The sequence below is a fragment of the Streptomyces sp. NPDC022552 genome, from assembly GCF_055561875.1.
In genome coordinates this window covers 114205-171875 of record NZ_JBVHGJ010000013.1, presented here as the reverse complement: position 1 = coordinate 171875, position 57671 = coordinate 114205, and the positions used below count along the sequence as shown (strand labels likewise).

Below are 57671 nucleotides of genomic sequence, written 5' to 3'. Positions count from 1 at the left end.
ACATCTCGATCGTCCGGGCCGGCGGGCACTTCTGGGGCGCGCAGACCTTCCCGGGCATCTGGGTCTTCTCCGCCTCCAAGGTCTTCCAGGGGATCAGGGTCGACCACGTCGACATCGTCGACCCGACGTACAGCGGAGTGATGTTCCAGACCAACTACGTCGGCGGACAGCCACAGTTCCCGATCAAGGACACCGTGTTCACGGACATCTCGATCACGGGGGCGCGCAGGAGCGGGGACGCCTTCGACGCGAAGTCGGGCTTCGGTCTCTGGGCCAACGAGATGCCGGAGTCCGGGCAGGGGCCGGCCGTGGGGGAGGTGACCTTCAACGGCCTTGAGCTGAGCGGCAACGCGGTGGACATCCGTAACACCACGTCCACCTTCAAGATCAACGTCAACCCCTGACGGGGCCCGCGACACCACGGGCGACAGGCCCGGTGAGGTCGGTGCAGGCGGCTTGCGGCTGCTTGCACCGACCTTGCGTGCGTTGTGCCCGCTGCGACGCCGCGGAGGGTCGACTGCGAAGGAACCAGGGCCTTTGGGGTGTGCGGAGGGGCCTTCGGGGCTTCCCCGGGCCCCCTGGGCCCTGTTGGGCCCTGTTGGGCCCCTTCGGGCGACCCGCCCTGAGCGCTTCGTAAGTCCGGATCCCCGCAGTCCTTCTTTTCTCTGTCAGGCAATTTCGAAATCAGCGCGATATCTTGCGTTCACTTGTTGAGGGTGGTTGAGTGTGGCGCGCCCCACAACGCACCGGCGGTGGGGCGACGCGACCTCCACGTTCATGCCCGAAGGGGACCACCCATGAGAAGTGCCCGGTTCCGCCGTACGCGCCGCGCCAGCGCGGTCACCCTCGTCTCCGCGCTCACGCTGACCGCACTCGCCGCCTGCGGCACGAGCAGCAGCAACAACGGCAGCGGTGGTTCCGAGGGCGGTGGTTCGTCCGATCCCTCCGCTCCGCTGGACCCGAAGACCAAGGTGACGATCACCATCGACTGCATGCCCCCGGCGGCGAAGGCGGCCGAGCTCAAGCAGTGGAAGGCCGACGTCGCCGCCTTCAACGCGACGTACCCCAACGTCACGATCGAGGGCCGCTCCACCCCCGGCCAGTGCCTGGAACCGCCCCGCTTCACCGCGATGCTCAAGGCGAAGTCCCAGCCGGACGTCTTCTACACGTACTTCACCGACCTGCCGCAGGTCCTCGACAACGACGGCGCCGCCGACATCACCGCCTACGTCAACGACAAGTCCGTCCCGCTCCTCAAGAACATCGACCCGAACGTCCTCGGCTCGCTCAAGAAGGACGGCAAGCTGTACGGCCTGCCCACCAGCAACTACACGATGGGCCTGCTCATCAACCGCAAGCTCTTCCAGCAGGCCGGCCTGGACCCCGACGCCCCGCCGCGCACCTGGGACGAGGTCCGCGCCGCCGCCAAGAAGATCGCGGGTCTGGGCCAGGGCGTCGCCGGGTTCGGCGAGTACAGCGCGGGCAACACCGGCGGCTGGCACTTCACCGCGCAGATGTACAGCGTGGGTGGGGACGTCGTCGACGCGAGCGGCACGAAGGCCGCCTTCAACAACGAGCTCGGCAAGCAGGTCGCGAAGAACCTCCACGCCATGCGCTGGGAGGACGACAGCATGGGCAAGACCCAGTTGCTCAAGTGGGGCGACCTGCAGAAGCAGATCGCGACCGACAAGCTCGGCATGTTCCTCGCCGCGCCCGACGACATCGCGTACATGGTCCAGCAACTCGGCGCGAAGTACGAGAACTTCGGCATGGGGCCGATTCCCGGCGAGAAGGCCACCCTGGCCGGCGGCAACAACTACATGATCAAGCAGGGCATATCCGGCGACAAGATCAAGGCCGCGATCGCCTGGCTCAACTTCAAGAACCTCACCGTCGGCAAGGGCCAGTTCGACTGGGCGCGCAGCAAGCAGGACGGCCTGCCCGTCGGCGTTCCGCAGCCCAACTTCTGGCTGAACGACGCCAAGACCCAGGACGACGCCGCCCGCGTGGAGCACGCCACCATGCCGGTCGCCAACTTCAAGACCTTCATGGACAACCCCGTCGCCGGCAAGGCGGAGCCACCGAAGGCGCAGGAGGTCTACAAGGTCCTCGACAACGTGATGTCCGGCCTCCTCACCAACAAGGACGCCGACATCGACAAGCTGCTCGCCACCGCCGAGACACAGGTGAACCAGGTCCTCGCCAACCAGTGACGGGACCGGCGGCGGGGGTGGACCGTCCAGCCGCCCCCGCCCCGCCCACAGACGTCAACCCCGGCAGACCAGCACCAAGGAGCGACGAGATGTCGGCCCCCAGCCTGACCCCGAGCACAGCGGCCCCCCGCCGCCCCTCACCGCCGTACGAGACGGACCCCGCGCCGCCCACCGGCCGGTTCGCCAGGAACCTGAAGCGCAACCTCACCGCCCACGGATTCCTGATCGGCGCGGTCGTCTGCTTCGCGGTGTTCTCCTGGTACCCGATGGTCAGAGAGTTCTTCCTCGCCTTCCAGAAGACCGAGAGCGGCCAGACCACCTGGGTCGGCCTCGACAACCTCACCACCGTCTTCAACGACCCGGCGTTCTGGCAGGCGTGGCGCAACACGCTGCTGTTCACCGCCCTCGCCCTGGTCTTCGGCTTCGCCGTCCCCTTCGTCGTCGCCCTCGTCATCAACGAGTTCCACCACGGCCAGGGTTATCTCCGGCTGCTCGTCTACCTGCCCGTGATGCTGCCGCCGGTCGCCTCGGTCCTCCTCTTCAAGTACCTGTACGACCCCGGCTACGGCCTGCTCAACGAACTCTTCCGCTTCCTCCACCTGCCCGAGCAGCAGTGGCTCCAGGACCCCGATCTGTCCATGCTCTCCGTGGTCATCGCCTCGACCTGGATGAACATGGGCGGCGCCGCCCTCATCTACCTCGCCGCGCTCCAGGGCATCCCCGGCGAGCTGTACGAGGCGGCCGAACTCGACGGCGCGGGCCTGTTCCGCAAGGTCTGGCACGTCACCATCCCGCAGACGCGCCTCATCCTGTCCCTGATGCTGCTCATGCAGATCATCGCCACCATGCAGGTCTTCGTCGAACCCTTCCTGCTCACCGGCGGCGCCGGCCCCGAGGGGTCGACCACGACCGTCGTGTACCTCATCTACCAGTACGCCTTCAACTTCAACAACTACGGTGCCGCGGCGGCGCTCGGCCTGCTCCTGCTCGTACTCCTGGCCGGATTCTCGGCCGCGTACGTGAAGCTCAGCCGCGCCGAGGACGAGTAGGACCGGGGGAGACCAGCATGTCCACACGCACACTCATCTCGCCGGCGCAGCTCGCCCGGCCCCGCGGCAAGGTCCTCTACTGGACGGTCTTCGCCGTGGTCGTCGGCGGCTTCACCCTGGCGTTCCTCGGCCCGCTGTACTGGATGGTGTCCAGCGGCTTCAAGGACGCCCAGGAAGTGATCCGGACACCGCCGACGATGGTGCCCGGGACCTTCGAACCGGCGAACTACACCCGCGCGTGGGAGGTCATGGATCTCGCCACCCTGCTGTTCAACACCCTCTACTACGCGTTCGGCGCACTCGCCTTCCAGCTCGTCCTCGACGTGGCGGCCGCCTACTCGCTCTCCAGACTGCGGCCCGTCCTCGGCAAGGCGATCCTCGGCATGATGCTGGCGACCCTGATGATCCCGGCGACCGTCCTCGTCGTCCCGCAGTACCTCACGGTCCTCGACGTGCCGATCGTGGAGCGCAACCTCCTGAACACGCCCTGGGCGATCTGGCTCCCGTCCGTCACCAACGCCTTCAACATCTTCCTGCTCAAGCGGTTCTTCGACTCGATCCCGAGGGAGCTGCTCGACGCCGCGTCGATGGACGGGGCCTCGCCGGCGCGGATCCTGTGGTCGATCGTGCTGCCGATCTCGCGACCGATCCTGGGCGTCGTGTCGATCTTCGCCGTGGTGGGGGTCTGGAAGGACTTCCTCTGGCCGATGCTCACGCTCCCCGACCCCGCGATGCAGACGCTCAACGTCGGTATCTACTCGCTCTCCAACGGCGTGCCGGTGAACGTGCTGATCGCGGCGCTCACGATCGCCTCGGTGCCGACACTGCTCATCTTCCTGGTCTTCCAGCGCAACATCATGAGCGGCCTCACGGCGGGCGGCCTCAAGGGCTGACCCGCCCGCACGACCGCCGGCACCGGCGGATGGCGGCGGCCCGCACGGCCGCCGCACCAGCCGCTGCCGCCGTCACCTCCGTACCCTCCCGCGCACCCAGAAGACTTCGTCGCCGGCCCGTCCCACGCCCCGCAGCGACCGGGCCGGCGGCGAGGAACCCCGACCTGCCCGAAAGGACCGTCACGTGGCAGCCCCTCACTCGCACCGCACCGACGACTGGTGGCGCGACGCCGTCATCTACCAGGTGTACCCACGCAGCTTCGCCGACGGCGACGGCGACGGCACCGGGGACCTCGCGGGCGTCCGGGCGAGACTGTCCTACCTCGCCGAACTGGGCGTCGACGCCGTCTGGTTCACCCCGTGGTACCTCTCCCCGCTGGTGGACGGCGGATACGACGTCGCCGACTACCGCACCATCGACCCCGCCTTCGGCACCCTCGCCGAGGCCGAGAAACTGATCGCCGAAGCCCGGGAGCTCGGCATCCGGGTGATCGTCGACATCGTCCCCAACCACGTCTCCGACCAGCACGCCTGGTTCCGCGCGGCCCTGGCGGCCGGACCCGGAAGCCCCGAGCGCGAACTGTTCCACTTCCGCCCCGGCCGCGGCGACAACGGCGAGCTCCCGCCCAACAACTGGCCCTCGCAGTTCTCCGGGCGGACCTGGACCCGGGTCGAGGACGGCGAGTGGTACCTCCATCTCTTCACCCCGGAGCAGCCGGACCTCAACTGGGCCCACCCGGCGGTCCGCCGGGAGCACGAGGACGTGCTGCGCTTCTGGTTCGAGCGCGGCGTCGCCGGCGTACGGATCGACTCCGCCGCGCTGCTGGCCAAGGACCCGGCACTCGCCGACTTCGTCGAGGGCGTCGACCCCCACCCGTACATCGACCAGGACGAACTCCACGACATCTACCGCTCCTGGCGGGCGATCGCCGACTCCTACCAGGGGGTCTTCGTCGGCGAGGTCTGGCTGCCGGACTCCGAACGCTTCGCCCGCTACCTGCGCCCCGACGAGCTGCACACGGCCTTCAACTTCAGCTTCCTCTCCTGTCCCTGGGATGCGGACCGGCTCCGCCGCGCCGTCGACGACACCCTGGCCGAACACGCCCCGGTCGGGGCCCCCGCCACCTGGGTGCTCTGCAACCACGACGTCACCCGGACCGCCACCCGCTACGGGCGCGCGGACACCGGCTTCGACTTCGCGGCCAAGGCCTTCGGCACCCCCACCGACCTCGCACTCGGCACCCGCCGCGCCCGCGCCGCCGCGCTCCTGACCCTCGCGCTGCCCGGCTCGGTGTACGTGTACCAGGGCGAGGAACTCGGGCTGCCCGAGGCGGACATCCCGCTCGACCGCATCCAGGACCCCATGCACGCCCGCTCCGAAGGCACCGACCCGGGACGCGACGGCTGCCGCGTCCCGCTGCCCTGGAACGCCGAAGCGCCCTGGTACGGATTCGGTTCCACGTCCGAGCCGTGGCTGCCCCAGCCCCGGGACTGGGCCCGCTACGCGGTGGACCGCCAGGACGCGGACCCGGAGTCGATGCTCGCGCTGTACCGTACGGCGCTGGCCCTGCGCCGTACGGAGGAGGGCTTCGGCGACGGCCCGATGACCTGGCTCCCCGCACCCGAGGGCCTCCTCGCCTTCGCCCGCCCCCGGGGCCTCGTCTGCGTCGTCAACCTCTCACCCACGCCCGCCGCCCTCCCCCCGCACGAACGCGTCCTCCTCACCAGCGGCCCACTGGACACGGAGGGCCGCCTCCCCCCGGACACGGCGGCCTGGCTCCGCACCTGACCGCGCCTGCGCACGGCGGGCTCACCCCTCCCTCGGGCCTGCCCTGTCACATCGGTGACGATGTGGCCCAGAGCGCAACGGTGCGGCCGGTTCCATGAGTCGGGACCGGGTGGTGATGGGGGAGGGAACTTGGGCGGCATCTTCGTCAACTACCGACGGGGGCGACACATCGAGAGGGTGTGGGATCTACGCAGTCGGCTTGCACGGCATTTTGGGGATGGGCAGGTGTTCCTGGACAGTGCCTCGATCCCGCCCGGTGACCGCTACCCGGACACGCTGCGGCGGCGCCTGACGGACTGCGAAGTGCTGCTCGTCGTGATCCACGACGGTTGGGCCGATGAGCGGAACGAGGCAGGGGAAAGGCGGTTGCACCTTGAAGAAGACTGGGTCCGCCACGAGATCGAATGGGCCTTGCGTACCGGCACGACCGTCATTCCTCTACTGCTGGACGGAGCCAGGGCCCCGCGGCCCGAGGAATTACCGCACGAGATACGGGACCTCGCGCACCGGCAGGCCCAGCCATTGCTGGGCCTCAGATGGAGTGCCGACATACTCCAGTTGATCGCCACGCTGGAACATCGGGTGGCGCGGACGTGGCACCCGATCCCGTCGGGACAGGTCCCGCCCGCTCGGCCCGGCCGGGGGCTGGGGAGCGGTGCCGCCCTGTCGGCGACGGCCTTCGCCGCCGCGGCACTTGGGTCCACAGGGGATGGTGCCGTGCCCCGTCAGGTGGACATCCCGGTCACCCTCGTGGCCGTCGGTTGGTCGGTTCTGGCGATGGGCGCACTCCTTGCGGCGGGTGTTGTCGTCCACGTCTTCCGGTCCTACGTCTACGCCTGGGAGCGTGAACTGCACTCGGTTCGACACGAGACGTTCGTCCGGCGCACCTACCCGGCAGCTGTCGCGCTGATCATCGTCGCGTTGTCCGGTGTGTTCAGAGTCAGAGAGCAGGGCATCCTGCTGTCCTGGGTGCTGCTGGTCGTCGTGGTGTTCGCGGTGGCGCGTGTGGCAGCGGCTTCCATCCGTGCCACGAAATGGGACGAGGACCAGTGGTTGCGGTGGCCACAGGCACTGCCGGTACCGGCGCCCAGGCAGGTCCTGTGGCGGGCGATTGCTCGGCTGGACGCCCGTACCCGCCTCTGGTCGTCCCCCATGACGCGCGAGCAGCGTGAGAAGGCGCATTGGGTGCTCGACGACATCGGCCGCGCTCTTACCGGGCTGGCGAATGAGGCCAAGAGGTCCCGTCTGACTTGGCTGGTACAGGACCACCCCTGGGTCTTCGGCCTGTACGCCTTGTGGGTGACGCTGAACGTCACGCTCAGCACGGTGTCGGCGCTCTCTTCTGCGCCGTCCGGGGTCCTGAGCTGGCGCATGTATGCCCTACCGCTGTCAGCGACACTCCTCAACGCCGCGCTCGCCCTGGGCACCATGGAGTTCGGATACCGCCGACAACTCTGGCAGCGTCGGATGCTCCTGGCCGACGCGGGGCAACGGAGGCGGATGCTCGCGAACCGTCTGGCGGTTCTGAACCGTCCAGTTCGCGCGAAGCCTTCCTTACCCGCGCCGCGTACCGAGGAGCTCAGGGAGCCGACGTAACCGCTCCGGCTGAGGCGGCCGAGGCCACGGCTCAGCCGGACCGGTCGTCTCGGGCGGCTCGGCCGGGCAGGCCGGCTCAGCAGACCGGGCGGGCCTCGACGCCCGTCAGGCGTTCCGGGGTCAGCAGTTCCGCGATGCGTTCCGCCGGCAGGAGGCCCTTCTCCAGGGTGAGTTCGGCGACGCCCCGGCCCGTCAGGAGGGCCTCCTTGGCGATCGCGGTGGCGGCGGTGTAGCCGATGTACGGGTTCAGGGCCGTGGCCAGGCCGATGGAGTTCTCGACCGCCGCCCGCAGCTCGTCCACGTTGGCCGTGATGCCCACCACGCAACGCTCCGCGAGGGTGAGGCAGGCCGCGCGCAGCGAGGTGATGCTCTTCGCCAGGGAGTGCAGGATGATCGGCTCGAAGGCGTTCAGCTGGAGCTGGCCGCCCTCCGCCGCCATCGTGATCGTCATGTCGTTGCCGATCACCTCGAAGGCGACCTGGTTGACGACCTCCGGGATCACCGGGTTGACCTTGCCCGGCATGATGCTCGAACCGGCCTGTACGGCGGGGAGGTTGATCTCGTTCAGGCCGGCGCGCGGGCCCGAGGAGAGCAGGCGCAGGTCGTTGCAGGTCTTGGAGAGCTTGACCGCCAGGCGCTTGAGGACGCCCGAGAGCTGGACGAAGGCGCCGCAGTCCTGGGTCGCCTCCACCAGGTTGGCCGAGGTCACCAGCGGCATGCCGGTGATCTCGGCGAGGTGGCGGCGGGCCGTCTCGGCGTAGGCGGCGGGGGCGTTGAGACCCGTACCGATCGCGGTGGCGCCCAGGTTGATCTCGTGGATGAGCTCCACGGCCTCGGCGAGCCGGTTGCGGTCCTCGTCCAGCATCACCGCGTACGTGGAGAACTCCTGGCCCAGCGTCATCGGCACCGCGTCCTGGAGCTGGGTGCGGCCCATCTTGAGGACGTCGCGGAACTCGAGGGCCTTCGCCGCGAACGCGTCCTGGAGCACCGCCGTCGCCTGGAGCAGACCGTGGACGGCCGTGATCGCCGCGATCCGGACGGCGGTCGGGTAGACGTCGTTGGTGGACTGGCTGAGGTTGACGTCCTCGTTGGGGTGCAGGTGCTGGTACTCGCCCTTGGCGTGGCCGAGGAGTTCGAGGGCCCGGTTGGCGACGACCTCGTTGGCGTTCATGTTCGTCGACGTCCCGGCGCCGCCCTGCACGACGTCCACGACGAACTGGTCGTGCAGCTTCCCGCCGCGGATCTCCCGGCAGGCGGCGACGATCGCGGCCGTCTTCGCCGGGGAGAGCAGACCGAGCTCCTCGTTGGCGAGCGCGGCGGCCTCCTTGACGGCGGCCAGCGCGTCGATCAGCTGCGGGTAGACGGAGATCGGCGTTCCCGTGATCGGGAAGTTCTCCATGGCGCGCAGGGAGTGGATGCCCCAGTACGCGTCGGCGGGCACGTCCCGCTCTCCGAGGAGGTCGTGCTCACGGCGGGAGACAGTCGTCATCGAGGTGCCTTCGAGGGGAGGAGAGGGGGAGGGGGGAGGGGGAGGGGAGCGCGCGTCAGGAGGTGCCGTTGAAGCGCGAACCGGACGCCGTCAGGGCGGGCTCCGGGCGCGTCGGGCCGTTCAGCAGGCCGTGCAGCAGCGCAGGGCGGCGCTCCGGGCCCACGTCGGACAGGAGGGTCGCCAGGACGGCCATCCGGGCCTGCCCCGCACGCAGCGTCCCGGCCGGTACGGCTCCGGCGGCCACCAGGTCCACGGCGCCGCCGCCGGTGTAGAGCTCGGCGACCGGGCCGGCGGGCACCCGCGTGCTCAGCGCCACCAGCGTGCCCTGGGCGACCGCCGCGCCGACGGCCTCGGCGATGTCCGGCGTGGCGTTGCCCGCACCCGTACCGACGAGTACGACGCCCCGCGCGCCGGCCGCGACGGAGGTGTTGAGGAAGAGGGGGTCGCCGTCGCTGTGGTGCATCACCACGTCGACCCGGGGCAGGTCCTCGACGGCGGCCGTGGGCAGGGGAAGCGGAGTGGACCGGTCGGGGCTGCGGCGGATGTCGACGCTGCCGAAACCGACCTTCCCGATGCTGGACTCCGAGGGGTCGGCGAACGCGTCCGCCGCCAGGGTCTGCGTCTTCACGGTGCCGCGCGCCGCGTGCACCCGGCCGTCGAAGACCACGAGCACGCCCAGGTCGCGGACCGAGGCGGCGACCTGAAGGGCGTCGTACACGTTGCCGGGGCCGTCGCCGTCCCCCGTACCGAGCGGACGCTGGGCACCGGTGAAGACGACCGGGCGCGGGTCCGAGTGGTGGAGGTCGAGGAAGAAGGCGGACTCCTCCAGGGTGTCCGTGCCGTGGGTGACCACGACGCCGTCCACACCGGGGTCGGCGAGCGCCGCGTGGACCGCGCGCAGCAGGGTGAGCTGACGGGCGGAGGTCATCCGGGAGCTGTTGACGTTGAACAGGTCGACGACCTCGACCGTCACGCCCTCGGGCAGTGCCGAGGTGGCCAGGACGTCGTCACCGGAGGCGTCGGCGGCGTACCCGGTGCCCTGCCAGCGGCTGGCTATCGTGCCGCCCGTGCTGATGAGGGTGATCCGGCGCGGCCGGTCGTCGCGTGTCCACTGCATGTCTGTCTGTCCCGGAGATCGAAGGGTGTCGCCTTCGCAACGATAGGTCAGCTTGTATGGAATGTGATTGCGATTTCGGACCCGGAACCGGGAACTCTGGTGTGCATAATTGCGCCATGGACAGGATCGATCGCAGTATCTTGCGTGAGCTTCAGGAGGACGGTCGGCTGACCAACCTGGAGCTCGCGCAGCGCATCGGCCTCAGCGCCTCGGCCTGCCTGCGGCGGGTGCGGCAGCTGGAGGAGGACGGCGTGATCCAGGGGTACCGCGCGGTCATCGACCCGGCGGCCGTCGGGCGGGGCTTCGAGGTGCTCGTCTCGATCGAGGTGCGGCGCGACCGGGAGACCGTCGAGGCCTTCGAGGAGGCCCTGCGGGACATCCCCGACGTCATCGAGGCGCACCGGCTGTTCGGCAGCCCCGGCTGCCTGCTGCGGATCGCCGTCGCCGACCTCGCCGCGTACGAACGGCTCTGGATCGAGCGGCTGACCTCGCTCACCGGGGTCACCGAGGTCAACTCGCAGATCATCATGAAACGGATCAAGGAACCGCGCGGACTGCCGGTCGAACGCTGACCGCACACCCGAGTCGGCTCGTGTCGCTGTTGGGCCGAACGGGTGAGTAACGGGAGGATGGGTGCATGAGTAGGTACGAGAGGTACGACGTCACCGACGAGCAGTGGGAGGGCCTCGCCCAGGTCCTGCCCCTGCGCGGCCGTGACGAATGGCCGTCCAGGGTCGACCACCGCACGATGCCCGACCCGTACGAGGCGGCCGAGCAGCGCCGCATGGTCGTCCTGCGCGTGCAGGTCTTCGCGGACGCGCGCGAGGTCGCCGAGTACCTCATCGCGCAGATCCCGGTGCTCCTCGATCTGACGAGCGCCGACACCGATGTGGCCAAGCGCATCCTGGACTTCAGCAGCGGCGTCGTGTTCGGGCTCGGCAGCGTCATGCACCGGGTCGACCGCAACGTCTTCCTGCTCGCACCCGCCGGCACGGAGGTCGAGGGCGTGTCCGAGGCGGGGGCGGACGAGGACCTGACGGGAGTCGCCGTCCCCCGATCGTAGGAAGATGCTTTGGGCGTAACGGTTCGTCATCCGCGGGCCTGCGTACGGTCCGATCATGGACTCCACCGGCGGCCCCACGCCCGACCGCACGCCTGATTCCGTCCCCTCTCCCTCCGCCTCCCTCGCCTGTACGACCCCGGCACGGGGCCAGGTCAGGGCGCCCTTACGCGGGGGCGGAACGACGGGCCGGGCGGGTGGCGATCCGACCGAGAACGCTCCGGCGGGTGGCGAGCCGCCCTTCGGCGGCTCCACGCGCGGCGAGGTACCGCGGCAGCTCACGGACGGCTCCGCGCGCCGGCCCGCCCGGTCCGGTGGAGGAACGGTCGGCCCCGCCCGGCTCGACCGCCCCGCCCGAACCGCCGGTGCCGCACGACCGGCCGGCCTCGCCCGGCCCGCCGTCACCGAGCTCCGGCTCTCCGCCTTCGCCGGGCACCGCGCCGCCGTCCACCCGCTCGGCCCCGTGACGCTCTTCACCGGGGCCAGCGGCAGCGGAAAGTCCACCACCCTACGGGCGTACGAGGCGTTGGCCCGGCTCGGCGCGGGCGAGGACCTGGCCGTGGCCTTCCCCGACGCCGATGCCTGCGTGCCCGAGCGCGCCCGGCCCGACGCCCAGGGACGGCGGGGCTTCCGGATCGGCTGCACCGTCGACGGCCCGGCCGGGCCGGTCCGCCTCGACCTCGCGGTCCAGGTCGAACCCTCCCTCCGTATCGTCGGCGAACGGCTCACCTGCCGCGGCCGTACGCTGCTCACCACCGCACTCCGCGACCCCGGCCGCAGCACCGTCCAGGCCGAGTGGCACACCGCGGGCACCACCCCCGTCACCCGGGCGCCGTTCCCCGACGGTCTGCTCGGCACCGCCCTGCTGCCGTTGCGCGTGGCCGGGAAGACGAAGGGGCAGTTGGAGGTGCTGGCAGCCGCCGAGCAGGTGGTCGTCGCGCTGCGCTCGGTCTTCCCGTGCGACCCGCAGCCGCGGCGGATGCGGGCTCCCGTGCCGATGGGCGAGGGACGGCTGCGGCGCGGCTGCGACAACCTGGCGGAGGTGCTGCACCGCACCTCCACCGAGTGCGCGCGCCGCCATGCGCGGCTCGCGGCCGTGGCGGACGCCGGCTGTGCGGGCGTCGTGACCGGGCTGCGGGTGGAGGAGCTGCCGGACACGACGGTACGGGCGTTCCTGGAGCGTGACCCGAGAGGCGCGGCCAGGTCGGCGGGGGCCGGGGCCGCAGGGATCTCGTCGGGGCGGTCCGGGAGCGTCGTGAGCGGTCTCGTGAGCGCCGGGGCGGGCGGTGGGGTGAGCAGTGGGGCGAGCGGTGTGGCGAGCGCTGGGGTGAGTGGTGCGGCGATCCGGGGCGCGATTCCGGCACCGCGCAGCGTGCCGGTCGTGACGCCGCTCGGCCGGCTCGGCGACGGCGAGCTGCGCTATCTCGCCCTCTCCCTCGTCCTGCTCACCGGACCCGGTGTGCTGGCCATGGACCAGCTCGCCGAAGTGCCCGCCGCCATGCGGACGCTGACCGTGCTCGCCGACGGCCTCGACGGGTGTCTGGACGGACCCCAGCTGCGCGCGCTCCTCGGCCTCGCCGCCGGCATCTGTGCCGACGGGCACATCCGGCTCGTGGGCGCGGTGGGGGAGGCGGCCGCGGGATACGCACGCGAGACACCGGGGGTGTCGGTGGTAGACCTGGGGCGTGAGTGAATTGGACGTAGCGGGATTGCAGCGCAGGCTGGCCGAGTTCGCGGCGGCGCGGGCGTGGCAGCCGTATCACACGCCGAAGAACCTGGCGGCGGCGCTCAGCGTCGAGGCAGCCGAACTCCTGGAGATCTTCCAGTGGTTGACGCCGGAGCAGGCGGACCGGGTGATGGACGACCCGGGCAGCGCGCACCGGGTGGAGGACGAGGTCGCCGACGTGCTGGCCTATCTGCTCCAGTTCTGCGAGGTGCTGGGCGTCGACCCGCTCGCCGCGCTGTCGGCGAAGATCGACAGGAACGAACTCCGCTACCCCGCCGTGCGGCCCCCGGGAGGGGACGCAAACGCCACTGAAAACGGTGATCGTCACTCTTCGGAGTGATCGACTTCTCCCCATCGAGCTTCCTGTCCACAGATTTCCGAATTCCTCTGGCGTTTGGGCTCAGGCGCCTTCACTCTGGGTAATGGATTCAGTGGGCAGTAAGTCGTACGAACGGGGGCGGCGTACATGGATGCGGAGCGACTGATCGCGACGGGCCGGAACGCGCTGGCGGAGAGCCGGACGGCGCTGGACATCGTGGCGGAGGCCTGGCAGGCCCAGGCCCTCGCGCAGGCGATAGGGAGTCATCTCGCGCTCTGCGGACCGCAGGAGCTGCGGAGCGAGGCGCGCGGGCTGAGCGAGATCGGCGGCGGGCGCGGGGTGACCGACCACCCGGTGCTGGGGACGGGCGGACCGAGAGCCGCCCAACTGACCGAAGTGGCCAACGCGCGCGTGGCGTTGACCGCCCTCGGCGCGCTCCTGGGAGAAGTGGGCATCGCCCTGGTCGGGGTGGCCTGCGCGACCGACGAGGAGGGGTTGTACTGGCAGTGCATCGAGGCCATCGACGCCGCCGACGAGTCGAACGACCGGGTGCGTGGGATGCTGCGCCGACTCGCGATCCGGGAGCGGGACCGGCCGCCCGATGCCGCCCGGGGCCGGGCGGGCCCGGCGGCGCCGCGATGAACGGCGCCCGCGGGAGCGGCCGTGGGGAAGACCGCGGCCGTCAGGGAGAATTCCGGAGGGCGGCCGGGGCGCTGTCAGTCCGCGCGGGGTGCGTCCCCGGCCGGGGGCTCCTGGCGGTCCGCGGAGGACTGCAGGTCGGCGCCGAGCCGCGACAGGTCGGCGTTGAGCGCCGCCATCAGCTCCTCCATCTGCTGCAGCAGGCCCTGGGGCGCGCCGGAGCCCTTCTGTTCGGGCACGGACTGCTGTACCGGCTGCTCGGGCAGCGCCCTTTCGGGCGCGGCTTCCTGGGACATGGCGGCCTCCTCGGCCCAGACCCTTCCCATGGGGGAGGGCCACACGTGAGAACGACGCACCGGCAGCGGCCGCCGGCACGCGGGCCGGGCGGTCCGGCTCCGCCCGAGCCAACGACGATGCCGGTCCCCGGTCACTGGCCCACCGGTCCGCGCCCCGGCGGAGGACCGGATATTCACCCGACCGAGCCGCGCCGCCCGTGGGGCTGACGAAGAGCTTGACGGCCGCTTACGACCGCCCGGCGGTCTAGGCGACGTGCGGCATGACGTCCGAGGAGATCAGCTCCAGGTGGTCCAGGTCGTCGAGGTCGAGGAGCTGGAGATAGACGCGCTGTGAGCCCACGGCCTGATAGCGCCCCAGCTTCTCGACGACTTCCGCCGGGGACCCGGCAAGCCCGTTGGCCTTCAGCTCGTCCACATCACGGCCGATGACGCCGGCACGGCGTTTGACCTCGGCGTCCGTCTTTCCGACGCACACGACGAGGGCGTTGGAGTAGACGAGGTCGTCGGCCTTCCGGCCGCGCTGCTCGGCGGCCTCGCGCACACGCTTGAACTGCGTATCGGTATCCGAGACAGAGGCAAAGGGGATGTTGAACTCGTCGGCATACTGCGCGGCGAGGGCCGGCGTCCGCTTCGCGCCGTGGCCACCGACGAGGATGGGGACCTTGGCCTGTGCAGGCTTGGGGAGCGCGGGGGATTCCTGGAGCTGATAGAACTTCCCGCCGAAGTCGAAGCGCTCTCCCACGGGGGTGCTCCAGAGCCCCGTGACGACGGCGAGCTGCTCCTCCAGCCGGCCGAACTTCTCCTTCGGGAACGGGATGCCGTACGCCTTGTGCTCGTCCTCGTACCACCCGGAGCCGAGACCCAGCTCGACACGTCCGCCCGACATCTGGTCCACCTGGGCCACTTGGATGGCCAGGACTCCGGGGAGGCGGAAGGTGCCCGCGGTCATCAGCGTGCCGAGCCGGATCCGTGTGGTCTCCCGCGCCAGTCCCGCGAGTGTGATCCAGGCGTCCGTAGGCCCCGGGAGTCCATCGACGGACCCCATGTGCAAGTAATGGTCGGAGCGGAAGAAGGCTCCGTAATCGAGGTCTTCGGCGGCCTTGGCGACGCGGAGCAGCGTCTCGTAGGTCGCACCCTGCTGTGGTTCTGTGAAGACGCGAAGATCCATACGGCAATCATGCCCGGCTGCAAGTCGGGGACCAAGATGAACCACGGGTCCGAGGGGCGGCCCCGAGGAGGCCGCCCCTTCAGGCGTCGCTAGTTGGTGCGCTTCAGATACTGGAGCACGGCCAGGCCGCCGACGAAGACGGCCAGGAGCACGCCGCCGCCGGCCTTGAAGGCGTCGAGCGGGGAACCCTCGAAGGCCATGACGACGATGACGGCAACGAGCGAAGCGAGAGCGGCGCACAGGGCGACGATCGTCAGGTCACGACCAGGGTGGGCGCAGACATGCTGCTGGTTGGTGGTCACTGTGTTCCTCCGTTGTGTGTTCGCAGGCACGCTGGATCCGGACACACCTCGCCTGGGCGAGGGCGTCTGCCAGCGCGTCGCGCGGGAGCTAGGGAGCTCCCCCACAGCCGGTCGGCTGTAGGTGCGCGGAGTGCGAACCGGACACAAGACCTCCAAGTGGGCAGAGGAACAACGTGGAAACTCTACCGGCGGGCCAATGCCGCTGCAAGGGAAAGGAGTTGAAGCGTGGGGTGTTCCTGGAAAGAGCGGGGCCCGGCGGGGAGTCGCTCGCCTCTCCGTCTCGGCGCGCGTCCCGGCATCTGTTGCCGCTTGCCTCGCTGTCGCCGATCCTGGACCACCTGGAGTTGATCTCCGGCCAGGTCCGGTCCCGCTCGACCGAAACGGAGGCGTGCCGATGAGGCCCGTCCGTACGCTTGCCGAGGCGCTTGTCGACGAGGTGCTCGTCCTCGATGGCGGGCTCTCCAACCAGTTGGAGGCGCAGGGGTGCGATCTGCGGGACGAGCTGTGGTCGGCGCGGCTGCTCGTCGACGGGCCCGAGCAGATCGAGGCGGCGCACACGGCGTACGTGCGGGCGGGGGCCCGGGTGCTGATCACCGGGAGCTACCAGGCCACCTTCGAGGGCTTCGCGCGGCGCGGGGCCGGACGGGCCGAGGCGGCGCTGCTGCTCGCGCGGAGCGTGGAGCTGGCGAGGGCGGCGGGCGAGGGTGCCGCGGAGCCGGTCTGGGTCGCCGGGTCGGTCGGACCGTACGGGGCGATGCTCGCCGACGGCAGTGAGTACCGGGGGCGGTACGGGCTCAGCGTGCGCGAGCTGGAGCGGTTCCACCGGCCCCGGATCGAGGCGCTCGCGGCGGCCGGTCCGGACGTACTGGCGCTGGAGACGGTGCCGGACGCCGTCGAGGCCGAGGCGCTGCTGCGGGCGGCCGAGGGGTGCGGGGTGCCGGTCTGGCTCTCGTACACGATCGAGGGCGAGCGGACGCGCGCCGGGCAGGAGCTGACGGACGCGTTCGGGCTCGCGGTGGGGAACGGCCAGGTGATCGCGGTCGGAGTCAACTGCTGCGAACCGGACGACGCCGCGCGGGCCGTGGAGATCGCGGCGACGGCCACCGGAAAGCCGGTCGTCGTCTACCCCAACAGCGGCGAGGAGTGGGACGCGGACGCCCGGGCCTGGCGCGGCGCCGGGGCCTTCGATCCGGAGCGGATGCGGGACTGGCCGGTGGCCGGGGCGAGGCTGCTCGGCGGCTGCTGCCGGGTGGGCCCCGACCGGATCGCCGCGCTGGCCGCCGCCGTGTCGCCCGCGCCCTGAGCAGCCACGCCGCCGCCGTCTCACCGGCGTCCTGACGCCCGCCACGCCCGCCGGCTGCCGAACCGGACGGGAACGCCGTCGGTGCGCAGCGGCGGCGACTCCCTAAAATGCCTGGTCGGCGCGGGGATCCCGGACCATACTCGGACGTGTGTTCCTGACGATCAGCACCACCGGCACCCCCGAACGTCCCGCGACCGACCTGGGCTTTCTGCTGCACAAGCATCCCGACAACGCGCAGACGTTCTCGACCTCGCACGGCACGGCGCACGTCCTCTATCCCGAGGCGACCGCCGAGCGGTGCACGGCCGCGCTCCTCCTCGAGGTGGACCCCATCGGTCTGGTGCGGCGCGGCAAGGGCAAGGGCAGGGGCGGCGCCCCCGACTCCGCGCTCGCGCAGTACGTGAACGACCGGCCTTACGCCGCGTCCTCGCTGCTCGCCGTCGCACTCTCCACCGTCTTCAAGAGCGCCCTGCGCGGCGCCTGCAAGGCGATGCCCGAGCGCGCCGCCGCGCCTCTGCCGCTGCGCATCGAGGTCCCCGCGCTCCCGGCGCGCGGCGGTGCCGAGCTGGTCCGCAAGCTGTTCGGACCGCTGGGCTGGGACACGGTCGACGCCGAGCCGGTGGCGCTGGACACCTCCTTCCCGGAGTGGGGTGACTCGCGCTACGTACGGCTCGTCCTCGAAGGGGAGCTGCGGCTCGCCGACGCGCTCAACCAGCTGTACGTCCTGCTGCCCGTCCTCGACGACGCCAAGCACTACTGGGTCGCGCCCGACGAGGTCGACAAGCTGCTGCGCGCCGGTGACGGCTGGCTCGCCGAGCACCCCGAGCAGAAGCTCATCACCAGCCGCTACCTCTCCCGCCGCTGGGGCCTGACCCGCGATGCCATGGAGCGCCTGGAGCTGGTGCGTCTCGCCGAGTCCGACGGTCTGGACGTCGAGGACGTCGACAACGCGGTCGACGAGACGACCGACACGGAGGAGAAGCCGGTGCCGCTCGCCGAGCAGCGTCGCGAGGCCATCCTCGCCGCACTGCGCGCCGCCGACGCGAGCCGCGTGCTCGATCTCGGCTGCGGACAGGGTCAGTTGGTCCAGGCGCTGCTCAAGGACGTGCGCTTCACCGACATCGTCGGTGTCGACGTGTCCGTACGGGCGCTGACCATCGCCGGGCGACGGCTGCGCCTGGAGCGGCTCGGCGAGCGCCAGGCCGGCCGCGTGAAGCTGATCCAGGGCTCGCTCGCGTACACCGACAAGCGTCTGACCGGCTACGACGCGGCGGTCCTGAGCGAGGTCATCGAGCACCTCGACCTGCCGCGGCTGCCCGCGCTCGAATACGCCGTGTTCGGCTCGGCGCGCCCCCGCACGGTCCTCGTGACCACCCCGAACGTCGAGTACAACGTCCGCTGGGAGTCCCTCCCGGCCGGGCACGTCCGGCACGGTGACCACCGCTTCGAGTGGACCCGCGAGGAGTTCCGTACGTGGGCGGCGCGCGTCGCCGGACAGTACGGATACGGCGTCGAGTTCACGCCCGTCGGCCCGGACGACCCCGAGGTCGGCCCGCCCACGCAGATGGCCGTCTTCACCCAGAACACCGACACCACCCAGAACACCGACACCCCGACCACCGACACCACCCCGGCCACCGCGACCGTCCCCACCACCGCGACCGTCCCGAAGGAGGAGCAGGCATGACCACCGAGACCACCGCCACCACCGGCAGCCGCAGGCTGCCCGTCACCGACCTGTCCCTCGTGGTCCTGATCGGTGCGAGCGGCTCCGGCAAGTCCACCTTCGCGCGACGCCACTTCAAGCCCACCGAGGTCATCTCCTCCGACTTCTGCCGTGGTCTGGTCGCCGACGACGAGAACGACCAGAGCGCCAGCAAGGACGCCTTCGACGTCCTGCACTACATCGCGGGCAAGCGCCTGGAGGCGGGACGGCTGACCGTCGTCGACGCCACCAACGTCCAGCAGGAGGCCCGGCGACAGCTGGTGCAGCTGGCCCGGCAGTACGACGTGCTGCCGGTCGCGATCGTCCTCGACCTCCCCGAGGAGGTCTGCCAGGCACGGAACGCGGCCCGCCCCGACCGGGCGGACATGCCGCGCCACGTGATCCAGCGCCACCGCCGCGAGCTGCGCCGCTCACTGCGCGGACTGGAGCGCGAGGGCTTCCGCAAGGTGCACGTCCTGCGCAGTGTCGAGGAGGTGGAGGCGGCCGAGGTCGTCCTGGAGAAGCGGTTCAACGACCTGCGCCACCTCACCGGCCCCTTCGACATCATCGGTGACATCCACGGCTGCCGCTCCGAGCTGGAGACGCTGCTCGGCCGGCTCGGTTACGTCGACGGACACCACCCCGAGGGGCGCACGGCCGTCTTCGTCGGCGACCTCGTCGACCGCGGACCCGACAGCCCCGGCGTCCTGCGCCGGGTGATGGGGATGGTCGCGGCCGGGGACGCGCTCTGCGTGCCCGGGAACCACGAGAACAAGCTCGGCCGCTGGCTCAAGGGCCGCAAGGTCCAGGAGACCCACGGCCTCGCCGAGACCATCGAGCAGCTGGGGCAGGAGACCGAGGAGTTCCGCGCCGAGGTGGGCGCGTTCATCGACGGGCTCGTCAGCCACTACGTCCTCGACGAGGGCAAGCTCGTCGTCTGCCACGCCGGTCTGCCGGAGAAGTACCACGGCCGGACCTCCGGCCGGGTGCGCTCGCACGCCCTGTACGGGGACACGACGGGCGAGACCGACGAGTTCGGCCTGCCGGTGCGCTACCCGTGGGCCGAGGAGTACCGCGGCCGGGCCACCGTCGTCTACGGTCACACGCCCGTCCCGAACACCTCGTGGGTCAACAACACGATCTGCCTGGACACCGGCGCCGTCTTCGGTGGCAGGATGACCGCGCTGCGCTGGCCGGAGCGTGAACTCGTCGACGTACCGGCGGAGAAGGTCTGGTACGAGCCGGCCCGGCCGCTCGCGACCGAGGCGCCCGGCGGCCACGAGGGGCGCCCGCTCGACCTCGCCGACGTGCACGGACGCCGGATCGTGGAGACCCGGCAGATGGGCAACGTCTCCGTACGGGAGGAGAACGCGGCGGCGGCCCTGGAGGTCATGAGCCGCTTCGCGGTCGACCCCCGACTGCTCGCCTACCTGCCGCCGACCATGGCGCCCACGGCCACCTCCAAGGAGGACGGCTTCCTGGAGCACCCGGCCGAGGCCTTCGCGCAGTACCGGGCGGACGGTGTCGAGCGGGTCGTGTGCGAGGAGAAGCACATGGGCTCGCGGGCCGTCGCCCTGGTCTGCCGGGACGAGGACACGGCGCGCGAGCGGTTCGGGGTCACCGGAGTGACCGGCGCCCTGTACACCCGTACCGGACGGCCCTTCTTCGACGACCCGGAGGTCACCGAGCAGGTCCTGGCACGGCTGCGTTCGGCGGTCACCGCCGCCGGGCTCTGGGACGAGCTCGCAGCGTCCGACAGCGCCTCCGGCACGGGTGACTGGCTGCTGCTCGACGGCGAACTGATGCCGTGGTCGCTGAAGTCGGCCGGGCTGCTGCGCTCGCAGTACGCGGCGGTCGGCGCGGCCTCCCACGCCGTCTTCCCCGGCGCGCTCGGCGCACTGGAGCAGGCGGTGGCGCGGGGCGTGAGCGGGGTGGACGCGCTCCTCGCCAAGCAGCGCGAACGGGCGTCGGACGCCGAGGCGTTCACCGAGGCGTACCGCCGGTACTGCTGGCCGACGCAGGGTCTCGAGGGCGTGCGCTTCGCGCCGTTCCAGATCCTCGCCGCGCGCGGGCGCTCGCTCGCGGCCGTGCCGCACGACGAGCAGCTCGGGTGGCTCGACCGGATGACCGACTCCGACCCGACCGGTCTGCTCCAGGTCACGCGGCGGCTCGTGGTCGACACGGGCGACGAGGCGTCGGTACGGGCCGGTGTCGACTGGTGGCTGGAGATGACGACGGCCGGCGGCGAAGGCATGGTCGTCAAGCCGCTCGCCTCGTTGGTACGCGGCGCGGGCGGCCGGCTCGTCCAGCCGGGCGTGAAGGTCCGCGGACGCGAGTACCTGCGGATCATCTACGGCCCCGAGTACACCCGCCCGGAGAACCTGGAGCGCCTGCGGAACCGCTTCCTCGGGCACAAGCGTTCGCTCGCCCTGCGCGAGTACGCGCTTGGCTTGGAAGCGCTGGACCGGCTCGCGGAGGGCGAGCCGCTCTGGCGGGTGCACGAGGCCGTCTTCGCAGTGCTCGCACTGGAGTCCGAGCCGGTGGATCCGCGTCTCTGACCGTGTTTCCACGGGGGGCGCAGGGGGCTGGATAGCTACGCTCCCCTGCGCCCCTCATGCTCGTTGACGGGCCTCTTCGCCAGCCCCTAGCGTTCTTCACCCCACGACGTGACGCAGTGTCAACAGAGTGACTGCGTGCGTCACTTGAGGTGGGTCCAACACACACGAGAGCGCAGGCGGGCGCGGTTCGCCCCGTGGCCCGTACGGCCGCGCGGGCGGCCGCGCGGGCGAAGGGCGGGGGTGAGTGACGGTGGGCCTTTTCGGCCAGGATCGGTCCTTCCTCCACGCCCTGCCCGAGCGGGACCGCCGTGAGCTCCTCGCCGAGGGGACACCCCGCGCCTACGAACCCGGTGAGGTGATGATCCGGGAGCGGGACACCTCCGCGTACGTCCTCGCGCTGACGGTGGGCTGGTCCGTCGTCTCCGTGGAGACCGAGCGCGGCACCCGCCTCATCCTCGCCCTGCGTGGCGCCGGCGAGGTCGTCGGCGATCTCGCCGCGGTCGACATGCGGCCCCGCAGCGCCACCGTCACGGCGCTGGGCCGCGTCGAGGCCGTGGCCGTGTCCGGCGACCGCTTCCGCCATTTCCTCGCCACCCACCCGCACGCCACCGCGCTGATCATGCGCCAGCTCTCGGCCCGGCTGCGCAGCTCCGACGTCGAGCGCCGCTCCCTCGCCTCCGAGACGGTGCTCCAACGGCTCGCCGCCCGTCTCGTCGAACTGGCCGAGCGGGCGGGGCGGCACGCCGACGCCGGGACCGTACTCGAACTCCCGCTGCCGCAGCACGATCTGGCGGCGGCCATAGGGGCCACCCGTGAGGCGGTGGCCAAGGCGCTCCGGCTGCTGCGGGAACAGGACGTCGTCCGTACGGCGAACCGCCGGGTCGTCGTCATCGACATGCCCGTCCTGCTTCTGCTGGCGCAGGGCCGATCACCCCACACGAAAACGGCGGAGAAACCTCCGCCGGGTGTGTAAACGACTACATCGCCGGCCGCCGCACGCGGCCAGGCTTGACCCGTCACCACGGCACCACGGCACACACAGGGAGTCCCAGTGAGCAGTGCGGGAGCGAGCGCGGGAGCGATCCACCGGCTGGTCGTCTTCGGCGACGCCGTCGGATCCGGCACCTTGGGCATGGACGCGAAGAAGCTGATGCGTTCCGCCATGTACGGGGCCTTCGGCGAGGCGTACGCCGCCATCGGCGTCGAACCCGGCGCCGTCCACCAGGAGGACCGCGGCGACGGCATCCTCGGGGCGCTGCGCCCCGACGTACCGCCGACGTTCGTCGTCGGACGCTGGATCGACACCCTGTACGAGAGCCTGCGCGAGCACAACGCGGGGCGCCGCGACCGGCTGCGGATCCGGGTCGGCATCAACGCGGGCCTGGTCCTCGAGGACGGTCACGGACTGGTCGGACGGGCGGTGGACCTCGCCTGCCGGCTCTGCGACAGCCCCACGGCCAAGCAGATCATGACCGACGCGCCCGACGCCGATCTGCTGGTCGTCGTCTCGGACTGGCTCTACACCAACGTGGTCGTCGAGGGCGGCCGATACGTCGAACCTGCGCACTACCGGCAGGCCCGGGTGCGCTCCAAGGAGACCGACGAGACCGCCTGGTTCCACATCCCCCGCAGGCCGGCGCCGCCGCTGCCCGGCCCCGGCCCGGGGGATCCACGGACGGGCGGTGGGCCGACGCGGGGGGACGGCCCACCGCCCATCGAAAGCCGGCGCTACAACGCGGGCCGTGACCTCAACGTGTTCGAGGGCAACACGATCCACGGCGGCTTCACCGGCACCCGCAACGACCGCTCCGCCTCCCGGAACGAGGGGGACGCATGAGCGACGACGCCGCCGCGCAGGACGGCTCCCGGGACGACGGACCATCGGCCGGAGGTGGCGACAGGCCGGACGCGGACCGGCCCGGCTCCGACCGGGCGGGCTCCGACCGGGCGGGCTCCGACCGGGCCGGTTCGGACCGAGGGGGATCCGACCGGGCAGGCTCCGACCGCGGCGACGGGGCCGGCGAGCAGCCGCCCGAGGCACCGCCCAACCCGTTCGACCGGGCGGGCCGCAGCCCCCTCGACGGCCGGGGCGGCACCGGAGGGGCCGGCACCGCGCGCGCCGCCCTGCGCACCCTCGCACGCCAGCCCGCGGGCCGCACCTACGAGATCGGTGGCGACGGCCAGATCTTCGAGGGCAACCAGTGGATCAACCAGTTCTGGTCGGGCACCAGGTCCGAGCTGGTCCAGGGAGCCGTTCCGCAGGAGACCCTCCAGCACCTCGACGAGGTGTACTGCGAAGTCCCCGGCTACGCGCGGATGAGGGACCTCCTGCGCGCAAACCGCCTCCTGGTCCTCTGCGGCGAATCCGGCAGCGGCCGCAAGGCCACCGCTCTCGCCCTCCTCTCGGAACTCACCGGCCACAATGTCAACCGCCTCGACCCCCGCCACCGCGTCGACGAGATCGACACCGAGGCGCTGGAACGGGGGTCCGGCCACCTCCTGGAGCTGCCCTCCGACGACGGCCGGGCCGAGCACGAGCCGCACCGCGGCCGCGACGAGCCCCGCGACCGGGCCCGCCGTATCCGCGTCCGCCTCTCCGAACTGCACCTCGACCGCTTCAGCGAGCAACTGCGCGGCCAGGAGGCGTACGGAGTCGTCCTCGTCGAGAGCGGCGACCTCGCCGACCGGCTGCTGCGCGGACGGTACGGCATGTACTGCCCGCCGCCGCCCTCCGACGAGGTCCTCCACCGCCACCTGCGGCTCCTCCTGCGGGGCGAGCCCGAGGGCGCACTCGGCGGCGCGCGGGCGCTCGCCCGGCGCACCGACGTGACCAAGGCCCTCGGCCTCGACGCGCTGCGCCCCCGCGAGGCCGCCCGGCTCGCCGACCACCTGGCCCGGCGGCAGAAGGAGGAACTCACCGACGAGGAACTCCTGGAGGACTGCTCGGCGTTCGTCCGCGCGCAGGCACGCTCCTGGTTCGCCGGCGCGGACCGCCCCGGCACCCTGCCCGAGGCGCTGCCCGCCCTCAACGCCACCGCGTTCCGGATCGCCGTCGCCGTCTTCAACGGCTCGGCCTACAGCATCGCCGCCGAGGCCGCCGAGCTCCTCACCTGGGAGCTCAGCTCCACCCTCGACCCCGAACATCCGCCGGGGCGACGGCTGTTCGGCACACACGCCGACAGCCGTCCGGTCCTCGCCCGCTCGGTACTGGAGGACGGCGAGCTCGACCTCGGCCCCGCCAAGGTCCCGGTCCGCGCGATCCGCTTCCAGGGCGACGCCCTGGCCACCGCGGTCCTCGGCGAGGTCTGGCACGGCTACCACAACGTGCGCGGCCCGGTCTCCCGCTGGCTCCGTACGCTCTGCCACGACCCGCGCCCCGAGGTGTGGGTCCGGGCCTCCATCGCCGCGGGCGTCCTCTGCTCCTGGGACTGGATCCACGGGTTCGGCGAGCTGATCGCCCCGATGGCGGCGATGGACACCGCCGTAGCGCGGATGGCCGCCGCCACCGCGCTCGCCGAGGCCGCCCGCAACCCGCGGGTGCAGCCGGCCGTCGTCGCCGTACTGAAGGACTGGGCGGACGACGACGACGAACGGCGCGACACCGTCCTGCTCACCCACGGCTATGTGCTGGCGGCCGGGACCGTCAAGGGCTCGCTCGACGCCCTCGCTCGCGTGGTGCGCGGCCGGGAGGCCACCGACGTGGACGTCATCGGCACGGCCTCGTTCAGCGTCGTCCGGCTGCTCGCCTCGGGGGAGCCGGAGACGGTCACCCGGCGGATGGCCGAGTGGCTCCGGGACGGCCGGATCAATCTGGCCAACCTGGTCCTCGTCTCCATGCTCAACACGCTGACGTTCCGCACCACCCACCTCTGGGGGCTGCGGGACGTGCCCGAGCTGGAACCGCACGCCGCCCGGCCGCTGCTCGTCGCCCTCCTCGCCACCCGGCCCGACCTGGCACCCCACCTCGCTGCGCTGCTGCGCCACACGCTCAGCACCGCACGCTCGGGAGAGGCGGCCCTCGACGGCCTGGGGAGCCTGCTGCGCCGTTCCGCGAAGGACGAGGTGGCGCTCGACCACGTCTGCCGGCTGCTGCCGCTGCTCGGGGACGACCGCAGGGGCCGCGACCGGCTGCGCGGGCTGCTCAAGGAACTGGTCGGCGACCGTGACCGGCCGATGGACAGGCGCGCCGCGGGCCGGATGTGGGACGCCGTTGCGGAAGGAGCGGACCGATGAGCAACCCGGACAGCCCCCGGAACCAGAACGGCGGCCTCGGCGGACAGGGGCAGCGCGGCGGACAGAACGGGCGGGGAGGACAGGACGGCCGCGGCGGGCAAGGGGGCCGGGGAGGACAGGCGGGGCGCGACCAGGGGAGGCGTGACCAGGGCAAGGGTGATCAGGGGAGGTCCGGTCGGGAGAAGCGCGAGAAGAGCGCGGGCCCACTGATCCGCGAGGTCCCGCCCCCGTACAAGCGCACCAGCGGCGGGGTCACGGCCGTGCTGCTCTACCGCAACGGCGGCCACCGGGTCATGTGGCCCGACCGCACCGAGGACACCAACAAGCCCATGCTGGGCTCTCCGTACACCGTCTTCGAGGTCCGGACCGGCCGCCATGTCACCGAGTTCGAGCTGAGCCTGCCCGCCTCCGGCGACGGCGTGTTCTTCAAGGCCGCCGCGCGGGTCCTGTGGGAGGTGGCGGACCCGCATCTCGTCGTGACCCAACAGGTGTGGGACGTCGCCGAGCTGCTGCGCGACGACCTCCTGGACGGGCTGCGGGCCGTGTCCCGCCGGTTCCGGCTCACCGACGCGCAGCGCGCCGACGAGGCCGTACGCGACGAGCTGAGCTCCGGGCGCTTCAGCCTCGGCGGCGACCTCGGCCTGCGCACCCGTGTCCTCGTCTTCATCGACCTCGACGACACCATCAAGGAGGAGATCGGCAAGCGGGACAGGGTCAGTGTGTCCATGCAGGTCGACGAGCGGGAGATCGAGCAGCGGCGGGTCAAGGAGCTCGGCGAGCGGCGGCTCGTCGCCGAGCGGGCCCGTGACCTCGAAGAGCTGTTCCGGCGCGGTGACCTGGCGCAGATCGCGCACCACATGGCGATGAACCCCGACAAGCAGTGGGACATCAGGCGCGAGCTCCAGCACGAGAAGCGCGAGGGCCAGGCCGACTTCCTCGCGGTGTTCAACCGCCTCCTCGACACCGGTGTCCTGGAGCGCCACGACATCGGCGAACCGATGTACCAGGTACTGGAGTTCCTGCGGGAGAGCACGGGGACGGTCCTCGGCGGCGTCGCCGGCCACGTCCTCAACCCGCCCGGCCCGGCGCGCGGAAGGGCGGCCCTGGACAGGGCCCGCCCCGAGCCCGTCCTGCCGCCCTGGCACGACGACGCGCGCGAGTCCGGGAGCGAACCCCCGTGGGAGGACTCGGAGCGGGAGGACTCGGAGCGGGAGGACGCGGAGCGGGAGGAGGAGCGGCCGGTGTACGAGCCGACCCGCGTCCAGTCGTCCTCGGAACGCGACCGCGACGACCGCGCCCGCCGCCGCTACCGGGACTTCGAGGAACGGGACGTCGACGACCGGGACCGTGACGACCGGCGGTTCGACGACCGGCGGTTCGACGACCGGGACCGTGGTGACCGCGCCGACCGGAGCCGTGGCGACCGTGACCGTGGAACGTCCCGCCGCCCCAGCTCCGACTTCGACGACTGGGACACCGAATGACCGCACCGACCCCCGCCCCGGCCCCGAGCCCTCCACCAGGCCCCACCCCGATCCCCACCCCGATCCCGGCCCCCACCTCCGGCACCCCGCCCGTCCCCGACACCGCCGACCTCCGGTTCATGGCCGAGCGGCTCCTGACCACCGTCCGCGAGGACATCGGCCGGGCCGACACCAAGGCGGCGATCCTGCTCTCCGGCGCCCTCGCCTTCCTGGCGGTGGTGTTCTCCCGGGACAGCGGACCCCTGCCGTCCTCCGGCGCGGGCCTCGCCCTGCTGCTCGTGGCGGGGACTCTGTGGACGGCCGGGGTCCTGATGCTCGTCTCGGTGGTCCTCCCGCGCACCCGGGTCGGTGCCGACCGGACCCTGCTGCGCGAACTGACGGCGGGGACGAGCCCGGAAGCGCTCCGCGACCGGCTCATGGCGTCCGGCGGTGACGCCACCGACTGGCTCCTCGAACAGGCGAGCGTGCACGGTGTCGTGCTCGCCGCGAAATACCGATGGCTGCGGCTCAGCGTCTGCACGCTCGCGCTCGGCGCCCTGCCGGCCCTCTTCAGCGGACTGTGGTGAGAGAACATGCAGTGGAGACACACCGGGGGCGTCCTGCTCCTCGCCGGGGCGCTGCTCGCGCTCTCCGGCCCGCTGGGCCCGGGCACGGCGGACGCGGTTGCGCCGTGGAGCCCGACGGCCGCGGGGCACGCGGCGGCCGCTCCGGCCGAGGGCCCCGACCCCATCGACTTCGCCGTCGTCGTCGACCAGTCCAAGAGCCTCGCCGACAAGGACCTGGCCCTGGAGACCGAGGCGGCCGCCCTGCTCAGCCAGGGTGAGATATCCGAGCGCTCCCGGGCCGCCGTCATCGGCTTCGGCAGCTCCGAGAAGCCGGGCCAGTCCCCGGTGCGCGAGGTGTGTCCGCTGACCGTCGCCGACGCGGCCGGCCGTCAGCGCCTCAGCGACTGCGTCCCGGAGCTGACCCGCCGGGACCCGGCCCGCATAGGCCCCGGCACCGACTTCCCCGCGGCGATCCGCCAGGCCGTCTCCCGGCTCACGGAGGACGGCCGTGCGAACACGCCCAAGGTCGTCTTCCTGCTCACCGACGGCGAGCTCGACGTGAGCGACAGCCCCGAGTACGGCCCCGACAGGGCCAGCCGGCAGAGCAACGGCGAGAAGCGGCTCGCCGACGAACTCGCGCGCGCCCGGGCCGCCTCCGTCCAGATCTGGCCGCTGGGCTTCGGCGGCCGGATCGACAAGGACGCGCTCACCACGATGGCCGAGGGCGGCTACCGGGGCAGCTGCGCCGACGTGCCCGGGGCCGTCCCGCGGATGCGGGTGGTCGACACCGCGGCCGGTATCGACAAGGCGCTGCAGGAGACGTTCGCGGCGGCCCGCTGCGCCCGGATCGCCCACGGCACGGTCGGCAAACCGCCGGCCGACCTCTCCGTCACCATCCCGCCGATCGCCACCGACGGCTCGCTCACGGTCGGCAAGCACGACCCCAAGGTGCGGGTGACGTACTACGACCCGAGCGGCCGCAAGGTCCCCACCCAGGGCGAGTTCGACGGCTCCACCTTCGAGGTCAGCGGGCAGGACGGCCCGGTCGAGGCGCTGCGCGTCAAGAACCCGATGCCCGGCCGCTGGCGCGTCCACATCGAGGCGCCGGAGGGCCACCGGGACCGCGAGGTCGCCGTACGGGCGATCTGGCAGGGCCGGCTGCGCTCCGAGGTCGTCCTCGACCCCGCCTCGCCGCGCGCCGGCGAGGAGGTCGTCGTCGCCGTGCGGATGCAGACCCGGCGCGGGGTCGTCATCACCGACCCCAGGCAGCTGGAGGGCGTGAAGGTCTCGGCCGTGCTCAGCGGCGCCGGGTTCACACCGGTCACCGTCGCCCTCTCCGACGACGGGCGGGCCCCCGACGCCCGCGCGGGAGACGTACGGTTCACGGGCCGGACGACCGTCCCCGCCACCGCCACCGGCGACCTGGAGCTCGTCACGGACATGGCGGCTCCCGGGGTCACCTCCGACCGCCGCCCGCTGCACGCCCGTACCGCCCAGGGCACCCCGGCCGTCACGGCCGGGATCACCGTCGACCGGGTGACGGTGCACTCCGGAGACACCGTGCGGGCCACCCTGAACGTCACCAACAACGACAGCGTCCCGCACAGCCTGCGCCTCGCCCTGACGGACCAGGCGGCCGGCTCCGAACTCGAGCTGTCCCGGACGACGGTCACCGCGGAGGCTGGCCGGAGCACCCGCTTCGACTTCACGGTCGCGGTCGGACACGGCACGCCCGTGGGCGAACTGGGCGGCCAGATCGCGGTCCTGGACACCGGGGACGCGGACCGCACCCTCGACTCCGCCTTCCTCGACGTACGGGTGGAGGCACCGCCCACCTGGTGGGACCGCTGGTGGTGGGCGGTCGTGACCGGGGCGGCGGTCCTGCTGCTCGCGGGGGCGGTCATGGCCGTACGGCGCGCCGCCGCACGCCGCCTCAAGGACCTCACCGGGGTCCGGCTCGAACTCCTCCGTGACGGAAACATCCTCAGCTCGCTCACCGTCCGCCGGAACCAGAGCGCGGGCGGCGAGTACCTCTTCACGGTCGAGGAGGCGCGCGGGGCGGCTCCGGCGCTGCGCCGGGCACGCGGCGCGTCCTCGGCCCACCGCCTGCGCCGGACGGGCGGCGGCGAGCTGCTGCTGCGCCCGCACGGGGGACGGGAGTTCGGCCTGCGCCCGGGGGTGCCGGCCGGTCTCGACGCCCTCGAGCTCGTCGTCATCGGCGGCGACGGGCGCCGCCCGGGCCGTACGGACACCACGGGGCGCGGCGACGGCACGGGCCGTACCGGTGGCACCGGGCGGACGGACGGTACGGGCTCCTCGGGTCCGAACCGCCCCCGCGGTGCCGGTGGTGGCGGCGGTTCCGGTGGCGGATGGCGCGACCGGTTCCGGCGCGGCTCCGCCACCTCCGGCAACCGCGACCGGAGCCGCGACCGGACCAGCGACCGGAGCCGTACCGCGGGCGCCGACGAAGGCCGCGCCGAGCAGCCCGCACCCACCAGCCAATGGGACCCGAACTTCTGAACCGGCCCACGCACCAACGGGTCTCAAAGGGAGAGAACATGAAGATCTACCAGCCCATGCTCTTCGTCGGCCTCGGCGGCACCGGCGGACGCATCGGCAGCGAACTGGAACGGAGCCTGCGCAGAGAGCTGTGCGGCCCGGACGGCACCGACCTCGTCGACGGGGGCAAGCGGCTGCCGTTCCAGCTGCCCGAGTGCCTCCAGTTCGTATACGCCGACTTCAGCGAGGGCGATCTGCTGCGCCAGCCGCAGTTCCGCGCCAAGGGGGCCGAGAGCCAGGCCTTCGCCCGTACGTCCAGGATGGTCCGCGACCTGCTGCCGGCCGAGTTCGACTCCTCGCCCGACGTGACCCGCATGCTGCGGATCGCCCTGCACGAGGAGACGCGGTCCTGGCTGCCGCCCCAGGCCCGTCAGCCCCGGGTCGCCCCGCTGCACGACGGCGCGGGGCAGCTGCCGACGGTGGGCCGCGCCGCGCTCTTCGCGACCATGCGCGCCGGTCTCGAACCGGTCGTGCGCCAACTGCGCGAGGCCATCAGCGCGATCGGGACCGCGGCGGGCGACCTCCAGCGGGTCGGCGGCGGCCGGATCCGGGGCTGCGACGTATTCGTCGCCTTCTCGGTGGCCGGCGGGACCGGCGCCGGGATCTTCTACGACTTCCTCCACCTCATCGGGCACGAGTTCCGCAACGCCAAGGTGCGGGGGGTGAAGATCTATCCGCTGGTCGTCATGCCCTCCGCCTTCCCGCCCGAGGCGGGCGGCGGGCGCGAGGCCGAACTGAACGCGGCCCGCGCCCTGGTGGACCTCTCCCGGCTCGTCGACGACCAGAACGTGCCGAACGCCCTCGACGAGCTCGGCGACGTCCAGCAGCGGGGCAGGATCAGCGTCCACTACCCGGGCGAGGGCGTCGTCGCGCTTCGGTCCTCGACCGTGCAGACGGCGTTCCTGTTCTCCAAGCCCGCCGTCATCCGCCCCGAGGACCTGCGGCGGTCCATCACGGCCATGGTGATGTCCCTCATCGGCACCGAGCTCGGCGAGGACACCGGCGGGAACAACCGGGGCGACGACGACTACCAGTCCTTCGCCGCGAGCTTCGTCAACAAGAGCGTGGAGCGGTCCACCCCCGCCCGTACCGGCATCGGCTACCGCGGCATGTCCACCAGCCTCGCCGCGTCCCTCACCGTCCCGATCGACGACCTCGCCGAGATCGTCGCCGCGCGTCTGCTCGCGCAGGCCGTCCGCGGGATGACCGAGAAGGCCCGCAGGCCCGCCTCCGAGGCCCCCGAACTCGTACGGGAGCTGTTCAACCGCTCCGGCGTCGGCCGCCTGTGGACCCGTGAGGGCCTCGACGTTCCCGTGCCGGAGGAAGTCCCGCGGGGGAGCCGGGCCATCACCAAGGCGCTCAACGACCGGCTCGGCGACATGGAGGACTCGCTCGAACGGCTCGCGGGCAACCTGGAGCGCGAGGTCCCGCGCCTCGTCGAGGAGTTCAAGCCGGGTGCCGGAGTACGTGAACTGCTCGACAAGGTGGGCCCCTTCCAGCTGGAGGCCGTCCTGAACGGGCTGCCCGGCCACCCCGACCGGGTGGCCAGGGAGGGGTTCACCGGCATGCTCGACAACCGGCGCGACGAACCCGAACGGCCCGCCCACATCCAGGCCTCGGCACCCGCGATCCCGCACATCAAGCGCAGCGCGGCCGGCATCGTACCGGCCCGGTGGGGCGATCCCGACGTCCAGGACGCGCTGCACGACCAGGACGACTGGTACCGCTGGCGGTCCCGCAAGCTGTGGCACAACGGCTGGCGGGAGGGGGAGCCGCAGTGGCGGGACCCGCTGCACCGGATCGTCCACGACCTCGGCGAGCTGACCAAGGCGCTGCGCGCCCACGAGCAGGACGAGGGCCGGCTCTTCGCCGACCGCCGGCGTGAGCTCTACCGCGACGACCGTACCGGCGTCGCCTACCTCCTGCCCCCGCAGAACAGCCTGCGGGCCTTCTACGACGACGTCCTCGACCGGCTCGCGCAGAGCGAGCGGCTGCCCGAGAACGTCGACGCCGCCACCCTCCTCGGCCGGCTGGTCCGGCCCGAGGACTGGCGCTCCGCCCTGGACGCCGTCCGCCGCTCGCCCGGCGCACCGGTCAGGGAGATCAAGCAGGTCGTCGAGCAGCGGGTGAAGCGCCTCTTCGGCGAGGCCAACGAGGACCGGTACACGCGCCCGCTGCTGCCGTCGATGGAGCTGCTGCTGCGCGCCGCGTCCGGGGACGAGGCGGCCGAGTCGAAGATCGACGTCCGCTGGCTGGAGCAGTTCCGCTCCGGGCTCGCCGGGCTGCTGCCCGTGGGCTTCAGCCCGGACGGAGGCGGTCCCCTGAAGATCCTCATCGTCCATCCGGCGAGCGAGTCCGACTCCCGCGCGGCCGACCACCTCTCCGAAGCGCTCAACCTGCCGCCGGGCGCGACACAGGAGTACCGGGCCGTGGACACCGACTCCATCACCGTCGTCCTGTTCCGCAGCGGGATGAACCTGACGGACATCTCCGAGGTCCGCAGCGTCCTCAAACTCTGGGCCGAGGCACGGGACTCGGCGGGCGAGGACGACTTCCTGCACTGGCGGCAGCGGCTCGGCTACCAGGACGACTGGCTGGTCTCCACCGAGGAGGACCGGCAGCGGATCCTGCACCGGCTGCTGAACGCGATGTGGAACGGCCACATCAGGATCCAGGGACCCGCGGACTCTCCGGAACTGGTCAGGATCCGGCTCCAGGAGGGCGAGTCCGCGACCATGTCGCTCCGTCTGGAGGGCTTCGACGGAGCGCTCTCCAGCTGGGCCGGGCTGCTGCGCGCGTACGAGCAGTGGGCGCTGCTCGACGAGGGCGAGATCATCGAGGTCTTCTGCGAACGGCTCATGAAGTCCCTGCCCCGGGGGCTCGGCCACGTCCCGGCCGAGCCGTCGCCGCTCTTCGTCCACCTCGTCGAGAAGGTCGTCCCGCGCCAACTGGTGCTGCTCGACCGGCTGAGTGACGAGTACGAGGAGAAGGACGCGGAGTGGCTGATGCCGCTGCGGCACTTCTGGACGGAGACGTTCCCGGCCGCCATGAAGCGGCGGTTCTCCGGGGCCGGCCATCCCGTACGGCCCAGTCTGCAGGCGCTCTTCGACCGGTACGTCCAGGGCCGGGCCCAGGCGACCGCGCAGGCCCCGCAGGCGGCGCCGACGGCGCATGTCCCGGCGCAGGCGCAGAACCCCGAGCCGCCGGAGCCCGTGTTCTCGGCGGCGTACGCCCCCGGCCCCGAGCCCGAGCCCGAGCCCGCGCCCAAGCCCGAGCCCGCGCCCGCCCAGGCGCCCGAGGACGTGCGTTACCCCTGGGACCTGGACGGTGAGGAGGAGTGAGCCCCCGCGCGACCCCGGAGCACCCGGTACCCGGCCACGCCGTGTGCCTCGACCTGAGGGCCCCGCTGCACGACCCCGACGGCGTGGTGCGCGCCGCCCTGGACGTTCCGCAGCCCCCGGGCGACCGCCGCTTCGTCGTCCTCGACGACGCCGACCAGCTCGTCGCCCACCAGCTCCTCCACGAACGCCTGTCGTCCCACGGCCCCGCGCGGATCGTCTGCCTGGCCGTCGGCACCCCGGGGCAGCGCAGCCTGCGCCGGTCCCTGACCCTGCGCCCGCCCAATGCCGGAGTGCTCTGGCTGCTCGACGCCCCGGACGACGCCGCGCTGCGCCCGCTCGTGGACGTCCTCTCCGGCCCCGAGGTGTTCAAGGCCGTGCTGGGGGCGCTCGCGGACGTGGTGCACGGCGTCGCCGTACCCGCGGCCCGGGTCCTGGAGCACGACCTGACCGACGAGGCCCGCGCGCGTTCCTGGCGGCAGGCGGTGGAGGGCCTGGCAGGACCGGACGTCCCCGCCCAGGCTCCCGCCGCGAAGGGCGCCCCCGCCGAACTCGCCGTGCTCCTCGACGAGTCCGTCCCGCCCTCGCTCACCGATCACGAGTGGCTCCCCGCACACGGCCGGGCCGGCGGCCTCCTGCTCACCTGCGAGGAGGCGCTGGACGACGCCGTCGACGGCTACACCTGGGTGCGCCGCCCCGCCGGGCTCCTCACCACCTCCGGCCGGTCGCCCGACCTGCCGGGCGACCTCGAGCGGCTGGCCGACTCCCTGCGACGGTTCCGTAGCGCCGTCGCCGACGCGTTCGCCGCGGCGGGCGGCTCCCGGCTCACCGCCGAGCACCGCGGGCACCTGCGCGACCGGGGCGTCGAACTACCCGAGATGCCACGGGAGATCTCACGCGCGGGGATCGTCCCGGCCCTGCGCGACCACACGTACGAGCTGATCGGCCGCGGGCTCCCGCTGCGGTCGGTCGCCGCGCGGCTGTCCGCGCTCTCGACCCGTACCGCTCCCGCCGGAAGCGCCGCCCGGCTCACCCGGCTCGACGAGATCTGCCCTACGGACGAGGTGAACCGCCTGGCCGCCCAGCACCAGTTCACGGCCGGCGGCTCCCGGTCGGCCGCTGCCGCGGTGACCGGTGTCCTCGCCTTCCTCGCCGGACTCTGGCCGGTCGTCGGCTGGGCCCTCGGCCCCGCCGTCGGGGTCCTTGGCGCCGTCCTCGCCCATCTGATGCAGCGACGCAGGCCCAACCGCTCACCGGACGGCCGGCTGGACGGCGGAGGGAGCACCGGCGCCGCGCCCCGGCTCTTCGGCGGCCTCGCCGGCGGAGCGGCGGGAGCGGCCGTGGGCCAGCTCCTCGGCCTCCCGCTCTGGGCGGGTGCGGTGGCCGCGGCGGTGGCCGTGGCCGCCGTCGTGGCGCTCGCCCTCAGGGACTGGACGCGGGCCGTGGACGACTGGTGGGCCCGGGTGGACCCGGAACGCGCCGGGACCGTACTGAAGGAGATCCGCCACCTCGTGATCGTGACCGCCGTGCACGACTGGCTCTTCGCCGACGTGCGCCACCACTGCTCGGACGGCGCCGGGGCGGTCGCCCGGCTGCTGCGGAGCCTGGCCACGACGGCCGACACGTACGCGTACGGAACGGGGCAGGAGTTCGGCCACGGAACCGGGCGGGCGTACGCGTACGACTCCGGCCCGGAGCGTACGGAGGCCCAGCCCGGCGGGGACGCTGCCTGGAGCTGGCGGGACTGGGACGACAGCGCGGGCGACGACCTCTGGTCCGACGTACCCGGTGGGCCCGGCCTGCCCGGTGGGCCGGGCGATCCCGCCCCCTGGGAGCGGGCTCCCGCCTCCTCCGGCGCCGTCCCCGCGCCACGGTCGGCCGTGGAATCCGCGCCCGTCTGGCTGGAACGGCGGCTCGGCGACGGCGGTCCGGCCCTCGTGGACACCCTTGTCGCCGACCTCGTCGAAGGCACCGTCCGGATCCTCGACGGCTGCTGGGCGGGGGTCGAACGCGATCCGGCCCACGCCGGTCGGCTGCCGCTCGGCGAACGGCTGACCGAGCTGCTCGACGAGACCCGCGTCCGCCTGGAGCGGGACGTCGCCGCCTCCCCGCCGCCCGGCGGCGGCATGCGGCGCGAGCGACCCGACGCGGCCCGGCTCACCGGCGTCGCGCCGGACGCGGTCGCCCGGCTGATCGCCGACGACGACCCCGACCACGCGGTGCCGATGTGCGGCCCCGAGCATCTGCGGCTCCTCTCGCACGACCCCTCCGCCGTCCGCCAGGTCCGCTTCGTGCCCGAGACGATGCGGCGCGGTGCGGCGGGCGACGACATCTGGCGGGGCGCCGCCGAGGACGTGGAGTGGACGGGCGGGGGACGCCATGCCGGTGTGCTGCGGCTCGTCCCGCTGCGCCCGGACGTGGTGCGCATCGTCAGGGCCGAGGAGGCGGGAGCACCATGACCGACCCGGACCCCGGACAACATGCGACCCCTTACGAGGAGTTGGAGTTCACCACGCATCTGGAGGAGTCGATCCGCTTCGCCGTCCGCTACGGCGAGGACCGCAGGCTGCCCGGCCGCCCCGGCGTCCTCGCCCGCGAGGTCACGCTCAGCGCCGGGTGGCCCGTACTCCAGTTCCGCCTGCCCTCCTCGGCGCAGGCGGACCCACAGGCGTACGACCTGCTCGAACGGGAGGTCGCGGCCGCCGTCGCGCTCGAACGGCGTTACGGCGCCGAGAAGTTCGGCGAGGTCTTCACCCGGGTCATCGGCTTCGACCTGGGGTGCGCGGAGCCCTTCGTCCTCTACCGGCTGCCCGCCGGCGCCCCGCTCTCCGAGTGCGCCGGCCGCCTCAGTGGCGACGAACAGCAGCGGGTCGTCGCCCAACTCGCCCTCGCCGTGCGCCTCCTGAGCGAACTCGAACTGGTCCACCGGGCGATCGCCCCCGGCACCGTGCGGTGGGACGGCACCCATGTGCGACTGGGCGAACCGTACGCGGCGCTGCGTGACGGGGAGGCGCGGACGGCCTTCGGCGCCGCGCCGTGGGCCTCGCCCGAGCAGCGCGCGGGCCGCGGGACCGCCGACACCCGCGACGACCTGTGGTCCGTGGGCCGCATCGGGTACTTCCTCCTCTCGGGTCAGCCCGACCGGGGCGAGGGCCCGCCCGACGACCTCGGCGACTACCGCCGACTCGCGGCGCTCGAACACAGCGGGCTCTTCGCACCGGAGGCGGCCGCCCGGCCGTCGCCCGCCGAGCTGCTGCGGCTGCTGCACGTCCCCGATCCGCTCGCCACAGCCGTCGGCACCGCCGATCCGCTCAGCCGCGGCCGGGCCGAGTTCGACGCCCAACTGGCCCGCAAGCGCGAGGTGTCGGCCGTGGTCGGGGGGACGGTGCCGGGAGCGGGACGGGCCGGAGCGGAGGAGGTGCCCGTACGGGACGGTCCGCGCAACCCCTACGACCTGGTGCCGCCGAAGCCCTCACTCCGCGCCCGGATCCGCGCCGGCCTCGTCGGTGACGGGCCCGACCGGACTCCGCCGCCACCCGCACCGGCGCCGGCTCCCGCACCCTCCGTTCCTCCCGTGGCGTCGGCGTCCCGCGCGCGGATGTGCCCGCACTGCCTGCTGCCCGTCGAGTACGACGAGAGTCTGCTCGTCACCATCGACGCCAAGGGCAACCGGATCCCGCTCGACCTCGGCGGCGAACACCGCCCCGCGCACCGGCGGGAGATCCTGCGCAAGGCGTACCACCTGTGCCCGCACGCCGGCCCCGGCGACGAGGCGCACGAACTGCCCGTCCCCTATCTCACCAAGGGCGATCCGCTCTCCATCGCGTTCGTCGGCAGTTCGTCCGTCGGCAAGACCCATCTGCTGGCGGCCATACTGGGCGAGGTCGAGCTCGGTGGCCTGGAGCCGTACGGCCTGAAGTGCCTGCCGCTCAACCCGGACGCCCACCGCACGTATCTGCGGGAACGGGTGCAGAGTCTGCAACAGGGACGACAGTTGGGCCGCACCGTCCAGCAGACGTTCGCCCGGTTCGCCGACGGTCTGCTGGTCTCGGCGCGAGGTGCGACACCCCGGCCCGTCGTCTTCTTCGACCTGGCGGGCGAGGACCTCGCCCAGGACGGGGAGGTGACCCGCTTCCTGACCGGCGTCGACGCGTTCGTCTTCGTACTGGATCCGCTGAGGGCGCTGCGGATGCCGTCGCTCGACCCGGTCCGCGAGCAGGACGGGCTGCCCCGCCGGGACCTGGGCGACGAGGCGTTCACGACCGTGCTCAACCGGATGGAACGGCAGAGCAACGGACTCGTCGGCGCTCCGGCGGCCATCGCGGTCAACAAGTCCGACCTGGTCCGCTTCGAGCCGGCCGTCGACCGCTGGCTGGGGCGCGCGATGCCCCCGAGGGTCGACCGGGAGGCGCTACGGGACGAGAGCCGGGACGCCTACGCCTTCCTGGCCCACCACGCGAGCCGCGCCTGGCTCAAGCCCTTCGACGACTGCGCCCGCTGCACGCTGCACTTCGTCGCGGCGACCGGCGGGCAGGCGAGAGGAGACCGTTTCCCGCACGGGGCCCGGTCCCGCCGGGTCCTCGCACCACTGCTGTCCATCTTCGCCATGTGCGGGCTGCTTCCCGAGGCGGATCCGATCGAGGGGAGAGGCTGATGGCGCGGTCGAGGTACGAGGCGGACCAGATCGTCTTCCGCTGGGACAGCGAGAACGCCGTGGGCAGCACCGGGTTCGGCCCGGTGGCATGGTCGGGGCCGCGGGAGGAGGTGGAGACGCTCTTCCAGATCTACGGGACGCTGCTGCGGGCGAACGGTGAGGAGACGCGGCCCGCGCTCCTCCGCGTGGAGCAGCGCGCGGGCGTCGTGCTGATCCGCCGCACGCCGCTGCGGGAGGCGGGCGTGCGCGAGTCGGTCGTCTGCCATGCGCTGGTCGGGTCGCCGGAGCTGCTCGACCCCGCGTTCTGCCTGGGACTGCACGCGTGGGACTGGGAAGGGGCGGAGCTCCCGTCGGCGCAAGTGCGCGGGGCGCTGCCCGTGGTGCCGAGGGACGTGCTCGCCGCCTCGGCCGTCACCGGACAGCGGACGCTCGACCTTGGCCTGCCGGCGGTGGAGCGGGAACTCGCGGGAGCGGTCGCGGAGTTGCTGCGCCATCCCCTGGCGAGGTTCACGCTCCTGGACGAGCGGGGCGACACCGCCTGCCCGGTGCTGCGGGGGCTGCACGGGATGTTCGGCGCCGTCCCGCGCCCGCGCCGCTGGACCTTCGCGAGCCACGACACGGCGGAACTCACCTCGCTGCGCTTCGTGTTCGTCAGCCGGTGGGCCGGGGCGGCGAGCCGGAACACGGAACGGCGCCGCGTGGACCCGCTGGAGCGGGTCGGTGACCGGGCGGAGGAGCTGGCGGAGCGGCTGGTCCGTCACCACCTGCGCGGCGGCCCGGAGGGCCTGGTCGCGGCGGCCCTCCGCGAGGTCCCGGGCGCGGGCGACCTCCCGCTCCTGGAGACGGCCGAACGCGCCCTGAACCGCCTCGACGGCACGGCGACGGCCACCCGCGCCCGCCGCTCGGGCGGGCGGGAGCCGGAGGCGGACGCGAAGTCTCCGGGGTACGGCGAGGCCCCGGGGTACGGCGGCGCCGAGGCTCCGGGGTACAGCGAGGCTCCCGGGTACGCCGAGGCCCCGGGGCACAGCGACTCCTGGGATCCGTGCCCGTCCGCCCGCGAGGTGCGTGGGGTGTCGGGGCGTGAGCCCCGGGAGGCCTCCCACCCGTACCGCCCCTCCGAGCGGCCGCCGGCCACAGGGACCTCGGGCCTGTACCGCGACGACCCGGCCGCCCCGCCGATGCCTGCGGAGGATCCGGTCCGGGAGGTGCCCAGCCCCCTGTACCGCGAAGCCCCGGACAGACCGCCGACGGCGACCCGCCTGGAGTCCGGCACCACATCCGCCCGGGAGAGCGGCGGGACGGCGAGTCTGTACCGCGCAGAGTCGGACTGGCCACCGACCGTGCCCCGTGAAGCCCCCGACCGGCCACCGACCGTGCCCCGTGAGGCCCCCGACCGGCCACCGACCGTGCCCCGTGAGGCCCCCGACCGGCCACCGGCCCCGCCACATGAGGCCCCGGCGCCCCCCGCGCCCTCGGGGCTCCCGGATCCCGCGCCTGCGCCCGTTGCCGTCGTGCCGCCCGTGTGGCGGGGGCCCGAGGACGGGAAGGGCTGGTGGCGGGCGGTCAGGTCGTGGCGGCGGCGGGGAAAGGCCGTCGAGACCGAACTCGTACGGTGGCTCGCCGACGGAACGGCGGACGCCCCGGCACGCATCCGGGCCGGGGGTGACGCCGAACTGCTTGCCGCGCTCCGGGGCCGCCACCCGTACCCGACCACCACGCTCCTCATGCACGAGGTCGCACGCCGTCTCCCCGGCTGGCCCCCGCCCCTGCGCCGCGAGTTCCGCGATCTCGTCCTCGCCGGCGAGCTGTTCGTGACGGCCCCCGGCCCCGCCCTGCCCGGCGAACCCACCGAAGCCGAGCGCGCGGCCAACGCCGCTGCCCTCCACCGGTGGGCCGTGCGGCCCCTCCTCGACGAGAAGGACGCACCCGCGCCCGGGGTGCTTCTCGCGCTGCTGTCCCGGCTCCGGACGAGCGACGCCCCGGCGGCACGCGCCGCGTACCGCCAGATCGTGGAGGGGGAACGCCCCGGGCTTCCCGAGGAGGTCTGGCAGGCCCTCCTCCACGAGGCCGACACGGCCCCGCCGCCACCCCGACCGACGGCCCCGCCCGCACCGGCCGCACCGCCCGCAACGGCAGCCCCCGCGGCCCCGGCGACCGTGCACCCGCCGGCCCCCGCGCACCCCGCCCCCGTACCGCCGCCCGAGCCCACCGGCGGTGACGGTCGGCTCGTCGCGCTGACCCTCTTCGCCGTGTTCGTGACGCTCCTCGCCCTGATCGTCGCGTACACGGTGACGTGACCTGACGTGACGTGAGGGGAGAACCACGCGCGAGCCGCCCGGCTCCGTCAGGATGGGCGCATGGGATTCCATGTCGATTCCGAGACCGGGCGGCTCCGCCGCGTCATACTGCACCGGCCCGATCTGGAGCTGAAGCGGCTGACACCCTCCAACAAGGACGCTCTCCTCTTCGACGACGTGCTCTGGGTGCGCCGCGCCCGGCAGGAGCACGACGGCTTCGCCGACGTCCTGCGCGACCGGGGCGTCGCGGTCCATCTCTTCGGTGACCTCCTGCGCGAGACCCTCGAACTGCCCGCCGCCCGCAAGCTCGTCCTCGACCGGGTCTTCGACGAGAAGGAGTACGGTCCGCTCGCCGCCGACCACCTTCGCGCGGCCTACGACTCCCTGGACGCCCCCGCGCTCGTCGAGGCGCTGGTCGGGGGGATGACGAAGCGGGAGTTCCTGGCCGAGCACCGCGAGCCGACGTCGGTCCGGTTCCACGTCATGGACCTGGACGACTTCGTCCTCAGGCCGCTGCCGAACCACATCTTCACCCGGGACACCTCCGCCTGGATCTACGACGGCGTCTCCATCAACGCGATGCGCTGGCCCGCCCGCCAGCGCGAGACGGTCCACTTCGAGGCGATCTACAAGCACCATCCGCTCTTCACCGGCTCCGAGGCGGGGAACTTCCACCTCTGGTCCGAGGGCCAGGCCGACTACCCGTCCACGATCGAGGGCGGCGACGTCCTCGTGATCGGCAACGGAGCCGTCCTGATCGGGATGAGCGAGCGGACCACCCCGCAGGCGGTGGAGATGCTGGCCCGCGGGATGTTCGCGGCCGGCTCGGCCCGGACGATCATCGCCCTCGACATGCCGAAGCGGCGCGCGTTCATGCACCTCGACACGGTGATGACGATGGTCGACCACGACACCTTCACCCAGTACGCGGGGCTCGGCATGCTCCGCTCGTACACGATCGAACCGGGCGACGAGGGCCAGTCGCTGCGGGTCACCGACCATCCGCCCGAGCACATGCACAGTGCGATCGCCGCCGCGCTCGGTCTCCAGGACATCCGCGTCCTCACCGCCACGCAGGACGTCCACGCGGCGGAGCGCGAGCAGTGGGACGACGGCTGCAACGTCCTCGCCGTCGAGCCCGGCGTGGTCGTGGCGTACGAACGGAACTCGACGACCAACACCCATCTGCGCAAGCAGGGCATCGAGGTGATCGAGATCCCGGGCAGCGAGCTGGGGCGGGGGAGGGGCGGCCCGCGCTGTATGAGCTGCCCGGTGGAGCGCGACGCCGTGTGAGGAACGGATCGGGACGACGAGTGTGCGGCCTCACTGTATAGCCATACTGATATACGTATAGACTTCCAGTCGCTGACATGTTCGCCGTCCCCGACCGTACCCAGGAGCACCCCATGGCCACCGACCTCATCGGCCGCCACTTCCTCAAGGAGCTGGACTTCACCGCCGAGGAGTTCCGAGGCCTTATCGACCTGGCCGCCGAGCTGAAGGCGGCCAAGAAGGCGGGCGCCGAGGTCCAGCGGCTCCGGGGCAGGAACATCGCCCTGATCTTCGAGAAGACCTCGACGCGGACGCGCTGCGCCTTCGAGGTCGCCGCCGCCGACCAGGGTGCCTCCACCACCTACCTCGACCCGTCCGGCTCTCAGATCGGCCACAAGGAGTCCGTGAAGGACACGGCCCGCGTCCTCGGCCGGATGTTCGATGCCATCGAGTACCGCGGCGACAGCCAATCGAAGGTCGAGGACTTCGCCACGCACGCGGGCGTGCCCGTGTTCAACGGTCTGACGGACGACTGGCACCCCACCCAGATGCTCGCCGACGTGCTCACCATGACCGAGCACACGGACAAGCCGCTCGACGCGGTCACCTTCGCCTACCTCGGCGACGCCCGCTTCAACATGGGCAACTCCTACCTGGTCACCGGGGCCCTGCTCGGCATGGACGTCCGGATCGTGGCACCCGAGGCGTACTGGCCGAGCGAGGGAGTCGTCGCCTCGGCGCGCGCGCTCGCGGAGAAGAGCGGCGCGACGATCACCCTCACCGAGGACGTCGCCGAAGGCGTCCTGGGCGCGGACTTCGTCGCCACCGACGTCTGGGTCTCCATGGGCGAGCCCAAGGAGGTCTGGGACGAGCGGATCGCCGACCTCGTGCCGTACGCCGTGACCATGGACGTCCTGCGCGCCACCGGCAACCCCGGCGTGAAGTTCCTGCACTGCCTGCCGGCCTTCCACGATCTCGGCACGGCCGTCGGCCGGGACATCCACGCCCGGCACGGTCTCACCGAGCTGGAGGTCTCCGACGAGGTCTTCGAGTCCGAGCACTCCGTCGTCTTCGACGAGGCCGAGAACCGTATGCACACCATCAAGGCGGTCCTCGTCGCCACCATGGCCGGCGTCGAATAGCGATACGCCCGATTGGGGGTATATGCGCTCCCGTGGTTACCATCGGATCGAATGGTGGGGTTCGAGCTCGCACGCTCGGACCCCACTCGCGCGTCCGCGCCCGTGTGTCCGGACCCGTGTGTCCCGACCCGTGCGTCCACGCTCGGTGCGCCCCGCTCGACCAGAGATGAGAACCCCCGCATGTCCCCGTCCGCGCCGCGGATCAAATCCCCCCAGCAGCTCATCGCCGAATCCGGCGCGGACCTCGAAGGCCACGGCCTCAAGCGCACCATGGGCCTGTTCCAGCTCGTGTGCTTCGGCGTCGGCGCCATCGTCGGCACCGGCATCTTCGTCGGCCTCTCCGACAGCGTCGCCGAGGCGGGCCCCGCCGTCGTCGTCTCCTTCGTCCTGGCCGCGATCACCTGCGTCTTCACCGCCTTCTCCTTCGCGGAGCTGGGCGGCGCGATGCCCGTCTCCGGCTCCTCGTACTCGTTCGCGTACGCGAGCCTCGGCGAGCGGGTCGCCTTCCTCGTCGGCTGGTGCCTGCTCCTGGAGTACGGAGTGTCGGTCTCCGCGGTCGCGGTCGGCTGGAGCCAGTACCTGAACGAGCTGCTCGACAGCCTCGTCGGCCTGCGGCTGCCGGACGTGCTCTCCGCCGGGCCCGGCGACGGCGGAATGATCAACCTGCCGGCGGTGATCGTCATCGCTCTGGCCGCCGTCCTGCTGGTGCGCGGCGTGCGGGAGAGCGCCCGGGCGACGGCCGCGATGGCCGTCCTCAAGATCGGGATCCTGATCCTCTTCTGCGCGGTCGGCTTCACCGCCTTCAAGGACGGCAACCTCTCGCCGTTCGCGGGGCACGGCGCCGCCGGGATCACCGCGGGGGCCTCCCTGGCGTTCTTCTCGTACATCGGCTTCGACGCGATCACCACCGCCGGCGAGGAGGTCAAGAACCCCCGCCGCAACATCCCGATCGCGATCCTCATCTGCCTCGGTCTCGTCACGCTGCTCTACGGCGCGGTGGCGCTCTCGGCGATCGGGGCCCTGGGCGCCGACGACGTCGCCGGCCGGCCGGCCGCGCTCTCGCTCGTCGTCGACCAGGTCACCGGATCGTCGATCGGCGGCGGGATCATCGCCTTCGGCGCGGTCGTCGCGATCGCGTCCGTCGTCCTCGCCGTGATGTACGGGCAGACCCGCGTCCTGATGTCCATGTCCCGTGACGGGCTCGTCCCCCGGGTCTTCGAGCGGGTCTCCCCGAAGAGCGCGACCCCCGTCGCCAACACCTGGATCGTCGCCGCCGTCTTCGCGGTCCCGGCCGCGTTCTCCTCGCTCGACGTGGTGGTCGGACTGACGACCATCGGCACGCTCGCGGTCATGGCCGTCGTCAACATCGCGGTGATCGCCCTGCGCCGCCGGAACCCGGAGCTGTCGCGCTCCTTCCGGGTGCCGCTCTATCCCCTGAGCCCGGTGCTCGGCGTCGGTTTCTGCCTCTATCTGATCTGGGGCACGGGCTGGACGACGTGGGTCCAGTTCGCGGCCTTCCTGGCCGTCGGCGCGCTGGTCTACGCGTTCTACGGGCGCCGCAACTCGCGCCTCGCCGCCGGCGCCCCGGCGCCGGCCGGGGCTGCTCCGGCCGACGCGGTCCAGGCCGGTGCCGTACCGGTCGCGGCCGTCCCCGCGGGTGCCGCTAGTGCCCCGGCAGGCGCTGGGCCGGAACCGCGGGAAGGCTGAACCAGACGGCCTTGCCGCGCGCGGTCGGGCGGTGGCCGCAGTCGCTGCTGAGCGCGCGGATGAGGAACAGTCCGCGGCCGTGCTCCTGCCAGGGGTCGGGGGCCTCGATCGGCTCCGGGCCGATCAGCTCGCCGGGGCGGGCGGGCCGCCCGTCGTGCACCTCGACCTGGCAGCCGCCCGGCAGCACCTCGACGACCAGCTCGATCGGACCCTCGCCCGCGGTGTGCTCCACGGCGTTGGCGACGAGCTCCGCGGTCAGCAGCTCGGCGGTGTCGCCGTCGGCGGGCGCGTCGGTGTCCGTGAGCGCCGTACGGACCAGCGCGCGGGCCATCGGCACGGCGGCCGTGCTGTGCGGAAGCTCGATGCGCCACAAGGTGGGGTCGGTGACTTCGACCATGGCGGGGTCCGTTCGCGGAGGGCTGTGTGTGGCGGGGATGCGGGAGAGGGCGTGTCCCGGGACGTCCTGCTTTCAACCTTACGAAGCCCGTCGCCGCGCTCCATGGGCACCCCCTCCTTCGTGGCCGGGTCCAGGGTCACCGGCCCGAGGGGACCTTCGGCCGAGAGCTCCGCCCCCGCGTGCTATCGCGTACTCGTGACGACAGTCACAACACGGTGATACGCTCCAGGGAGGAGGAAGGGAGGGCGTCCCGTATGAGCCCCTTTACCGGCTCCGCACCCCGTACCGAGCGCTGGCGGCATCTGCGACTGACCGTCGAGGACGGCGTCGCCACCGTCACCCTCGACCGACCCGAGAAACTCAACGCGCTCACCTTCGGCGCCTACGCCGACCTGCGCGACCTGCTCGCCGAACTCTCCCGGGAGAGGGCCGTGCGCGCCCTCGTCCTCGGCGGCGAGGGGCGTGGCTTCTGCTCCGGCGGCGACGTCGACGAGATCATCGGCGCGACCCTCGCCATGGACACCGCCCAGCTGCTCGACTTCAACCGGATGACCGGACAGGTCGTCCGGGCGATCCGCGAGTGCCCCTTCCCGGTGATCGCCGCCGTCCACGGCGTCGCGGCCGGCGCGGGGGCGGTCCTGGCTCTCGCCGCCGACTTCCGGATCGCCGACCCGAGCGCCCGGTTCGCCTTCCTCTTCACCCGGGTGGGGCTCTCCGGCGGCGACATGGGCGCGGCCTATCTGCTGCCCCGGGTCGTCGGCCTCGGCCACGCGACCCGGCTCCTGATGCTCGGCGAACCGGTCCGCGCCGCGGAGGCCGAACGCATCGGCCTGATCAGCGAACTCACCGACGAGGGCGGCGTCCCCGCCCGCGCCGCCGAGCTCGCCCGCCGCCTGGCCGACGGACCGGCCCTCGCCCACGCCCAGACCAAGGCGCTGCTCACCGCCGAGCTGGACATGCCGCTCGCGGCCTCCGTCGAACTGGACGCCGCCACCCAGGCGCTGCTCATGAACGGCGAGGACTACGCCGAGTTCCACGCCGCCTTCACCGAGAAGCGCCCCCCGAAGTGGCGGGGGCGGTGACGATGGCCCCCGCTCCGGAACCCCACGCGGCCCCGGGCCCCCACGCGGCCCCGGGTGGCCCCCGCGACCCCCTCCGTATCGCCGTCGTCGGAGGCGGGCCCGGCGGGCTCTACGCGGCCGCCCTGCTCAAACGGCTCGACCCCGCCCGCGAGGTCACCGTCTGGGAGCGCAATGCCCCCGACGACACCTTCGGCTTCGGAGTCGTCCTCTCCGACGAGACCCTCGGCGGCATCGAGCACGCCGACCCCGCCGTCCACCGCGCCCTCCAGGACGAGTTCGTCCGGTGGGAGGACATCCACATCGGCCACCGAGGCAACCTCCTCACCTCCTCCGGCCACGGCTTCGCCGCACTCGGCCGCCGCCGGCTCCTGGAGATCCTGCACGCCCGCTGCGCGGACCTCGGCGTACGGCTCCGCTTCCGTACCGAGGCCCCGCCCGCCGCCGAGCTGGCCGCCACGCACGACCTCGTCATCGCCGCCGACGGCGTCCACAGCGCCACCCGCGAGGCGCACGCCGATGTCTTCCGTCCCCGGATCACCACCCACCGCTGCCGCTACATCTGGCTCGCCGCCGACTTCGCCCTCGACGCCTTCCGCTTCGAGATCGCCGAGACCGAGCACGGCGTGATGCAGCTCCACGGCTACCCCTTCTCCGCCGACGCCTCCACCGTCATCGTCGAGATGCGCGAAGAGGTCTGGCAGGCCGCCGGATTCGGCGAGATGGACGAGGACGAGTCCACCGTCCGCTGCGCCAAGATCTTTGCCGAGGTGCTCGGCGGCCGGACCCTGCGCTCCAACCGGTCCACCTGGACCGCCTTCCGTACGGTGGTCAACGAGCGCTGGTCGCACGGCACCACGGTCCTCCTCGGCGACGCCGCCCACACCGCTCACTTCTCCATCGGCTCCGGCACGAAACTCGCCGTCGAGGACGCCCTCGCGCTCGCCGCCTGCGTCGAGGAGCAGCCCACGCTGGCGGAGGCGCTGGCCGCGTACGAGACCGAGCGCAGGCCGGTCGTCGAGTCCACCCAGCGCGCGGCGGCGGCCAGCCTGCGCTGGTTCGAGGAGCTGGACGGCTATCTGCACCAGCCGCCACGGCAGTTCGCCTTCAACCTCCTCACCCGCAGCCGCCGCGTCACCCACGACAACCTGCGCCTGCGTGACGCACGGTTCACCGACTCCGTGGAACGGGACTTCGGCTGCCCGCCCGGCACCCCGCCGATGTTCACGCCCTTCCGGCTGCGCGGGCTCACCCTGCGCAACCGGGTCGTGGTCTCGCCGATGGACCTGTACGTCGCCGAGGACGGCCTCCCCGGCGACTACCACCTCGTCCACCTCGGCGCGCGGGCGCTGGGCGGCGCCGGGCTCGTCATGACCGAGATGGTCTGTGTGAGCCCCGAGGGCCGAATCACCCCCGCCTGCACCGGACTCTGGACGGACGAACAGGCCGACGCCTGGAGCCGGATCACCGCCTTCACGCACGCCCAGGCCCCCGGTACGGCGATCGGCGTCCAGCTCGGCCACTCCGGCCGCAAGGGCTCCACCCGCCGGATGTGGGAGGGCATCGACCAGCCGCTCCCGGACGGCAACTGGCCGCTGACGGCCGCCTCACCGCTGCCGTACCGACCGGGCGTCAACCAGGTCCCGCGTGCCCTGGACCGGGCGGGCATGACGGCCGTACGGGAGGAGTTCGCCGCCGCCGCCCGGCGCGCCGCGCGCTGCGACTTCGACCTCCTCGAACTGCACTGCGCCCACGGCTATCTGCTCTCGGGCTTCCTCTCACCGCTCACCAACCACCGGGACGACGCCTACGGCGGCCCGCTGGAGAACCGGCTGCGCTTCCCGCTCGAAGTCTTCGACGCCGTACGAGAGGTGTGGCCCGAGGACCGGCCGATGACCGTGCGTCTCTCCGCGACCGACTGGGCGGACGGCGGGACGACGGTCGAGGACGCGATCGCGATCGCCCGCGCCTTCGTCGCCCACGGCGCGGACGCCCTCGACGTCTCCACCGGCCAGGTCGTCCCCGACGAACACCCCGAGTACGGCCGCTCCTACCAGGTCCCGTACGCCGACCGGATCCGCAACGCGCTCGCCGTGCCCGTGATCGCGGTCGGCGCGATCTCCTCCTGGGACGACGTCAACTCCCTCCTCCTGGCAGGCCGGGCCGACCTCTGCGCCCTCGCCCGCCCGCACCTCTACGACCCGCACTGGACCCTGCACGCGGCGGCCGAGCAGAACTACCAGGGCGAGGCGGCACCCTGGCCGGCCCCGTACCGCGCGGGCAGCCGCACACCCCCGACGGGCCGCACGGACGCACCCAGACCACGGCTCACCCTGAACTGACTGACGCACAGGCATGCGTGGCGGGAGGCGCTCAGGAGGCGCTCAGCCCTCCCCGGAGCCCTCCTGGTCCGGCTGCGGCTGGGCGAACCGGGCACCCCGGTCCCGCAGCAGGGCGTGCAGTTCCGCGAAGACCGCCGCCGAGCGGGCGCCCGGCCAGTCCTGCGGCAGCAGCTCGGCCGGGAGGACAGGGTCCGCGTAGGGGAGGCGGCGCCAGGAGTCCAGGGCGAACAGATAGTCGCGGTAGGCGTCCTCCGCCGAGCCCGGAGAGGCCTTCCAGGACCGCAGGACCGGCTCATGGGCGGCCAGGAACTCCTCGTGCAGCTTCGCGATCGACGGCAGGTCCCACCAGCGGGCCACCGTCTCCGCCGTCGGCGCGTACCCCAGGTGTTCGCCGCGGAAGAGGTCCACGTACGAGGAGAGCTCCAGGCGCTCCAGAGTGTGGCGGGTCTCCTCGTACAGCCGCGCCGGGGCGATCCAGACGCCCGGGGCCGCCGTGCCGAAGCCCAGCCTGGCCAGCCGCGAGCGCAGCAGGTGCCGCTTGTGGCGCTCGGCCTCGGGCACGGTGAAGACGGCGAGGACCCACCCGTCCGACAGCGCGGGACGGGTACGGGCGTAGATCCGGCGGTCGCCGTCCTCCAGGAGCTGGCGGGCGTCGTCCGACAGGGTGTACCCGGCCGCCCCGTCCGCCGTCCGGCGGGGCAGCAGCAGGCCCCGCCGCTTCAGCCGGGACACCGACGAGCGCACCGACGGCGCGTCCACGCCGAGCACCGCGAGGAGGCGGATGAGCTCGGCCACCGGCAACGGCTCCTCGCCCGGCGCGAGGCCGCGGCCGTACGCGCCGTACAGCGAGACGATCAGAGAACGGGGAGTGTGCTGCTCGACCACGTGATCACTCTAGGGGGTGGCGGTGCCGTCGGGGTCGGCGCGCAGCCGGAACCGCTGCAGCTTCCCCGTCGCCGTCCTGGGCAGCGCGTCCAGGAAGACGATCTTCCGCGGGCTCTTGTACGGCACCAGCCGGGCCCGGACGAACGCCCGCAGCGCCCCGGCCGTCTCGGCGTTCCGCGCCACCCCGTCCCGAACCACCGTGTACGCCACCACGATCTGGCCGCGCATCGCGTCCTCGTGCCCCACCACCGCCGCCTCGACCACGTCCGGGTGGGCGAGGAGCGCCTCCTCCACCTGGGGCCCGGCGATGTTGAAGCCCGCCGAGATGATCATGTCGTCGGCGCGCGCGACATAGCGGAAGTAGCCGTCGGGCTCGCGGACGTACGTGTCGCCCGTGACGTTCCAGCCCTGGTGGACGTACTCGCTCTGGCGCGGGTCGGACAGATACCGGCAGCCGACCGGACCGCGCACCGCGAGCAGGCCCTCCTCGCCGTCCGCGACCTCGGCTCCCGCCCGGTCCACCACCCGCGCCTGCCAGCCGGGGACCGGCAGCCCGGTCGTGCCCGGGCGGATGTCGCCGTCGGCGGCCGAGATGAAGATGTGGAGCAGCTCGGTCGCGCCGATGCCGTTGATGAGCTTCAGGCCGGTGCGCTCGTACCAGGCGTTCCAGGTCGCCGCCGGCAGGTTCTCGCCCGCTGACACGCACCGGCGCAGGGAGCGCAGCGCGCCGACGTCGTGACCGTCGTGCCGGTCCAGCTCCTCCAGCATCACCCGGTACGCCGTCGGCGCGGTGAACAGCACCGACACCCCGTGCTGCGGGATCGCCTCCAGGAGCTGCTTGGGGCCCGCCTGTTCGAGCAGCAGCGCGCTTGCTCCGGCGCGCAGCGGGAAGAGGACGAGACCGCCGAGCCCGAAGGTGAAGCCGAGGGGAGGGGAGCCGGCGAAGACGTCGTCCGGTTCCGGCCGCAGGACGTGCCGAGAGAAGGTGTCGGCGACGGCGAGCACGTCACGGTGGAAGTGCATGCAGCCCTTGGGCCGCCCGGTGGTGCCCGAGGTGAAGGCGATCAGCGCCACGTCGTCGGCGGCGGTCGCCACCGCCTCGTAGGTGTCCGGCCGGCCGGCGGAGAGGCTGAGCAGGTCGTCCGGGGCGTCCCCGCCGAAGGCCGTGATCCGCAGCCCCGGCACCTCGGCCTTGACCAGGTCGTCGACCGTCCGGATGTCGCAGAGCGCGTGCGTGCAGCGGGCCATCTCGCACATGACCGCCAGTTCCCGGGCGCGCTGCTGGGCCAGAACGGTGACGGCGACGGCGCCCGCCTTCATCACCGCGAGCCAGCAGGCGGCCAGCCAGGGGGTGGTGGGGCCGCGCAGGAGCACCCGGTTGCCGGGCAGGACGCCGAGGTCGGAGGTGAGGACATGGGCGATCCGGTTCACCCGTTCGCTCAGTTGTCCATATGTCCAGACATGGCCGTCGCCGTCCCGGAACGCCGGGCGCTCCGTACCGAATCGTTCCACCGTGCGGTCGAGTAGTTCCGTTCCGCAGTTGAGCCGCTCCGGGTAGTCGAGCCCGGGCAGTTCGAAGAGCAGTCGCGGCCACTGGTCCGGAGGCGGCAGCTGGTCGCGCGCGAAGGTGTCGTGGTGGGCCGTGGGAGTCAGCTCCATGAGTTCGTCCCCTTGTCGTGGTGGGGTCGCCCATCGAGCGTATCGTGATGGTGACGACAGTCAACGGTGCGCGATAGAAGTGATGTCGGCGAACGGGACAGGGGTCCGAATGTCCGTATTCTCACTCGATCCACAGCAGACCGCCCGCTGCGCGGAGCTCCGCGCCCTCGCGGCCGAACGGCTGCGGCCGCTCGCCGAGAAGGGCGAACCGGGCCGCGTCAACCGCCCCCTCGTCGCCGCCCTCGGCGAGCTCGGCCTGCTGGCCGGGCTCTTCGACGCGGGCGCCCTCGACCTCTGCCTGCTGCGCGAGTCCCTCGCCCACACGTGTACGGAGGCCGAGACCGCCCTCGCCCTCCAGGGGCTCGGCGGCCACCCCGTCGCCGCCTTCGGCACCGCCGAACAGCGCGACCGCTGGCTCCCCGAGGTCGTCGCGGGACGCGCCGTCGCGGCCTTCGCGCTCAGCGAGCCCGACGCCGGCTCCGACGCCGCCGCCCTCGCCCTGGAAGCCCGGCCGGACGGCGCGGGCGGCTGGCGCCTGCACGGCGAGAAGCGCTGGATCTCCAACGCCCCCGAGGCCGACTTCGCCACCGTCTTCGCCCGTACGATCCCGGGCGCGGGCGCCCGCGGCGTCACCGCCTTCCTCGTCCCCGCCGACCGGCCCGGCCTCTCCGGCAGCCCCCTCGACATGCTGGCCCCGCACGCCATCGGCACCCTCGTCTTCGACAGTGTCCCCGTCGGCCCCGCGGACGTCCTCGGCGAACCCGACCGCGGCTTCCGGGTCGCCATGACCACCCTCAACCGCTTCCGCCCCAGCGTCGGTGCCTTCGCCGTCGGCATGGCCCAGGCGGCCCTCGACGCCACGCTCACGCACACCGCGGCCCGCCCCGCCTTCGGCGGTGTCCTCGGCGACCTCCAGGCCGTCGCCCACCAGGTCGCCGAGATGGCCACCCGCACGGAGGCCGCCCGCCTCCTCGTCTACGCGGCGGCGGCCGCGTACGACGCGGGGGCGGAGGACGTGCCGCGCCGGGCGGCGATGGCGAAGCTGCTCGCCACCGAGACCGCGCAGTACGTCGTCGACGCCGCCGTCCAGCTCCACGGCGCCCGCGCGCTGCAACGCGGCCACCTCCTGGAGCACCTCTACCGCGAGGTGCGTGCCCCGCGCATCTACGAAGGAGCCACCGAGGTCCAGCGCACGATCATCGCGAAGGAGCTGTACAGGGCGGAGGCGGCCCGGGCGGCGGAAGGGCCTCCGGGGCAGGCGACGGAGAAGCGCCCGGAACGGGCGCCGGAACGGCCACCGCAGCAGCCCCCGGGGCAGCCCCCCGCCCTGCCGTACGAGAAGCTTGTCGAGACGCCTTCCGCGCCGTCCAAGGAGGCCACGTCATGAGCCTGCACCGGCACAACCCCGCCGAGCTCTCCCCGCCCACCGGCTTCTCCCACGCCGTCACCGCCACCGGCTCGCGGCTCGTCCTCCTCGCCGGGCAGACCAGCCTCGACCGTGACGGCAAGGTCGTGGGGGAGTCCCTGCCCGAGCAGTTCGAGACCGCGCTCACCAACCTCCTCACCGCCCTCCGCCACGCCGGCGGTTCCCCCGCCGACCTCGCGCGTGTCACCGTCTACGCCACCGACGTCGCCGACTACCGCCACCACGCCCACGAACTGGGCCGTATCTGGCGGCGGTTGGCGGGGCGCGACTACCCGGCGATGGCCGTCATCGGAGTCGTACGGCTCTGGGACGAGCAGGCGCACGTCGAACTGGACGGACTCGCCGTCCTGGAGTGACCGCACCCCGCTTGATCAACTGGAGAGTCGCCGAACCCGGGCTTAATGTCGAAAGGTGGACTGACCGGCCCACGGCTCCTCACAGAGCGAGGGCGCGATGCGCCATGAGTACACCCAAGCCGACAACCCCAGCAGAGACCGCGGCCCCGAGGCACCGGGGCGACGGGAAGGGCATCGCCCTCTTCGTCATCGCCTCGTGTCAGTTGATGGTCGTTCTCGACATCACGATCGTCAACATCGCGCTGCCACACATCCAGAGCTCGCTGGAGTTCTCGACGACCAGCCTGTCGTGGGTCGTCAACGCCTACACGCTGACCTTCGGCGGACTGCTGCTCCTCGGCGGCCGCGCCGGTGACATCCTCGGCCGCCGCCGTGTCTTCATGTTCGGCATCCTGCTCTTCGGGTTCGCCTCGCTGCTCTGCGGACTGGCCCAGAACGACTGGCAACTCCTCGCCGCCCGCGCACTCCAGGGCGTCGGCGGAGCCATCGCCTCCCCGACCTCGCTCTCCCTGATCACCACGAACTTCGAGGAAGGGCCGGAACGCAACCGGGCGTTCGGCGTGTTCGCGGCCGTCTCCGCGGGTGGCGGCGCGATCGGGCTCGTCGCGGGCGGACTGCTCGTCGAATGGCTCGACTGGCGCTGGATCTTCTTCGTCAACGTGCCCATCGCGCTGCTCATCGTGTTCCTCACGCCCCGCCACATCAGGGAGTCCGAGCGGCACCCCGGCCACTTCGACTTCACCGGAGCGTTCACCTCCACCCTCGGCATGGTGGCGCTCGTGTACGGGTTCATCCGCGCGTCGCAGGAAGGCTGGCGCGACCCGTGGACGCTCGCCTCGTTCGGCGCGGCGGTCGTCCTGCTGCTCCTGTTCATCCTGGTGGAGCGCCGGTCCCGGCAGCCGATCACCCCGCTGCACATGTTCGCCGACCGCAACCGGGCGGGAACGTACGCGATCATGCTCTGCCTGGCCGCGGCGATCTTCGGGATGTTCTTCTTCCTGACCCTCTGGGTGCAGGACGTGCTGCACTTCAGCCCGTTGAAGACGGGTCTCGCCTTCCTGCCCGTCAGCGCCATCATCGCGGTCGGTGCCGGCGTCGCCTCCCAGCTGCTCCCAAGGTTCGGACCGAAACCCTTCATGGTGGTCGGCTCGCTCCTGGCGGCGGCCGGCCTGTCCTGGCTGACCCTGACCGATGTCGACTCGACCTATCTGGGCAGCATCCTGGGGCCGATCCTGGTCTTCGGTATGGGCATGGGCCTCATGTTCGTTTCGCTGACCATCATGGCGCTCTCCAACGTCGAACCGCGGGAGTCGGGCGCCGCGTCCGGACTGCTCAACGCCACGCAGCAGGTGGGCGGTTCGCTCGGCCTCTCGATCCTGGTGACCGTCTTCGGCACGGCGAGCCGCAACGAGGCGAAGGTACAGATCCCCGCCTTCCTCTCCCAGGCGGGCCCCTTGGAGAAGGCCGAGTTCGCCAGGACCGGGCAGCTGCCCCCGCCGTACGCCGACGAGGTCCTGACGTCCGGTGTCTCGTCCGGATTCATCACGGCGGCGGCGTTCTCCATCGTGGCGTTCTTCATCGCGCTCTTCGTGATCCAGGTGCGCCAGTCGGACATCGACCGCCTCAAGGGCGGGATGCCACCGCCCGGCGCCGGCTGACGGCGCTACGGGCCCGGGTGAGGGGAACCCGGGTGAGTGGCCGCGCAACGTACGATCGATCGCGTTGTCGGTATCACTACCCAGGGAGAAACCCCATGGCCCAGATCGCGTTCAAGGGCAACCCGGTGCAGGTCAACGGCGTGCTGCCCGCCCCCGGCACTGTCGCCCCGGCCTTCACGCTCGTCGCCAAGGAGCTGACGGACAGCTCGCTGGAGCAGTTCGCCGGACAGCGCAAGGTGCTGAACATCTTCCCGAGCGTCGACACCGGCGTCTGCGCCGCCTCCGTCCGCACGTTCAACGAGAAGGCGGCCGACCTGGAGAACACCGTCGTGCTGTGCATCTCCGCGGACCTGCCCTTCGCGCAGTCCCGCTTCTGCGGTGCGGAGGGGCTGGAGAACGTGAAGACGCTCTCGACCCTGCGCGGCCGCGAGTTCCACACCAACTACGGCGTCGAGATCACGGACGGCCCGCTGGCCGGCCTGACCGCCCGCGCCGTGGTCGTCCTGGACGAGAACGACGAGGTGCTCCACGCGGAGCTCGTGGGCGAGATCGCGACCGAGCCCGACTACGAGGCCGCCCTCGCCGTCCTGAAGTAGCCGAGCCGGTCCGGGCGGGCGACCCCGCGGTCGACCGTCCGGACCCGCACGCGACGTGCTCGCCGACCGTTGGGTGAACTCTGGCGGAAGCTTCGTCGCACGACGTCTCCCGAGGTGCCGGGGCCGGGGATAGTGATCCGGTCAGCTGGTTTCCCGCCGTGAACGGCCGGGCCGTGCACGTGGGGGTTCGATGACGAGATGGGACGCGGTCCGGGTTCGGCAGGGCATCGTCGAGAGCTGTACCTCGGCCGAGCGGGCTGGTGACGAGGCCGTACGGAGGGGGAAGCCCCGAGAGGCCCGGCGGCACTACGAACGCATGCTGGCGAACGCCATCCGCCTGGCCGAGCAGTTCCCCGACGTCTCCACGCGGCGGGATCTGAGCGTGTCCTTCGGCAAGTACGGCGACTTCTGGGTCGACGAGGACCGCCTCGACCAGGCCGCGGAGGCGTACGAGGAGGCCCTGGCGGTCGCCTCGCGACTGCACCGGGACCACCCCGACGACCTCGGGGCGCTGCGGAATCTGAGGAGCGGCGAGTTCAAGCTCGGCGAGATCGCGGGCGCGGCGGCCGGGAACACGGCCCGCGACCGTTACACGGCGGCGCTGTCGTACGCCGAGCGCCTGGTGGACGCGGACCCGCGCCACCGCGCCGACCGGCGTGAGCTGGGCGTGATCCAGGAACGGCTCGGGCTCCTGGCGGCGGACCGCGGGGAGCACGACGAGGCGGCCGAATGGTACGCGGGCGCCCTGACCGTCCGCCGGAACCTGGCCCTGGAGACGCCCAACGACCCCCGTACCCGCCGTGACCTGGGCGTCCAGCACCAGCGCCTCGGCGACCTGGCCCTGCTCCGCCGCGACCTGGAGACCGCCCGCGCCCACTACGAGGAGGCGCTGACCAACCGCCGCGCCCTGCTCGGCGACGACCCCAGGGACCTGTCGGCCCAACGGGCCCTGAGCCTCCTCTGCGAACGCCTCGGCGACGTGGCCCTCCTCACGGAGGGCCCCGACGGAGCCCGCCAGTGGTACGACGACAGCTTCGCGATCCTGGACGCGGCCCTGGGCCCGAAGCACCCCGAAACCCGCACGCTCCGCAAGAAACTCCGCAGCCACCCCGCAACCCCGGGCTAGCCCGCAGATGGCGCTGGTCGCATCGGATCCTCTACGCCGAGTTCCACCCGGACGAGTGTCGTGGGGGCGGCTGGAACGAGGTCGGATCGCACGACCCCAAATGCGGCGCGAAGACGCTGTTCCCGGCCGACGGCTCCGGGCCGTAGCCGCCCGGCAGAAGTCCCACGGCCGCGGACAGGCACCCCCTCCGAGTCAGCGTGTACGCAGTCCGGAGGGGGTGTGGCGGCCGTTCTTCCGCAGGCCTCAGATGTCCCGGAAGATCTCGATCTGCGCGCCCACCGAGTTCAGGCGTTCCGCCAGGTCCTCGTAGCCGCGGTTGATGACGTAGACGTTCCGGAGGACCGACGTGCCCTCCGCCGCCATCATCGCCAGGAGCACCACCACCGCCGGGCGCAGGGCCGGGGGGCACATCATCTCGGCCGCGCGCCAGCGGGTGGGGCCCTCGACCAGGACGCGGTGGGGGTCGAGGAGTTGGAGGCGGCCGCCCAGGCGGTTGAGGTCCGTGAGGTAGATCGCCCGGTTGTCGTAGACCCAGTCGTGGATCAGCGTCTTGCCCTGCGCCGTCGCCGCGATCGCCGCGAAGAACGGGACGTTGTCGATGTTCAGGCCCGGGAACGGCATCGGGTGGATCTTGTCGATCGGCGCCTCCAGCTTGGAGGGACGGACCGTCAGGTCGACCAGGCGCGTGCGGCCGTTGTCCGCGGCGTACTCCGGGGAGCGGTCGTGGTCGAGGCCCATCTCCTCCAGGACCGCGAGCTCGATCTCCATGAACTCGATCGGGACCCGGCGGATCGTCAGCTCCGACTCGGTGACGACGGCCGCGGCCAGCAGGCTCATCGCCTCGACCGGGTCCTCGGAGGGGGAGTAGTCCACGTCCACGTCGATCTGCGGGACACCGTGGACGGTCAGCGTCGTCGTACCGATGCCCTCGACGCGTACGCCCAGCGCCTCCAGGAAGAAGCAGAGGTCCTGGACCATGTAGTTGGAGGAGGCGTTGCGGATGACGGTCACGCCGTCGTGGCGGGCCGCGGCCAGCAGCGCGTTCTCCGTCACGGTGTCGCCGCGCTCGGTCAGCACGATCGGGCGGTCCGGGACCACGGAGGATTCGACCTGGGCGTGGTAGAGGCCCTCGGTGGCCGTGATGTCCAGGCCGAAGCGGCGCAGCGCGATCATGTGCGGCTCGATGGTCCGCGTACCGAGGTCGCAGCCGCCCGCGTACGGGAGCTTGAAGCGGTCGAGGCGGTGCAGCAGCGGGCCGAGGAACATGATGATCGAGCGGGTGCGGATCGCGGCCTCGGCGTCGATCGAGTCCATGTCCAGCTCGGCCGGCGGCACGATCTCCAGGTCGACCCCGTCGTTGATCCAACGGGTGCGCACCCCGATGGAGTTGAGGACCTCCAGGAGCCGGAAGACCTCCTCGATGCGCGCGACGCGGCGCAGGACCGTGCGGCCCTTGTTGAGGAGCGAGGCGCAGAGCAGCGCGACGCACGCGTTCTTGCTCGTCTTGACGTCGATGGACCCGGAGAGCCGGCGGCGGCCGACGACCCGCAGGTGCATGGGGCCGGCGTAACCCAGGGACACGATCTCGCTGTCGAGTGCTTCGCCGATGCGTGCGATCATCTCAAGGCTGATGTTCTGGTTGCCACGTTCGATCCGGTTCACGGCGCTCTGGCTGGTGGCCAGGGCTTCGGCGA

Annotated in this window: 43 protein-coding genes (2 of these 43 only partly in view); 34 read left to right on the top strand and 9 right to left on the bottom strand. The window is 72.4% G+C overall.

Going from position 1 to position 57671, the window contains the following annotated elements:
- The 6 genes from ACZ3OF_RS28585 to ACZ3OF_RS28560 all read left to right on the top strand — a co-directional run.
- On the top strand, positions 1–404 hold the 3' end of the coding sequence (locus ACZ3OF_RS28585; RefSeq protein ID WP_467307602.1) for a discoidin domain-containing protein. 3883 nt of this gene lie to the left of the window's left edge; only the last 404 of its 4287 coding nucleotides appear in the window; the start codon falls outside the window, past its left edge; its stop codon occupies positions 402–404.
- Between the two features lie 393 nt (positions 405–797).
- Positions 798–2213, top strand: coding sequence for an extracellular solute-binding protein (locus tag ACZ3OF_RS28580; RefSeq protein WP_361674674.1), 1416 nt, complete (start codon positions 798–800; stop codon positions 2211–2213).
- An 89-nt stretch (positions 2214–2302) separates the two neighbouring features.
- Complete coding sequence (locus ACZ3OF_RS28575; protein ID WP_467307599.1) at positions 2303–3262, top strand: carbohydrate ABC transporter permease; 960 nt, start codon at positions 2303–2305, stop codon at positions 3260–3262.
- 17 nt (positions 3263–3279) lie between these two features.
- Entirely contained in the window at positions 3280–4155 is an 876-nt protein-coding gene (locus tag ACZ3OF_RS28570) for a carbohydrate ABC transporter permease (RefSeq protein ID WP_467307597.1), read from the top strand.
- Positions 4156–4339: 184 nt separating this feature from the next.
- Positions 4340–5944 (top strand): glycoside hydrolase family 13 protein, encoded by a 1605-nt coding sequence (locus tag ACZ3OF_RS28565; RefSeq protein ID WP_467307596.1) that lies wholly within the window; start codon positions 4340–4342, stop codon positions 5942–5944.
- 60 nt (positions 5945–6004) lie between these two features.
- Positions 6005–7540 carry a TIR domain-containing protein gene (locus ACZ3OF_RS28560; protein ID WP_467307656.1) on the top strand — a complete coding sequence of 512 codons (1536 nt, stop codon included), beginning with the start codon at positions 6005–6007 and terminating at the stop codon, positions 7538–7540.
- Positions 7541–7616: 76 nt separating this feature from the next.
- On the opposite strand, the gene aspA is transcribed toward ACZ3OF_RS28560, so the two are convergent.
- On the bottom strand, positions 7617–9029 hold the full coding sequence (aspA, locus tag ACZ3OF_RS28555; protein WP_361674656.1) for an aspartate ammonia-lyase: 1413 nt from the start codon (positions 9027–9029) through the stop codon (positions 7617–7619).
- Positions 9030–9084: 55 nt separating this feature from the next.
- Entirely contained in the window at positions 9085–10146 is a 1062-nt protein-coding gene (locus ACZ3OF_RS28550) for an asparaginase (RefSeq protein WP_467307594.1), read from the bottom strand.
- A gap of 116 nt (positions 10147–10262) precedes the next feature.
- Here ACZ3OF_RS28550 and ACZ3OF_RS28545 point away from each other — a divergent pair, with 116 nt between their 5' ends.
- From ACZ3OF_RS28545 to ACZ3OF_RS28525, 5 genes are all read left to right on the top strand, one after another.
- Positions 10263–10718 (top strand): Lrp/AsnC family transcriptional regulator, encoded by a 456-nt coding sequence (locus ACZ3OF_RS28545; RefSeq protein WP_260226008.1) that lies wholly within the window; start codon positions 10263–10265, stop codon positions 10716–10718.
- Between the two features lie 65 nt (positions 10719–10783).
- Positions 10784–11209, top strand: a complete 426-nt coding sequence (locus tag ACZ3OF_RS28540; RefSeq protein ID WP_361674652.1) for a cell division protein SepF — start codon at positions 10784–10786, stop codon at positions 11207–11209.
- Positions 11210–11264: 55 nt separating this feature from the next.
- Positions 11265–12899, top strand: a complete 1635-nt coding sequence (locus tag ACZ3OF_RS28535) for an AAA family ATPase (protein ID WP_467307592.1) — start codon at positions 11265–11267, stop codon at positions 12897–12899.
- Positions 12892–13272 carry a nucleotide pyrophosphohydrolase gene (locus ACZ3OF_RS28530; protein WP_467307591.1) on the top strand — a complete coding sequence of 127 codons (381 nt, stop codon included), beginning with the start codon at positions 12892–12894 and terminating at the stop codon, positions 13270–13272. The genes ACZ3OF_RS28535 and ACZ3OF_RS28530 overlap by 8 nt, the downstream gene beginning before the upstream one ends.
- A 126-nt stretch (positions 13273–13398) precedes the next feature.
- Complete coding sequence (locus ACZ3OF_RS28525; RefSeq protein WP_361674646.1) at positions 13399–13893, top strand: DUF6099 family protein; 495 nt, start codon at positions 13399–13401, stop codon at positions 13891–13893.
- Between the two features lie 74 nt (positions 13894–13967).
- On the opposite strand, the gene ACZ3OF_RS28520 is transcribed toward ACZ3OF_RS28525, so the two are convergent.
- The 3 genes from ACZ3OF_RS28520 to ACZ3OF_RS28510 form a co-directional block, all read right to left on the bottom strand.
- The gene (locus tag ACZ3OF_RS28520; RefSeq protein WP_361674644.1) at positions 13968–14186 is read right to left on the bottom strand and encodes a hypothetical protein; all 219 of its coding nucleotides are present in this window, start codon (positions 14184–14186) and stop codon (positions 13968–13970) included.
- A gap of 244 nt (positions 14187–14430) precedes the next feature.
- Positions 14431–15354, bottom strand: a complete 924-nt coding sequence (locus tag ACZ3OF_RS28515; RefSeq protein WP_467307590.1) for an LLM class F420-dependent oxidoreductase — start codon at positions 15352–15354, stop codon at positions 14431–14433.
- 89 nt (positions 15355–15443) lie between these two features.
- Positions 15444–15656: a hypothetical protein gene (locus tag ACZ3OF_RS28510; protein ID WP_361674640.1), complete on the bottom strand. Its 213-nt coding sequence runs from the start codon at positions 15654–15656 to the stop codon at positions 15444–15446.
- A gap of 394 nt (positions 15657–16050) precedes the next feature.
- On the opposite strand from ACZ3OF_RS28510, the gene mmuM reads away from it, so the two are divergent.
- The 16 genes from mmuM (at position 16051) to ACZ3OF_RS28430 (ending at position 44453) form a co-directional block, all read left to right on the top strand.
- Positions 16051–16959, top strand: coding sequence for a homocysteine S-methyltransferase (gene mmuM / locus ACZ3OF_RS28505; protein ID WP_361674638.1), 909 nt, complete (start codon positions 16051–16053; stop codon positions 16957–16959).
- A gap of 148 nt (positions 16960–17107) precedes the next feature.
- The gene (locus ACZ3OF_RS28500) at positions 17108–18646 is read left to right on the top strand and encodes a 3' terminal RNA ribose 2'-O-methyltransferase Hen1 (RefSeq protein WP_361674636.1); all 1539 of its coding nucleotides are present in this window, start codon (positions 17108–17110) and stop codon (positions 18644–18646) included.
- Entirely contained in the window at positions 18643–21222 is a 2580-nt protein-coding gene (locus ACZ3OF_RS28495; protein WP_467307588.1) for a polynucleotide kinase-phosphatase, read from the top strand. The genes ACZ3OF_RS28500 and ACZ3OF_RS28495 overlap by 4 nt, the downstream gene beginning before the upstream one ends.
- A gap of 250 nt (positions 21223–21472) precedes the next feature.
- Positions 21473–22195, top strand: coding sequence for a Crp/Fnr family transcriptional regulator (locus ACZ3OF_RS28490; protein ID WP_467307654.1), 723 nt, complete (start codon positions 21473–21475; stop codon positions 22193–22195).
- Between the two features lie 78 nt (positions 22196–22273).
- Positions 22274–23059: a hypothetical protein gene (locus ACZ3OF_RS28485; RefSeq protein WP_361674632.1), complete on the top strand. Its 786-nt coding sequence runs from the start codon at positions 22274–22276 to the stop codon at positions 23057–23059.
- On the top strand, positions 23056–25455 hold the full coding sequence (locus ACZ3OF_RS28480; protein WP_467307587.1) for a hypothetical protein: 2400 nt from the start codon (positions 23056–23058) through the stop codon (positions 25453–25455). Before ACZ3OF_RS28485 ends, ACZ3OF_RS28480 begins: the two co-directional genes overlap by 4 nt.
- The gene (locus ACZ3OF_RS28475) at positions 25452–26939 is read left to right on the top strand and encodes a hypothetical protein (RefSeq protein ID WP_361674628.1); all 1488 of its coding nucleotides are present in this window, start codon (positions 25452–25454) and stop codon (positions 26937–26939) included. Before ACZ3OF_RS28480 ends, ACZ3OF_RS28475 begins: the two co-directional genes overlap by 4 nt.
- Positions 26936–27505 carry a Pycsar system effector family protein gene (locus ACZ3OF_RS28470; RefSeq protein WP_467307585.1) on the top strand — a complete coding sequence of 190 codons (570 nt, stop codon included), beginning with the start codon at positions 26936–26938 and terminating at the stop codon, positions 27503–27505. Before ACZ3OF_RS28475 ends, ACZ3OF_RS28470 begins: the two co-directional genes overlap by 4 nt.
- A gap of 6 nt (positions 27506–27511) precedes the next feature.
- Complete coding sequence (locus ACZ3OF_RS28465; protein ID WP_467307583.1) at positions 27512–30004, top strand: VWA domain-containing protein; 2493 nt, start codon at positions 27512–27514, stop codon at positions 30002–30004.
- Positions 30005–30042: 38 nt separating this feature from the next.
- A complete protein-coding gene (locus ACZ3OF_RS28460) occupies positions 30043–33384 on the top strand; it encodes a tubulin-like doman-containing protein (protein ID WP_467307581.1) in 3342 nt (1113 codons plus the stop codon).
- Positions 33381–35840, top strand: a complete 2460-nt coding sequence (locus ACZ3OF_RS28455) for a hypothetical protein (protein WP_467307579.1) — start codon at positions 33381–33383, stop codon at positions 35838–35840. The genes ACZ3OF_RS28460 and ACZ3OF_RS28455 overlap by 4 nt, the downstream gene beginning before the upstream one ends.
- A complete protein-coding gene (locus ACZ3OF_RS28450; protein WP_361674618.1) occupies positions 35837–38035 on the top strand; it encodes a serine/threonine-protein kinase in 2199 nt (732 codons plus the stop codon). The genes ACZ3OF_RS28455 and ACZ3OF_RS28450 overlap by 4 nt, the downstream gene beginning before the upstream one ends.
- Positions 38035–40332 (top strand): hypothetical protein, encoded by a 2298-nt coding sequence (locus tag ACZ3OF_RS28445; RefSeq protein ID WP_467307577.1) that lies wholly within the window; start codon positions 38035–38037, stop codon positions 40330–40332. The genes ACZ3OF_RS28450 and ACZ3OF_RS28445 overlap by 1 nt, the downstream gene beginning before the upstream one ends.
- Positions 40333–40392: 60 nt before the next feature.
- Positions 40393–41625 (top strand): arginine deiminase, encoded by a 1233-nt coding sequence (locus ACZ3OF_RS28440; protein WP_361674614.1) that lies wholly within the window; start codon positions 40393–40395, stop codon positions 41623–41625.
- Positions 41626–41738: 113 nt separating this feature from the next.
- Positions 41739–42746: an ornithine carbamoyltransferase gene (argF, locus tag ACZ3OF_RS28435; protein WP_361674766.1), complete on the top strand. Its 1008-nt coding sequence runs from the start codon at positions 41739–41741 to the stop codon at positions 42744–42746.
- A gap of 180 nt (positions 42747–42926) precedes the next feature.
- A complete protein-coding gene (locus ACZ3OF_RS28430) occupies positions 42927–44453 on the top strand; it encodes an amino acid permease (RefSeq protein ID WP_361674612.1) in 1527 nt (508 codons plus the stop codon).
- Here ACZ3OF_RS28430 and ACZ3OF_RS28425 read toward each other — a convergent pair.
- A complete protein-coding gene (locus tag ACZ3OF_RS28425) occupies positions 44410–44850 on the bottom strand; it encodes an ATP-binding protein (protein ID WP_467307574.1) in 441 nt (146 codons plus the stop codon). The two genes, ACZ3OF_RS28430 and ACZ3OF_RS28425, sit on opposite strands and share 44 nt — an antisense overlap.
- A 254-nt stretch (positions 44851–45104) precedes the next feature.
- On the opposite strand from ACZ3OF_RS28425, the gene ACZ3OF_RS28420 reads away from it, so the two are divergent.
- Both ACZ3OF_RS28420 and ACZ3OF_RS28415 read left to right on the top strand, forming a co-directional pair.
- Positions 45105–45932 carry an enoyl-CoA hydratase family protein gene (locus tag ACZ3OF_RS28420; RefSeq protein ID WP_361674608.1) on the top strand — a complete coding sequence of 276 codons (828 nt, stop codon included), beginning with the start codon at positions 45105–45107 and terminating at the stop codon, positions 45930–45932.
- 2 nt (positions 45933–45934) lie between these two features.
- Entirely contained in the window at positions 45935–48271 is a 2337-nt protein-coding gene (locus ACZ3OF_RS28415) for a bifunctional salicylyl-CoA 5-hydroxylase/oxidoreductase (protein ID WP_467307572.1), read from the top strand.
- A gap of 42 nt (positions 48272–48313) precedes the next feature.
- Here ACZ3OF_RS28415 and ACZ3OF_RS28410 read toward each other — a convergent pair whose 3' ends face one another.
- Both ACZ3OF_RS28410 and ACZ3OF_RS28405 read right to left on the bottom strand, forming a co-directional pair.
- The gene (locus tag ACZ3OF_RS28410) at positions 48314–49156 is read right to left on the bottom strand and encodes a PaaX family transcriptional regulator (protein ID WP_361674604.1); all 843 of its coding nucleotides are present in this window, start codon (positions 49154–49156) and stop codon (positions 48314–48316) included.
- Positions 49157–49165: 9 nt separating this feature from the next.
- The gene (locus ACZ3OF_RS28405; protein WP_361674602.1) at positions 49166–50815 is read right to left on the bottom strand and encodes an AMP-binding protein; all 1650 of its coding nucleotides are present in this window, start codon (positions 50813–50815) and stop codon (positions 49166–49168) included.
- A 109-nt stretch (positions 50816–50924) separates the two neighbouring features.
- Here ACZ3OF_RS28405 and ACZ3OF_RS28400 point away from each other — a divergent pair, with 109 nt between their 5' ends.
- The 5 genes from ACZ3OF_RS28400 to ACZ3OF_RS28380 all read left to right on the top strand — a co-directional run bounded on the left by ACZ3OF_RS28400 (position 50925) and on the right by ACZ3OF_RS28380 (position 55977).
- Positions 50925–52202 (top strand): acyl-CoA dehydrogenase family protein, encoded by a 1278-nt coding sequence (locus ACZ3OF_RS28400; RefSeq protein WP_361674600.1) that lies wholly within the window; start codon positions 50925–50927, stop codon positions 52200–52202.
- The gene (locus ACZ3OF_RS28395) at positions 52199–52597 is read left to right on the top strand and encodes a RidA family protein (RefSeq protein ID WP_361674598.1); all 399 of its coding nucleotides are present in this window, start codon (positions 52199–52201) and stop codon (positions 52595–52597) included. Before ACZ3OF_RS28400 ends, ACZ3OF_RS28395 begins: the two co-directional genes overlap by 4 nt.
- 104 nt (positions 52598–52701) lie before the next feature.
- The gene (locus tag ACZ3OF_RS28390; protein WP_467307568.1) at positions 52702–54255 is read left to right on the top strand and encodes an MFS transporter; all 1554 of its coding nucleotides are present in this window, start codon (positions 52702–52704) and stop codon (positions 54253–54255) included.
- A 95-nt stretch (positions 54256–54350) separates the two neighbouring features.
- Positions 54351–54851, top strand: a complete 501-nt coding sequence (gene tpx, locus ACZ3OF_RS28385) for a thiol peroxidase (protein WP_361674594.1) — start codon at positions 54351–54353, stop codon at positions 54849–54851.
- Between the two features lie 190 nt (positions 54852–55041).
- Complete coding sequence (locus tag ACZ3OF_RS28380; RefSeq protein WP_361674592.1) at positions 55042–55977, top strand: tetratricopeptide repeat protein; 936 nt, start codon at positions 55042–55044, stop codon at positions 55975–55977.
- 243 nt (positions 55978–56220) lie between these two features.
- Here ACZ3OF_RS28380 and ACZ3OF_RS28375 read toward each other — a convergent pair whose 3' ends face one another.
- Positions 56221–57671: the 3' portion of a helix-turn-helix domain-containing protein gene (locus tag ACZ3OF_RS28375; RefSeq protein ID WP_361674590.1), read on the bottom strand. The gene runs 79 nt beyond the window's last position; the window shows 1451 of its 1530 coding nt (coding positions 80–1530); its start codon lies beyond the right edge, outside the window; it ends in the stop codon at positions 56221–56223.

Bases quoted from the DNA above. Each gene is read 5' to 3' on its own strand.
- ACZ3OF_RS28380 (WP_361674592.1), top strand. From the start codon at position 55,042: ATGACGAGATGGGACGCGGTCCGGGTTCGGCAGGGCATCGTCGAGAGC.
- ACZ3OF_RS28515 (WP_467307590.1), bottom strand. From the start codon at position 15,354: ATGGATCTTCGCGTCTTCACAGAACCACAGCAGGGTGCGACCTACGAG.
- ACZ3OF_RS28405 (WP_361674602.1), bottom strand. From the start codon at position 50,815: ATGGAGCTGACTCCCACGGCCCACCACGACACCTTCGCGCGCGACCAG.
- ACZ3OF_RS28450 (WP_361674618.1), top strand. From the start codon at position 35,837: ATGACCGACCCGGACCCCGGACAACATGCGACCCCTTACGAGGAGTTG.
- ACZ3OF_RS28545 (WP_260226008.1), top strand. From the start codon at position 10,263: ATGGACAGGATCGATCGCAGTATCTTGCGTGAGCTTCAGGAGGACGGT.
- ACZ3OF_RS28580 (WP_361674674.1), top strand. From the start codon at position 798: ATGAGAAGTGCCCGGTTCCGCCGTACGCGCCGCGCCAGCGCGGTCACC.
- ACZ3OF_RS28560 (WP_467307656.1), top strand. From the start codon at position 6,005: ATGTGGCCCAGAGCGCAACGGTGCGGCCGGTTCCATGAGTCGGGACCG.
- ACZ3OF_RS28550 (WP_467307594.1), bottom strand. From the start codon at position 10,146: ATGCAGTGGACACGCGACGACCGGCCGCGCCGGATCACCCTCATCAGC.
- ACZ3OF_RS28570 (WP_467307597.1), top strand. From the start codon at position 3,280: ATGTCCACACGCACACTCATCTCGCCGGCGCAGCTCGCCCGGCCCCGC.
- ACZ3OF_RS28460 (WP_467307581.1), top strand. From the start codon at position 30,043: ATGAAGATCTACCAGCCCATGCTCTTCGTCGGCCTCGGCGGCACCGGC.
- ACZ3OF_RS28520 (WP_361674644.1), bottom strand. From the start codon at position 14,186: ATGTCCCAGGAAGCCGCGCCCGAAAGGGCGCTGCCCGAGCAGCCGGTA.
- ACZ3OF_RS28480 (WP_467307587.1), top strand. From the start codon at position 23,056: ATGAGCGACGACGCCGCCGCGCAGGACGGCTCCCGGGACGACGGACCA.
- ACZ3OF_RS28420 (WP_361674608.1), top strand. From the start codon at position 45,105: ATGAGCCCCTTTACCGGCTCCGCACCCCGTACCGAGCGCTGGCGGCAT.
- ACZ3OF_RS28400 (WP_361674600.1), top strand. From the start codon at position 50,925: ATGTCCGTATTCTCACTCGATCCACAGCAGACCGCCCGCTGCGCGGAG.
- ACZ3OF_RS28475 (WP_361674628.1), top strand. From the start codon at position 25,452: ATGAGCAACCCGGACAGCCCCCGGAACCAGAACGGCGGCCTCGGCGGA.
- ACZ3OF_RS28575 (WP_467307599.1), top strand. From the start codon at position 2,303: ATGTCGGCCCCCAGCCTGACCCCGAGCACAGCGGCCCCCCGCCGCCCC.
- ACZ3OF_RS28430 (WP_361674612.1), top strand. From the start codon at position 42,927: ATGTCCCCGTCCGCGCCGCGGATCAAATCCCCCCAGCAGCTCATCGCC.
- aspA (WP_361674656.1), bottom strand. From the start codon at position 9,029: ATGACGACTGTCTCCCGCCGTGAGCACGACCTCCTCGGAGAGCGGGAC.
- ACZ3OF_RS28540 (WP_361674652.1), top strand. From the start codon at position 10,784: ATGAGTAGGTACGAGAGGTACGACGTCACCGACGAGCAGTGGGAGGGC.
- ACZ3OF_RS28465 (WP_467307583.1), top strand. From the start codon at position 27,512: ATGCAGTGGAGACACACCGGGGGCGTCCTGCTCCTCGCCGGGGCGCTG.
- ACZ3OF_RS28535 (WP_467307592.1), top strand. From the start codon at position 11,265: ATGGACTCCACCGGCGGCCCCACGCCCGACCGCACGCCTGATTCCGTC.
- ACZ3OF_RS28440 (WP_361674614.1), top strand. From the start codon at position 40,393: ATGGGATTCCATGTCGATTCCGAGACCGGGCGGCTCCGCCGCGTCATA.
- ACZ3OF_RS28390 (WP_467307568.1), top strand. From the start codon at position 52,702: ATGAGTACACCCAAGCCGACAACCCCAGCAGAGACCGCGGCCCCGAGG.
- ACZ3OF_RS28525 (WP_361674646.1), top strand. From the start codon at position 13,399: ATGGATGCGGAGCGACTGATCGCGACGGGCCGGAACGCGCTGGCGGAG.
- ACZ3OF_RS28495 (WP_467307588.1), top strand. From the start codon at position 18,643: ATGACCACCGAGACCACCGCCACCACCGGCAGCCGCAGGCTGCCCGTC.
- argF (WP_361674766.1), top strand. From the start codon at position 41,739: ATGGCCACCGACCTCATCGGCCGCCACTTCCTCAAGGAGCTGGACTTC.
- ACZ3OF_RS28470 (WP_467307585.1), top strand. From the start codon at position 26,936: ATGACCGCACCGACCCCCGCCCCGGCCCCGAGCCCTCCACCAGGCCCC.
- mmuM (WP_361674638.1), top strand. From the start codon at position 16,051: ATGAGGCCCGTCCGTACGCTTGCCGAGGCGCTTGTCGACGAGGTGCTC.
- ACZ3OF_RS28395 (WP_361674598.1), top strand. From the start codon at position 52,199: ATGAGCCTGCACCGGCACAACCCCGCCGAGCTCTCCCCGCCCACCGGC.
- ACZ3OF_RS28425 (WP_467307574.1), bottom strand. From the start codon at position 44,850: ATGGTCGAAGTCACCGACCCCACCTTGTGGCGCATCGAGCTTCCGCAC.
- tpx (WP_361674594.1), top strand. From the start codon at position 54,351: ATGGCCCAGATCGCGTTCAAGGGCAACCCGGTGCAGGTCAACGGCGTG.
- ACZ3OF_RS28445 (WP_467307577.1), top strand. From the start codon at position 38,035: ATGGCGCGGTCGAGGTACGAGGCGGACCAGATCGTCTTCCGCTGGGAC.
- ACZ3OF_RS28415 (WP_467307572.1), top strand. From the start codon at position 45,935: ATGGCCCCCGCTCCGGAACCCCACGCGGCCCCGGGCCCCCACGCGGCC.